Raw genomic sequence first — 57,671 nt, 5'->3', positions numbered from 1 at the left:
AGTAAAAGCAGGCAAAGCAAAAAGATATTTAGGAAAGAACTAAGAACGCAAAGGTGTATAAAATAACAGCGACCAGCCATCTAGCTTATTTACTAAACCTACTTTTGATCCGTAACGTGAATTTGCGCTCGCAGTATGCTATCAAAAGTAGTTTTTATGTGCAGATATGATAAAGTGGTTGTACACAAATTGTTGACAGAACAGCTATGAAAAGGTCCCTGCTATTTTTAGCTTTTATCATTATTTTTTCGGTAGTTAGCATTCAATTATTGGTGATACCTCATTTTGAAAGTAACGTCAGGTACCCTACTGAAAAATGGGCTTTAGAGTTTTTAACATCAGGCTCTACGGATCTTCTTGCACAACAATTACAATCCATACCTAAACACCAGAGAATGGCCTACTTACAAAACATACAAGCTAATTTTGGCTTTGAACTTACTTTACAAGACTATCAACAAAGTGATTTTTCAAGTGAGCAACAATCTTGGCTCGCAGAGGATAAAATTTGGGGTGATCCGCAAACAGATTTAGCATATCGAAAAATAGATGACGAACAGCTATTAGTAATTGTAAAACCCAATACGGTTCCTAAGCATCTGATCAACGAAGCGCAACGTTGGATGATGGGCTCTTTTTACCTACTGAATAATATGCTGATGCAACACCCACAGCAGAGCTGGCCGTCGATAATTGATTCGCTCAGTGATGATTTTACATATCCCGTTGCACTGATGACATTGAGTGAGTTAACTTACACAGAGCAACAAATAGCCCAATTAAAAACAGGAGCTATTGTGACCATATCAACTGCGGATTCTGATTTTATTGGCTATCCCGCCGACATTGCCGTACAGCGCATCAAAAATAGCGATAAAGTAATTGTACTTGGCCCTTTTAGCCCTCAACTAAAGGGCAAAGTGGTGTACATGTTAAGTATCTTTTATTTTATATTCGGCTTTTTTCTGCTTATACCAATTATAATATGGTTAATTCCTGGCTGGCGCTCTATGTTATCGCTCAATAAAGTGGCGATATTACTTGGACAAGGTAAATTTGATGCTCGCGCTAAGCTAATTCGTTTTAGCCATCTAAACCACTTGTCCAAAACGTTTAATACCATGGCCGAAAAAATACAACGCCTTATCTCTTCTCATAAAACTCTGATCAATGCTGTATCACATGAATTGCGAACTCCCATCGCACGCATTGAATTCAATGTTGAATTACTTAGAAATAGTACAACCAATGACTATCAACTAGGGCAACTAGAGCGGATTGAATTATCTTTGAATGAACTAAATTCATTAGTGTCAGAAATGCTTACACATGCTCGATTTGAGCGCGAAATACCCACTCTTACATTTGCAACCGTTGAACTTAATCATTGGATAAAACAAGAGTTAATCTGTTGGCAAGAAGCCAACCCTGATACTGAGATTGTTTTACTTGAACAAGGCGCTTGCCATGCAATGATTGATAAGTTTTATATGAGCCGTGCATTAAGTAATTTAATGCGCAATGCCATAGCGTATGGAAGAAACCATATTCAAGTAAGCTATGAACAAACCGCAAAAGGCTGGCTGATTTGTGTTGCTGATAACGGTGATGGTATTCCTTTACCCTGTGCTGAGAAGGTATTTGAACCATTCTATCGAGAAGATCAAAGTCGTAATTTGCAAGTCGGTGGAACCGGACTAGGCCTTGCAATCGTTAAACAAATTTTAGGCTGGCATGAAGGAACCGCGAGTGTTGAGCCATCCAGCTTAGGTGGTGCATGTTTCATACTAAATTGGCCAGCCAAACGCACACATCGATAATCCACATAGAGAACAAGAAATGAAAACAAAGATTTTAGTGGTAGAAGATGATTTACCACTTGCTGAGTCAATTCAAGAGTATTTAACGATTGAAGGCTATCAGGTTGAAATAGAATCAAATGGCGAGCATGCGGTCTCCCGTATTCTTCAGTGGCAGCCAGCTCTGGTGCTGCTTGACGTTATGTTACCGAACAAGGATGGCTTAACGGTATGCCGCGAAGTAAGGCAGTCATACAGCGGCTATATTTTGATGTTTACTGCACGAGAAGAAGAAATTGATCAGGTTGTAGGGCTTGAAATTGGTGCCGACGATTATTTATTAAAGCCGGTGAAACCTCGCTTACTACTGGCAAAAATTAAAGCTTTTTTAAGACGTGGACATCCCACAGATCCACTCGCCATAAAGCCACAAACGAAAGAGTCTATAACGTTTGGGCAATTAATCATTAATACGCACAACCGAACTGTCTCTTTAGCAACGCAACATATCCAGCTCACAGACGGCGAATATGACCTACTGCTACTGCTTGCTAAAAATGCAGGAGTTATTCTGTCACGTAGTGACATTGTTGAAAAAATAAAAGGTTATCACTATGATGGAATTGAACGTGGTGTTGATAATCATATTAGCCAGTTACGCAAGAAGCTCGGTGATAATGCGCGTAACCCAATAAAAATTAAGACTATCCGTTCCAAAGGCTACTTATTTGTAGTTAGTGCGTGGTAGTTCTAGGTGGATATGGCGCTATATCTCCAACATGGGAGTAGCGCCTTTGAGAGACTTGAACTGTGGATAATACATCTATCTCAGCAACTATTTCACACTAACCAGAGGAGTTTTAATCTAAAGTTATTCTTCAGCCATTACTCGTTTACCATTACTATCGACAACTAATAAATATGAAGCGCCAAAATTACCCGCACATAAATCGATAGCCTGATTGGCAACTTTTAGGCCATTAGCACAATTACTCACCGCTAAGAACGCTGTGACACTGCCCTTTTTTGTAGTTAATACTTTTTTATCATCAATTGACACATCATACTCGCCGTTGGCAAATAAACGCACATTAAATACATCTGCAGTATTGTTTTGTTTTTTATCAATGACAGACAAAGCCCGCTTACCTGAAGATTGCCAAGCAATTACCCATAAATCGTCGTTATTACTCAAAGTTGTATTTATGCGTTCCTCTTTATTCGCATTGATACTATCTTTAACTCCCAAGTTAATCATGTTATTGATTACTTTATAACTGTAGTTATAGCGACTACCCACAGCATTGGCCTCTACATCGCCCGCAGCGATGTTATCACTATCGAATAAACCACTGTAGCCGGTGCTAATACTCCTTTTTTTGACATGAAAGTCAGCCATATAATCCAATGAATTTATGAAAGACATATTTGCTTGATGGGTTAATTTATCATCTAATTCATCCGTGCTTTCACCACATCCACTTAAAGCAGCTGCCACACCAAACAACAGTGCAATACTAAATCCTTTATTACTGGTGCTCATAACAATCTCCATAATGTTTAATTTTATCAACGCTAAAAACCGCACTAAACGCTGTTATTACTTTAATAATTTTTTATTAATCAATTACTAAGTATTTTATTTCGAATAGCGAAATTTACTGAAAAAATGTTAGCATATCCTTTACGAGACATCTCTCAGCGCTTGTCGGACATTGTCAGAAATTGTCTGTTTATAATGAACAGTTTAATGATGGCCTTGCGTTATAGTCAGCTGATACGGCTAAATACCTGCTCTAAAAGCTGTGTATATATTTTCTCAATTTTTAGTAAGTCATTAATAGGCACATGCTCGTTAACTTGGTGGATGGTATTATTTCGTACCCCGCATTCAATCACTTGGGTGTAGTCATTGGCAAAAAACCGCCCATCAGAAGTTCCGCCACTGGTACTTAATAAAGGATAACTGCCTGTCACATTAAAAATAGCTTGTTCAACTTGAGTCAATAAACAGCGACGCGTTTGATGACTCGTATAAAAAGGCTCACACGGACGCTCCCATTCCACACTCAGCAAAGCTTGTAAATCGTCTAACGCGAATTGAATCTCATTTTTTATATCACTGCTTTTATAACCATGGCTATAACGAATATTAAATGTCATTTCACATCGTGCTGGCACCATATTATCGACCACATTTGCAATATTAATCCCGGTTATTTGCAAGCTCGTATGTGAACTTGGCTCGTCACGCTGCCAAGTTATGCTAGTCAAGCGCTTGATTACTTCTGCACTAAGATGAGCTGCATTGATGGTGTTTTCTGGATAAGCAACATGCCCTGCTTTGCCGTTGATCACTAACCGCGCAGAGAGTGCACCTCGACGGCCATTTTTGATTGTATCACCAACATGCAAATGACTGGTTGGCTCGCCGACAATGCAGCCGTCAAGTTGGATGCCCTGTTGCGCTAAACGCTCGGCAATCAGTAGTGAACCATATTCCGCCTCCCCTTCTTCATCAGAGGTGATCAACCAGTAAAAAGTACCTTTTTTTGCAGCTACGTTAGCTAGTAATGCACGACTGGCACATAACATGGCGGCAACGCCCCCTTTCATATCAGCAGCGCCTCGGCCATAAATCGCGCCATCAATAATATCACCTGAAAATGGTTCTGCTCGCCACGCCCCTCCAGATGCGGGGACCACATCAATATGCCCCGAAAAAGCATAGCGTGGCCCATCACCAAAGCTTACTTTAGCTATTAAGTTAGTAACATTATTAAAGGTAAACTGTTCACAGTTAAAGCCAAAGTCTGTTAACTGCTTTGCTAACCAGTCTATTGCCCCGGCTTGCTGTGGTGTAACAGATTTAAATTGGATCAGCTTTTGAAGGTAACTGACCACAGTATCAGTGTGGATTGCATCATTCGTGGTGTGAGATTGGATAGCTAAAGTCATAATTAACACCCTTATTAAGAGAGAGTGTATTCATTACAACCTGAATTTATGACCGCTTTATGAAACACGGATTATACTAATCGTTTTAAGTTACTGACCATTTATAGCGACAGAAAAATACAGTGATAACAAGGCAGAGATTTTGACATGTAGTTGTTCTCGGCAATTGCTCCTGCATTGCTCTACCTCTTGCATCCATGCAGTCTTAAATGAAAAATTACTAACGCAGTTAGCGCTTTATTTAGCGCGCTAGAATGGTTAAATATTTAAGTCGATTGGTATTAGTGTGCACCTTCTTCGATGAATGCTTCTTGGCTAACTTTAGCGATATCTTTATCATCTTTGGTCAATTTTGTTTGTTGCCAACGACCACGACAAAACCACAAATACGATAGCGATGCGACGATCACATTGGTGACAGCAAACGAGTACCAAATGCCGTGATCGCCCAGATGTGTGTGTTTTGACAAAATATACGCCACCGGAAACTGTACTACGCATTGAGAAAACAGCGCCAACAACATCGCATTAAGCATGTTCCCTGATGCTCTAAATGCAGCCACCACACATAATTGCACGCCTATTCCGCCCCAAGTTAAGCACATAACACGAATAAACTGTGCGCCTTTGGCTATCACACCTTGATCATCGGGGATAAAAAATGCCACTAAGTAAGGTGCAAATATAAATGCAATCGCCCCAATAAAAGACAAACCACATAATCCCCAAAGTACCGCCAACTTAGTAATTTGCTCTGCTCGTTGCGGGTTACCTGCGCCCATGTTTTGTCCGACCAAGGTCGACACAGCCATCGAGAGTCCCATAGCCGGGATCATCACCATCTGTAATATATTTGAACCAACACCATAAGAAGCAATGGTTTGAGTGCCAAAACTAGCCACTAAAAAAGACATGATAATCAAACCAAATGCACGCGCTGACAACTCCACAGAGCCTGGTGCACCTAAATAAAACGCTTGTTTGATATAACTGTAATCAGGAATGAAACTTGATAATTTTAGCTTAATACCATGGCGACCACGCATAAAAATAACAATGCCAGCAATGGCTGCCAAACTTTGTGTCACCAATGTAGCCAGCGCTGCCCCCATCACCCCAAGACCTGTAAAGCTGCCATAACCAAAAATAAATAATGGATCGAGTACAAAGTTTAGCAACACGGTTACGGAAACAATGATCAATGGCACCTTGGTTTGGCCAATACCCCGCATTAAGGCTTGAAACATGGCATAAATAAATACAAATACCACCCCCACAAATGACACATGCATAAATTTTAAAGCATCGTTATAAACGGCATCTTCAACACCCAGTAAATGTAAAAAGTAAGGCGATAGCAAATAACCGATAACTCCTAAAAAAATGGCTGTCACAGTCACCATTAACACTGTTTGCGCGGCCACATGGTTTACTTTATCTTGTTGGCCAGCCCCCATATATTGCGCTGACAAAATTGCCCCCGCCATCGCAAGTCCAGAGCCAATCGCAATCACTAAAAAAGTCACCGGCATACTTACTGACACCGCTGCAACTTGTGCCGCCCCTAAGCGACCAACCCAAAACGCATCGGTTAATTGATAGGCAGATTGTAAAATGTTGATAAGAATAATAGGAACTGCAAGTTTTAACAGTGCTTTGCTAATAGAGCCAGACAGAAAAAGATGGTTGGTTTCGTTCATTGTATACCCTTGCTTTAAGCAGCAATTATAACTTATTTTCCTGACCTATTGATGAATAGCAATAAAAAAGAGTGCACTGTCAATCGATTTTAAACGTCAATTAAGTAAACCTTAATCTAAATCAAACAAACGCTGCGCCGTTTTATACCCTGTTATAAAGCTTGATCTAGAACAGTTTTATATTTTTTTTTTGGCTGATAATAGCGTCAATTCAAAAAAGTAGTTCTCGGAGAACAGCATGAAAAAACAACTTAGCGCAGCGTTACTCACCTCACTTTTAATCGCGTCTCCTTTCGCCAGTGCAAACTTAAGCGTTAATGTCGGTGCTATTAATGTTAACCCTGACAATAGCAGCTCAGCGATCAATGAAGATCCAAGTTTAGGCTTAAAAGGTAGCTCGGATACACAACTAGGTATTACAGTTGACTATGCATTTAACGATCAGTGGGTTCTAGAATTGGTTGCTGCAACACCCTTTTCTCATGAAGTTAATGGCGCAGGTGGTTTAGCTGGCAATAAAATAGCAGATATTAAGCAATTACCGCCGTCACTAATCGCTCAGTATCACTTTTTAGAAAGCACTTCAGCATTTCGTCCGTTCGTTGGTGTGGGTATTAACTACACAGTGTTTTTTGATGAGCAACCTTCAGCCGCACTAAAAACAGTACTGGGTACCGATAACGTTGAAGTCAAGCTTGATAATTCATTTGGTTTTGTAGCCCAAGCAGGCTTCAATTACATGCTAGATCAAAACTGGGGCGTACACGCAATGGTATCAATCATGGATATTGAAACCGATGCAACTGTGTATGCCGGTGGCAAGCAAGCCCTCACTTCAACAGTAAAAATTGACCCTGTAGTTGCCATGTTAGGGGTTAAATACGCTTTTTAAGCATGCTCTAAAAAGGCCTGATGGCCTTTTTATCTGTGTGTGTAAAATCAGCTGGGAAGATTTGTTATTTTTTTCTGCTCTAACATTTCTTTCCAGTGTATAATTTCCGCTGGTAATATAGGCACAACACCGTCGAAGTTTACCGCCTCTAGCATTTCTTCTACGCTGACGACACCTCGCTTGCGCTTAAACACACCTCTTACATAGGCGATCGCATGCAAGCCACGCTCGGAATGAAATTTTTGCTCAATATAAAAATACTTATGATCCCAACCCACTAAGCGCGTGCTAATGGTATAGCGTTGCATTGGCTTAATATCACGAATATAAGTAATGGCCGTGGCGTTAACGATAGGAAACCAACGTTTTTTCATAATCGTTTCAAGCAAGCCAACTCGCTCAGTCATCCAAGTGCGAGCTAAATCCATCATTGCTAAATAACGAGAGTTAGTAAGATGTAAATTAATATCACAATCACTTGGCAGCGCTTTGTAATCTATATCCACAGTGTCTAACAATGATTGATAATCACGGTTACGTTTGATTTTAAAAAATAATAATAAAAGACGAAAATATAAGTTCACAATAAAGGTCTTACCAGTTAACAATTTTGTGAGTGTAGCATAGCGTATTGCATTGGAGAATATTCTGCTCTACTCTGAAATTCTCTGAAATTCTCTGATTATAAATAATAGTAGAAAAATGATGAAAAAATCAGTTTCTTATTTAAGTGTGGTATTAGCATTGATGAGTACCAGCGCGATGGCCGACTTTAACTATCCAGGCGAAGGAAACGTACGTTATCCAACTGGGGTTGAAAAGCCGTTTCAATTTGGGTTTGCTTGGCAGCAACAAAATAGCAAGTTTACTATAGGTAAAAAAAGCTATGATATGCAATTACCTGAATCCTATTCCATTGCTATTACTTTAGCAAAAGACGAGCAACAAGTGTGGGTGCAAGAATTTAATAATGGCTTTATTGAAGGATTCAGCTGGGAAATTGGCGAACACACAATCAAACTTGAAAAACGTCAATATAAAGGCGCGGTAAAAGGGGATTATGTTATCAGTTTAGATAACAAAGATTACTTTTTTGCCCGTAATAACATCAGTATCTTAATTAAGTTCACCGCTGAGGGTATCGATACTGTCGCTATTGACGGTGTAACCAAAGATATGGGTACTAAGCAATAGTACCCAACACTGTTGATTTGAGTCAGTTTACACTTTTACCGTTTTACGATTAATGCCGTAATCACGTAGCTTATTTGCAACTGCGGTATGACTTAACCCTAAACGCTTAGCCAACTGTCTCGAACTTGGGTAAGCAGGGTACAACTTACGTAATAATGTAGCCTCAAAACGCTTTACAGCTTGATCGAGCGAGCCCTCAAAATCAGACTCCAAGTACCCTAAATCATGGGTAAATGTAGGTAATTGTAAATGCTCAACACGCAGCTCGTTATCATCTAATAACGAGACCGCACGGTATATCGCATTTTCTAATTGGCGGACATTGCCCGGCCAAGGATAATCTTGTAAAAACGACAAACATTCTGCAGATAGTTCCGGAATTGCATGACCATTTTGCTGCGCATATTTTTGAATAAAATGTTCTGCAAGTGGCCCTACATCAGCTTTACGATCACGTAATGGAGCAATTTCTAAAGTCAGTACATTGATCCGATAATATAAATCTTCTCTAAACGTACCCTCTTGTACCATCGCGGGTAAATCTTTTTGCGTGGCGGCGATAATGCGTACATTTACTTTTACTTCGTTCTCATCGCCAACTTTGCGAAATGTCCCATCTTGTAAAAAGCGCAGTAACTTAGTTTGAAGTTGGGTAGACATTTCACCCACTTCATCTAAAAATACCGTGCCACCATCCGCTTGCTCTAATACGCCGCGTTTTGGCGCTGCATTTTCTTCATAACCGGCATAACCAAATAATTCAGACTCAGCAACATCATCAGGCAGTGAAGCGCACGATAAAGCGATAAAAGGTTTCACAGAACGATTAGATGCATAGTGACAAGCGCGTGCCAGTAACTCTTTGCCGGTACCGGTTTCACCAGTGATAAGTATCGGAGCTTCAAGTTGCGCCATTTTACGCGCTTCACGAACCACACGACGCATCGCAGTGCTAAAGTTGTGAATAGTTGCAAAGCTTTCTTGACCATAACGACGAAACGCACTTACCTGCTGACCTAAACGGCTTTGTGATTTGATGTTGATCACCGCACCGGCTAATACATCACCTTCGTTGCCTTGTGGTACTGCGATTGGCAAGATATCCGCGATAAAATCTTCACCAGCCACCTCAACCCGGGTTGTTTGTCCCAGTACTTCTTTGCCTTCTAACCAACGGGTAAAGTTAAAGCCTTTCAATAGATTATTAATATTTGAACCAATAACTTCTTTTTCAGTTAACTGTAAGTCTTTACATGCAGCATCGTTGCAAAGCCTTACCCAACCTTTGGCATCAATTGAGATCACACCATCTGGTAGCGCACGCAACAATGTGTTGAGCTCATTATGCTCACGCTCAGAAGGTAAAAAAGCGGTGGTACGTACATCCTGCACACCATCAATTAATCGAATTGAGGGCATGATTTTTTGAAACTGCTCAAATTCAATCGGTGGAAAACTCACATACATACGACAGTTAATTGAATCAACTTCAATACCTTTTAAATCAACGCGATAGTTGACTAAAATATTGAGTATTTCTTGAGCAATACCGATGCGGTCTGCACAATGGATATCTAAACGCATTTCACCCTCAAAAAGAGAAAACCTACTATGTCGCAAATAATACGCTAACTACCCATCGCTGGGTAGTCTATTGTAAAGATTTTTGGACAAATGATACTAACCATTATTGCAAAGACTTTTTATGGCAACTGACTATAATTTAGTATGAATGATATTAGAAAAATTCAAATACTTGGCTAATATCATTTCCACAAAAAATCCGTATAATGAAAACATATTAAAAAATGTAACTAAAGTGATAACGAGGCTTGTTTGAAAATTAAAAAATATAAACTCTTTTCTATTCTCTGCTTAGCCCTAATTATCGCTGGCTGTAAGGTTGAAGACCCCTATGATACAGGCGAAACACAAGCCCAAAAGAGCGATGCACAACTGCGCGATGATTATTTAAAAAAAACGTTTAATGGTGTAATCACAATAACCGATCAGCAAGCTAATAGTGTGGCTGGCATCATGGTTGAGTTTGCAGGACAGCAGTATCAAACAAATGCCAGTGGGCAAATTAATTACTCAGGTATTACAACAGGTAACCATCGGTTAATGATCGCTGATGAAAGTTACTTCCCTGCTGTCGCTACAGTCAAAATTACTGCTGATAACGCTCAGCAACAGCTGACCCTAACAGCTAAGAGTAGTAACTCGGTTAGCCTGCTATTTGCTGGCGATACTATGTTTGCACGACGCTTTTTAGATCCCTCTTTGGCAACTATGACGGCTGCGATCCCTGATGTCGCAGGGGCACTTATTCGTCCAGCAACAGCCAGTGAAAATGCTCAAGCATTAACACATTTTGTCGCACCATTTTTTCAAGCTGCTGATTTTTCATCAGTAAACTTAGAGACACCGATAACAAGTAGTCCTGAAGCAGCACATCCAACAAAAGAGTTTAGCTTTTTTTCATTACCTGAGACGCTAGATGGGATCAAAGCCATTGGTATTGATTACGTCGCACTAGGAAATAATCATGTGTATGACTTTTTAGAAGATGGCCTCAATGATACTTTGCTTGAAGTAGATAGCGCTGGCCTTGCTCACAGTGGCGCAGGGAAAAACATAGCCAGTGCTTACCAAGCAAAGTTCATGGATGTGGGAACACTCACGTTAGGACTTTTTTCAGCGACCTCCATTACAGGTAAAGAACATGCAATTACCTATGTTACCGATGCCACAAAAGGCGGTGCCGCAGATTTAACAGAAACAGAATTAGTCTCCAACTATCTTAATGATGCAGTGCAAAATAGTGATTATGTAATTGCCCAAATGCATGGTGGTGATGAATACACTTATCAACCCAGCGGTTACATTAAAGGCAGGTTTAATTCTTTATCCAAACAACAAACCAATTTATTAGTTGCTCATCATCCGCATATTGCCCAAGGCTTTGCAGTTTTTAATGGCGTACCTGCCATTTTAGGCTTAGGCAATTTTGTGTTTGACCAAGACCGCTTAGAAACGCTGCTTGGTGTTGCGGTGTTAGTAAATGTAGACAAAGATGCATCTCCTATGACGAAGCGCGCTTTTGCTTACCCTATTTATGTTGAAGGGTATCAGCCTAAATTTACCAATGGTTTTTTGAGTGATTATTTATTACGACGTCTGGCTGAGTTTTCTGATAATAACATTACCTTGATCCCACGAGATGGTTATGCCGATGTATTTTTCACCGCAGATCAAGCGACTGTTTCTCAGCACACGGAAACAGTTACAGTTACCCCAAATCAAAGCATTCTAGACTTACGCAACTTTGCTCCATCAACAAAAGCATTTTTATCTAAACTTGAAATCATTGACGGATCGCCAAGTGATGTCACTTTAGGGCGCGATTTAATGATTTTCGGTGACTTTGAAGATTGGGATAACGATGATGAACAACTAGAAGTTGCTCGTTGGGATCACACCGGCGACAGCGTAACGCCTTGCTTAAGTGGTGCTCGTTCAGGCGCGCAAGGCTTATGCTCTGCTCGCACCCAGTTTGATAACACGCCATCGCTGCTCCCATTTAGACAAACCATTCGTGCAATGGAATTACCTAATGATGATGGCTCAATTGATGTCTTCAAGGAGTTTAGTTTGTTTGGTTACAGTAAAGCTGAAAACGCCGGAAAACTAGACGCAAAAATAGTTTATACCACCGCTGAGGATGGCCTTGAATTTTCTACTCAATTGGTCGATATTGAACCGGCTGGTAACCATGACTGGCAAGCCTTAAACTATGACTTTTCACTGCCTTCTGACGACTTAACACTTGGCCCAGAACAGTTACCACCGCGCGGTATTAAAGTTACCTTGCGTCACTTTGCGCCAAATAGTGGCGAAGCAAGCTTGGCGTTGGATGATATGGCAATGATTTCATGGCAACAAAAAGTAAACTTCACTGATACGATGTGGCGCACGGATAAAATCCATGGATTTGACTTTTTACGTTTAAATGCAACGTCTTCTGTTACGTTTAAACTAACGTATAGCACCTTTAATTAATCTCTATTCTATTTTGGATCTAATCGTGGCTTTTAAACAACAGTTTTTTTTACTTAAACGCCAGCGTTCTTTTTGGCTTACTATTTGCCTGTTTATCATTGTGGTGATCTCAAATTCATTATCACTGTTTAATTCATCAAATGCCTTTTTCTATAGCCGTTTAGCAAATCTTACACAAAGCCAGCAAAGCAATGTTGTGATCATTGAAAGTGAGCATTTAAGTCGCGAACATAATGAACTAGTACAACAACTATTAAGCTATCAACCAAAAGCAGTATTGGTTTTTGCTAATGAACAACTAACAGTAAATAAAACCTTGACGGACATGGCACAAAACACTGTTTTTTACCCACACCCTAAAAATGACTACTGCCTACCACATATAAACGATTGGTCTGGCTACAATGTTGAATTAGCCGCTATGGCTGACAGCTCATGTCTGGCAATTTGGCCGACACTGTTTAACGACCTTGATAGTAGCAAAAGTGTATTGCTTAACTTCGCTTTAGCCCCTTCTGCACTGCCAAAGTTTTCAGCTGAACGGCTGATGACAATGGACATTATGGCCAGCCAGTTACAAAACAAAATCATTATTCTCGGTCAACATAATGCTGGTTTAGGGGTAAAACTTAATGCGCCTAAATTAACCCAGACATCAAACTATTTATTACTTACTGCTTATATTGCCGATACACTTGATAAGCAAAGCAGCATATCGCTACTGACACTATGGCAAAGCACCCTACTGCTGCTTAGTATTTCTTTACTACTGCTGTTCGCTTTTCAAAAATTATCAATTAGTTACAGTATCGTAATTGCAGTGCTAACAAGTATATGTTGGTTTGGCTTAGGGTATTTTATTTTAGTGTTTCAGCATTTATTTTTACCCGTTGGCCAGATGACCATTTTTACCTTTATTACACTAGTGTGGGTAATATTGGTTAGAAAACTCAACGAAGACAGGGAGCTCACTAGCCTAATTGGGAATATTCAACAGAAAATGGCTGGGCGCTATTTACCAAAGTCATTTATTTCTCAAAGCTCGCCTTGGGATGCGATTATTCGCTTGGTAACTCAACAACTTGCTTTGAATAAATCGATATTTTTAGCGCGAAAAGAAGGCGATCACCGACTAACCGAAATAAGAGCCGTCAATTGCCACCTTAGTGATATTAAAGAAATGCGCCGCGATTATAAGCGCGCGCCATATTCAGATGCTTTAAAAGAATTTGGTGTTGTGCCAATTTTGCGCCCATTTTTTAATGAGCTAAGTGACGGTGAGCTGCAATATATCGTGCCATTTATCTATGCCGGTGATGTGCGTGGTTTTTGGGCAATGACAGTAATGCCTGATGCACAATTTAACAAACAAGCATTTGAGCGCAATGTAAATGCCTTTGCCGGACAAGTGGGTGAATTACTGTTCCATTATCGAATTATTGAATCACAAAATAATGCTAATGATAGCGCCCTATCTCAACTACTCACTTTGAAATTACAAGAACCGCTCAGCCAGCAAGTGAAAACGTCGATAGCGGAAATGGAACAAAAGCTAACGACCTTAGAGCATGTGTTTAATAATGTTCGCTCTGCGACTGTATTATTTAATTTATTTGGTCAAGTGGTGCAAATAAACAAATCGTTAGAAAAACTAGCTGCGCAGCATCAATTCTCTATTTTTGATATGACAGCATTGGATTTGCTCTGCTTAGTTACTGATTTAGATACTGAAACCGCGAAAGGTAAATTACGCTTTATCACCTTACAAAAAGGCGATATTTATCTTCAAGCTAAGCTTGATGAAAATACCTATATACTCAATGTTCGAGCAATGGATGCAAGTCATCTACAAAATGCATCTGGCGAGCCATTTCAGGTTTCAGGTATTTTATTTGAGTTTATTGATATTGCGTTTTTTATTGAGCAAATGCCCAACAGCAAACAACTGTGTGATTCATTATGCAAACAACAGCAATTTTACGCTCAAAACTTGATGGAGCCATCAACTAGTGGGTGATTTTATTTTACAATTGTTTCCAGCAGGTGGTGGCTTAGGTCAATCGGTGATCACCACTGTATGGATAGGCATTACTGTTGTTTGTTTGTTAAATTTACGATTTGGTTTTCCGCTTACTGGGCTTGTTGTGCCTGGTTATTTAGTGCCACTACTTATTGTTAGCCCAACCTCAGCCGCCGTTATCTTAATTGAAGCGGTAGTAGTGTATGGCTTAATGCTCTTTAGCGCTAAGTACGTAATGCAAAGATTTGGCTACGCCGAGATGTTTGGTCGTGACCGCTTTTTTGCCATTATCTTGATCAGTATTTTAGTGCGTGTAGTCATGGATACTTTGTTTTGGCCATTGATTGCTAACGTGCTCAGCGGTTGGGATATAACCTTTGATTATTCATCACAGCTTTATTCCCTGGGGTTAGTTATTATCGCCCTCACTGCCAACGTGATGTGGAATGGTGGCTTTAAGTACGGCATGAAAGTTACCATTGTTCAGCTACTAATTACTTTCTTATTAGTTCGTTTTGCACTCATGCCAATGACTAACTTTAGCATCGCCAATTTAGCAATTATGTATGAAGCGGTTGCCGCATCAATTATAGCGGCACCAAAAGCCTATATTATTTTGGTGATCACTGCGTTTATTGCGTCGCGTGCCAATATTAAATATGGCTGGGAATTTAATGGCATTATGCTACCCGCATTATTGGCGCTGCAGCTTATGCAGCCAACTAAATTGCTCACATCCTTTGCAGAAACAGCCATTATACTGATCATTGGTGCTTCGCTATTAAACTTTACGCGGTTACGTAATGCCAATATTGAAGGTGCAAGATTATTGCTATTTTTCTTCAATATCGGTTTTATCTATAAGTTATTTTTAAATTATTTTGTGGTGCACTACTACCCTGAAATAAAAGTTACCGATACCTTTGCTTTTGGTTATATGCTGTCTACGCTTTTAGCATTAAAAATATATCAAAAAAGCGCACTAGGCTTAGTGATCCGAGCCACCTTTCAAACTTCAATCCTAGGCGGTGCGTTAGCCATTGTGATCGGCTTTATTATCATGTTTATCCCTTCTTTATTTGTTACAACTGACATTAAAGAATTGCAAAGCACAAACAAAGTCAGCGCTCTTGGTCAACAGATCAGTGAATATAAAAGCTACCTTTATACGAGCAATAAAGGACAACTAGACATCAGCAGTTATCAAGCTAGTCAGGACAAAAATAACTTTAAACAAGCGATTTATGAAATTAATAAAGCCCCTAATTCAATAGAAAACTTACTGCTGAATAAACAGCGCTTAGCTAAACTTGATTTTCAATTGCAATTTGATGATAGTTATATTTACATTCGCGATGCTAGAAAAACCTCGCAACGCGGGTTATTTGTTATTTCTCGAAAACCAAGCGCAGATTTCATAGTCACGGTACCATTTCCCACTTCAGAAAGTTTAGCGAGCGACTCTGCGGGGCTTATATTTTCACACTTTGACAGTCGTGCCTTAGTATTTGGTACCAGTGCTACACCAACGACGGAATTAACTCATAATAATAAACAAAGTCCTTATTATTTAGCATTTATTGAAGCGCTGGGGCTTGAGCAACTATTTCAAGTACGGGAAGTTAACAATCGCACAAATCGTTTGTTAATCAAAACCCCTGTCGGCGCAACAAGTCAGTATTGGATTTACAATCAGTTACCAAGCTCACTCAGCCAACGTTTGATCCAACAGCTATTAGGACATCAAGAGACTTTTTTTGGTCAAGCAACCAATAGCTCTTTACCTGCAGCAAATTTTAATGGCCAGCTGTTTGAAGTGTTTTTAAATAGTGATAACTACACTACGTTATTAGCTAACATATCTCGTGATGAAAGTAATAACGAGGACAACGCAATTAGCTATGCAACGCAGAGCCTGAATGAAGTGATTGAGCTATTTGCTGACAACATTACCGCTAAAGGCAGTGGCGCTTATAAACCATTAACGGCAAATCAAGCCGCCTTGTGGGAATTTGAAATATTACACCCTCTATACCGTTTAAAAACTAAGCTGACGGATCAAGATGTAGATGAGAATATAATCAATCAACTAAATCAAATTAATGCCACAGCCAGACTAATGGGCTATCAGCTAACATTACTCAATAACGCGCAAGGTCGCTTTTTACTTATCGCCCCTTTCGTTGATGGGGCTGCAATAGCCTATGGTCAAGGTTTCTATGTCATCAATCTGACATCAAGTACCCAACTTAATATTGAAGTACCGCGACCATTATTTGAAAGTAATACCTTAAAGTTTGCCACTGAACTATTTGTAAATAGCCGGGCAGAGCATTTACTGATCGCCGGTGCCCATCCTTATGCGCATCCACAAGCGAATGTATTATTACCCAATAACGTTGATTCATTATTTAATGTGGTTCATCAAAGCTATTTACGGTTTGCACAAAATAATGCCATTTTAAACTTACAAATTCGTAGTCACAGTGCACCATCATGGATCAGACCCACCGCCCTGGCTTTTGAATATACGCAATCAAATAACGCCCACCAGCATCTTTTACAAACACTTAATCACAGTTTGCAAGATTTGGCTGTTGATTACCAAGTTGTGCAAGGCCAAACCGCGACAAGAGGTTTAGAGCTTGGTACGTCGCCGCAATCTGGCTATCAAATATTTGCTCCCCACAGCGAACTAGCAACCCTGTGGCTTGCATCTGATTTTAAACAGCAATTTTCTGTTAACCAGCAAAGTCTTTTACAACGCTTGCTCGCGATTTCAGCGCAACCAACAATTAAAGTAATGAATATAACCACATTATCGCCTGCCAATTGGCAAGCTGTAAGTTCACAGCAGCAAAGTCATTTTTTAAAAACGATTGAGCATTATGCCAGCACGCAACGCTTGACGGCACTGGCACAACTATGTAAACCATTCGCTAACTGTGAATTACAAACAATTGAATTTGAAGGCCGCCAAGAGTATGCCCTCGCGATCAGACAAAAAGGTAAGCTGTTGGCAATTTTTAATCCGATAACAAACCGTCTCACTGACCAAAACCGTTTTAACACTATGATGATTGAGGGATCGTATGCAATTTATTAAACGACTCTTAAAAATACTCATATTGCTCCTAATACTTACTGGGCTTAGTTTTGCGCTGTTTAGTTTTTATCTGTGGATACAGTCAGCTGAACCTATAACTAGCCGTTCGGATGAAGAGACACGCTCTAACGTTCAATGGCTAAGCACTGAAAAACCATTGATTTTTTCGTTTTCTAGCACTAGAACACACTCGATCCGAGTATTATCAAATGCGATATTTTCTGAACCACAGGATTTAGATAAACCGATAAACTATGCCATTGAATACGCATTCTTAAATGAAAAAAAACAAGTAATTAGTAGTCATGTCTATCACCATGCGTCAAAACTAACACCTCCCGACAATGAGCAACAAATAAAGCAAATTATTGAAAATCGGCAAGCTTTACAGGTCTCATCTGGGCAATCTTTTTATATCAGCCCAGAACAATTAAAGAACGTTACCAGCGTATCATTAAAGTTAATTAGCGAAGATAGCCAAGTTATGGGAGTTGTAGTGCGAGTCCATGCTAAAACACATAACGATAATGATGATAAATACAGCGCGTGGCTCAAGTTACCATTAGAGCGAAGAGAGCGAAGCAGCGCATATCACAGTATTGGGGTTAATGCGTTATCAACCACAGAAATAAACAATGCAGTTACCTATTCATGGCTAAAACTTGCTCCACAAGGTATTCCTGGGATCGACTTTAAAGCCGACATTTTATATGAAACGCTGCCCTACAATGTTGTTACTTATGACTTTGCGCAGCAACAACTTAATTTAAATGACTATTACACCGATGCGACACTGTGTGCGAGCATTGAACTAAAACAGCCAGATTCGCTTATTTTCAGTCTGGACAAATCAGCTGAAATCAATTTAACTTGGTATGATTTAAGTCAGTTTATTGCACCACATACTGTGCTTTATCGCGCAAATACAGCGCAGCCACTGAGCTTTATTACCGAGCCATTAGATATTGGTTTAGTAACTATATGCAGCACCGAGCCACTGTTAAGTAATTGGTCTTTTAGCTCACTACAACCGTTAACGACCGCACAAGATGGTTACTATCAAATAAGTAACTTATTAAATGCTCGCTTCACACTTGAAGGAAGTAGCGATATTAACATCGATCTCAGATCATCTAGTCGAGGTCATGCTACTGTGATTGTTTATGATCAAAATAATCAGCCAATTGATACCTTTACTATTTCTTATGACGATGAATTATCTGAATTTGATCGAGTTATTCTAGATTCCACACAACGAGAAAAAATCCCTAAAGCAAATAGCTTTTATTTACGTCTTAACGAACGTGCAGCGGCATTGGTAATTACAACTGAGCAACCGACTCTTGTACGTGTCAAATCACGTAATAGCCAGTTTAACTATCAACGTACGGTATGCCATACGAAATGTATTGAAGATCCAAACTTTCATGATATTGCCGCTTGGTATGAGCAACAAGCTGATAACCATTACGACTTTACTGAACAAGATAGTTACGTCAATATCCGAGTTTTCCAAGAGCCACCAGAGATCCTAATTAAAGACAGTTTCTATCAATCAAGAGAGCTGTTTAAACAATTACCGATCTCTAATGTCGCATTGGTCAATAGCCCAACAAAATATTTTACCCCAGTTACTGAGCCCAGCCCTTATAACTTTGCACCATTGCAAAATAAGCATCTGCTGCAAGCGGCGACTAATGCGCCAAGTACAGATCCAGGCAGTGTGGTTTATCAACTAAACAACAAAACAGCCAGAGAAGTAAATTTAGTAGACACTGGCTTTGAACAACTGGCAAGTATTGAAAAAAATGCCCAACAAATTTATCAAAACTGGCAAGGGCAACGCCCGTGGCTTAAACAACGGTTGTATAAACTTACGGCAAATACGCCACTAAAATTAGCATATCCAACGCAACGCCCGTACAGTGTGGTATTAAAAGCGTACAGCCATTATGCTGAGCAGAGCATTATCATCGATATTGCTCAACGTGCTAAATACCAAAGTGGCTTAACCCATGATTATAGTATTGCAAACAAGCGCTATGGACTTCAGCCGAGCCGCTTAAGTGATGCCTTTTTGATCCATCCAAAAGACAGTCAACTATTTGCTTACCCGGCAATTACTCAACAGCTCAATGCTGATGTTCGTGCGCTCAACAGTTTAACCATTACAAGCAATAAAACCGTCTGGATCGCAGTATTAGAAGAGTACGCTAACGAAGAAGTAAAAATAAGGTGGTGGAATGATGATGCAAGCTAAACGCTTACTTGCGATAATATTACTGTTATTAACTAGCGCAAGTTACGCTAGTTCGTCATCACAAAATGGTGCCTATGCGGTTACAAAAGCCCAACTAGCGCAATGGCTGAGCACGCAAACAAACTTGGCGCAAGGCAACGAACTAACATCAGCGTTAACTTTAGTAACGAAAGATGAACACGTTATAGCAGGAGAAATAAAATACCAGTCGAGTGGCAGTCAGTGTATTGCCTATGCTCCGCACCGCTATTTTGACAAACACAGCTACCCTATTGCGATGGCCCTATTTACTGAATGCCAGGTTTTCTTAGCCAATACCATACATCGCAATACACTTGCAGCTGATGGACAAAAAAGTGATCTAGGTAAATACCACTACAGTGTTACCAATGCGTTTATTCAAAGCTACGCCAACACAGTCGATCAGTTCGTTATTTATCAGATACACGGCTTTGATCCAAAAAAACGACACACTAAAAAAGCACGCAATAGTGATGTAATAATCAGTCATGGTGCCAAGCCAGCTACAGCTAAATTACAGCAAATAAGCCAGTGTTTAACTGACAAATTACAACTTGCCAGTTATGTATATCCGTTAGAAGTTACAGAGCTTGGCGGCACAAAAAATATTTTAAATAAAATTCTGCCAAGCAATGGCGAATTTTTCCATATTGAATTAAGTGATATATTACGCGCGAAACTTGTTCAACAGCCTACTTTGATGAGTCAATTTAAAATATGCATTACGCTATAACTGCTATTATTTTCAGCCTATTGCTTACTTTGAGCCCACACGGCTTAGCCAGTAATGACAATATTTTGAGTTCGCCTATGTGGCTAAATGTGACACCTAACGTGCATTTAGATAAATCTCAGCAAGCGATGTATTTTGAAGCTAAACAAAGTCGTTATCTTTGGCTGGCAAAAGGTCAATGGCTGGAGCTGGATAGTACAACATTTAATTCGTTTATTTACAGCTCGGGTACCAGTCACCTTGCCCAGCAGAGACTCAATGTGAGTCGCGATTTTATCTGTGAACAAGCCAAGTGTCAGTTACCGATTGCATCATATAACCGCATTTTAAAAATCACCAATCACCTTGATGAAGGTGTAACCTTAACGGCAATGGTCGGTGAAACAAACCGTCACCGTGATAGCTTCCGTCGCGCCGTAAAGCTACCACGAGCGGTAACTCGTTTACAATATGGTCAAAATATTGAGCATTATTATCACTTTAAAGCGGGCGAAAAAGTAAAACTGTACTTTCAACACGCTAAAAAATTAAAACTAACTGTGCGCAAAGATTTACTAAATAAAGATATTAACGGCAAAGTCTATACCTATGTAAATGAGCAACCGATCAGTGTGCTCGGTGTTATTGCCAGTCGCGCCAGCGAGTATAGTGACCAACACATTGGTTTGGCCAATACCGATTACTTAGCAATAGATAAAGGTGAATACCTAACTATACGTAGTGAAACAGACGCTTATATTAAACTTGAGCAAAATCACAGAGCAATTTTTGATGATCAAGCAATGGATAAGCAACAAGAACGTTTGTTTCAACCATATTGGGTTAATAATTTAGACAACACGCTGCGTACTATCTACTCTCAACACGACTTATCACAGCTAAACAATTCACCTTATCAAAGTGGTGAATTACTTTCGCAACGTCGTTATCAAGATTTACTTAGCACAATTTCATCTCGCGATTTTCTTGTTCCGAAGTCGCAGGATAAAGCGTACTTTAATAGTCAATTTAAGCAGTTTGATAGCTTTAGCGGACTGCGGATGGTTGATGATACTGGCTACCCTGTACTATCAGAGCACTATGCGCAAATACATCAATTAGGCCAGCAACAGCATCAATTTTCTCTAAACAATAAACAGCGCGTGAGAACGACGATAACACTGCATGCGCGCAGCAGTGTCGATAGCCAATTGTTAGTTCGCAGTGGTAACTTAAAATGGCATTTAACCTTGCTAAAAAGCGAAAATTTTGCCGCTTTTGAGTTAAACGTGCCTTTAACAACAACTCAATTAAGCATTCAGAATCTTCAGCAACAGCGCCAACCAATTGAATACGTAATGCAAAGTGATCAATTACTAGATTTACCAAATAATGAATTGCTCTATGCACAAGCAGGTACGCTAAAAGAAAAAAGTAATCTTATTCATAACTTATTGGCCCAGCAAATTAGCCAAATCGGTGATGAGTTTACTGCCGCACTGCTCCCTTATAAACCACTGAAAACAAAAACTTCCACTGATACTATGCATTGGCAACATCAACTCGGTGAAGCTGAGTATTTAATGGCAGAGCATCCACTTCAGGCACTGCAATTAATTAAAAAATTAGTCAACGTGCCCAATACAGATATTGCAATTAAAGCGTGGCAATTGCGTCTCACTATTTTGATGGCGCAAGGGCGCGACGCTTTAGCCAAAAGCTACCTTGAAGGGCTCTACAAAAGCAGCCAAGAAGTGGCTATCAAATCCTATGCTGGCAATCAGTTGATACAACAATATCAAGCATTAGAGCAAGACTATAAACTGCAAGGTTTATGTGCCAATGCTTTGGATTTATTAGCGCCATGTAGGAACATTTTGATTGCGCTTGCAATCAAACAACAAAAAAACTTACTCGCATTGTGGTTAAGTCATGACTTACCTAATCAAGCGGCATTGCAAACAAGCTTTGCAAAATTAAATTGGCGCGATTACAGCGAAGCAGATATTCAACAGCCCAGCTACGAACTTGATTACCCAGGCACGCAAACGCTTGCCAGCCCAACGGGGTTAATACAAGCACTGGTGGTTAATAAAAGCCAAGCGGTAACATTCAAAGCGCAAAGCCAACCACTCACAATTGCCCTAAGAGCGCGCAGTACCAGTGTTCAAAATGGTCAATATAAAATGAGCTGGTTGTTTGCACAACAGACATCGCAATCATCAAAATCAGCGCAACACACTGTACTGCCAATTTTTTCTGATATTAACTCGCAAACCCTATTACGCAATGATGCTCAACCGCTGTCGATCTCCAGTGACGCGTTGATCACATTACAAGCTGGTGAGTCAGTTCGCTTATATAGTGATCAACAAACATTTATTTCCTATAAAATACTCTCGCAGCCATTGACGACAACGTATAATTATCAAAATATGGCAACCCGCTATTTTTGGCAAACACCATTTATGGCGTTGCTATATGACACCGATATCAACATGCAGACGTTATTGAATAATACCTTATTTAAGTTAGCGGATAAAACGCTAACCACCAATGAGTACACGCAAGTTTTAGCGAAAGTAAATGCCCTGAGCTTACCTCCACAACTCGCGCAGTTATTTTCACGTATACAAAGTTATGGCCAGTGGGTTCCTCTACAAGACTATACTGACTTTGCTGGCACGCAACTCATTGCTGTGGATTCTCAAGATGAGAGTAGCTATAGCGACCAATTACTGCGTACCAGTAGCCAAGGCGGTTTTACGCAAGGATTAGTCTTACGCCCACATCATGATTTACATATTGACTTGAGCCAAACCCGCTCAGAACAAATTCGTTTAAACTTTCATTTTTCGGTCGCAGAGTTATCTGCAGCGGCTGACTTATCCCAAGGGAATGTCGCGAACGTTGCAATAAAATTAGCCACATCGGAAAAAGTTTGGTCAATACAACCTGATAAACCAACTGCATTTGGTTTTAATAAAACTGAGCTAACCGATAATGTGCTCTCGTTGCAATGGCTTAATCCTTATTTATCACAAATGATGACAATCAGCGCACAAGAGTACCGTAATGGTCGCTGGTATGACTTACCGCTTAGCAATAACTTGTTATTTTACACTGTTCTGCCAGAGCGGCATTTAATCGCACAATTACCAGCCGATCGCTTAGTTAAGCTCGAGCAAATGCTCCCAAGCAGTATTGTTGGTGAATTTGAACAACGCCTTGAACGCAGCTTTTTCCACCCAGCAGGTAAAATAGAAGTCAGCACCGACAGCATCAAGCACGTTCGCTTATATACTTGGCAATTGAGTGAAAGCAATCATAAAATATCTAATTTTGAAGCCGAGCAAAACAGCTTCGCAAACACCGTAATTTACCAACTGCCCGTTGCTCAGCGTGCCCTGCAAACTGAGGTCGCACAGTTTCATCCAGACGACTTAAGCTGGCAAGCATTTATTAATTATGACCGCCGAGGTATTTTTGAATCTAGCGAAAACGTCCCTATTCGTCATAGTATGGATGTTGGCGCTAGGTTTCGATTAAGTGACGATGAGAATTGGTATCGTCTTGATCTTACTTACTCTTTGAGCGAACAAGATAGCGAACTATTTTCGATTGATGGCTATCATTCTTGGCAAGATCATGACAGTCCTTGGTACGTCGACAGCGCCTTGCAAACCACATGGCAACCAAGTCAAGCAGACACTGACAGCCAATATGCATTTAATACCTATGTGCAGATTGGTCAGATCTGGCGCATTGATGAAAGTCATCGTCATCAATGGCAAATAAGTCCATTCTACAGCTACAGCAGTGCTAATATTGAAGACTTTTTATTTGATCCTAAACTCAATTCAGACATTTATAATTTTTATCGCGAAGATCACCCGCATGGTTGGCGAGGCGAATATCAATATCGCTATCAACCGTGGGTTGATAGTTACTTTAATTTTCTCGCCGGCAGCACGTCCAATGCCGATTGGACAAGCCTAGATATTTTGCGTTTTGGCGCATCTTGGCATCAATATTATCAAGGGCAAATCTTCCAAGCCGGATTAACCAGTTACTATAAGTTTGCTGATAAACATCGCCCTAATAGCACATGGCAATACATCACCAGTGTAGGTTGGCGAAAACAGCTGCCATTAGGTAACTTTTCACAAGGGTGGATCAAAGTACGTTGGGACCAAGATTGGTTTAGAAATGACCATAACATCAGTCTCGAGTTTTCGACTGGCAATATAGCTGACACCGGTTTTGGTGTTTTCTCTCACGACGAAATTATTTTTGAGTCACTGCAACTCAATCACTTTTTAGAGCAGAATTAATATGGCAAACACCAAGAAAGTTACTCCCTCTAGCGAATTAAAAGATCGCTTAGAACATCTATTGTTTGCTGATATTGCTAATTTTTGGCTGGACCTTTATCGCCAAAAATACCGTCAACTTGTTGATGAACTAGCGCAGTGGGAATTGCTGCAAAATATGCCCGATGGCGAAGATCAGGATATTTGGCTATTGCGCCAAGCAATTGCTTTTCTACGTCATCGCGTAGAACATAAACAGCAAAGTTTACAAAAGTTGGATGCCGGTTATCTGCTTTTTATTGAAAGACTCAGTCATGCAGAAATCAGCGCCGAACGTGAATTCCATATTTTAGATTACGCTCAGCAACTAGGCGCCACGTCTGAACAATTACGCCAAGATAAACTTGCCTTTAATCGTTGGTTTGACGAAGGTGCTGTGATCAACCGTTACCAAGATATAGTCGCTGATATTGAACAAACTCTTAAATTTTTAATTGGAAAGCTTGGCGACTTAAGTAATCGCTATTTAAAAAAATCTTCAAACGATATAGCAAAAGCGTGGCAAACTCTGGACTTAGAGAGCTTCTTTTTACAATTATTAACCAAGACCGATAATGAACATGTAAGAAATGCGCTATACCGTGCCTTAGCGAATCAAGTACAACTGATGCATAACTATGATGGCGATCCAGAGCTAAGTGCAAATTTAATTGAAACCTTAGTATTAGCATTAGAAGAGGTGAATACACCGCATTTAGCCCGTTTGGATATATTAGAAATTTTGATCCATCAACGGCCAACCTACATTCGTGCATTTATGCAGCAGCTGATCCAACAAACTGATCAGTGCCAACTTAATGCTGAAGAACGGTTATTTATTTTAGCTGCGTTACCAAAAATTTTAACCAGCCAGAACACATTGAGCCACTTATGTGAAAACCTGTTAATGCAGTTAGCCGAACACAGTTATCCACGAGTAAGGCAAAGTGTTATAGAGCAAGCTGGTAATTTTTCTGTCAGTTTTTTACAAAATTTATTAACCGAACGATTAAAAATAGAAACCGTTGATGCCGTGCGCTTTACGTTAGTTAAACAACTAAGTAGCCCTCGTATAGATACCGACAACTTTGCATTCAAACTCTGGTGGCAACTATTAAGTGGTAATGAAAGCTTTGCCATTAAACGTTTAACGTTAGAGCTCACTGCTCGTATGATGCTCAATCAACAATTAGAGACAAACCAACCAAATAGCGTTTTCACAACTTATATCAATTGTTTAAATGAACGATTGCAGAGCGAGCCGGTGCTGGCTATTCGCCGTTTTATCAGCCGTACCAGAGAGCAATTAGTTGCATTTGAGCATCAAAATTTAATGGCTGAGTTAGAGCAAGTATTACCAAACTCTGCAACCCTATCTCAGCTCGATAAAGAATTAGATGAAGAGTTACTTGGTCGCTTACTCAGTCGTAAAGCTCAGCAAAGCGAAGGCTACAATGTTAGTAAAAATAAATTAACATGGCAGATCCGCAGTGGTTATCGTTATGCGTTTAGGTTGTGGCGTTTTATACATGAATGGCGCAACCCAAGCACAGACAAACGCCAAAGCTTTAATCATAGCAAAGCCCGAAAACCATCTGCCTTTATGCATGTGCCTAGTTGCTCTGTAGCGGAGATAAGCACTACCAATGTTCCTGGCGAACCGTTATTTGATACTGATGAATACTCAGCGCGGCCACATTTACCGTTACCTGATTTCTTACTCTCGGTACTGAGCCAAGACAATTTAAAACAGCCAGCAAAGACCTATACGCCAGATGGTATTTTATTAGTTACCCCGCCAAAGTCATTATTTCAGCGAATTAGCAGTTATATTTGGCTAAGTATTAATATTGATAGTTTAGATACGCAACGTAAAGGTAACGAAATAGAGCAAAACAATTACCTGACAGCACTCAATAAGCATGGTTTTAGTTTTGAATTTAAAGCCTATGGTGAACAACTCGGTTGTACGTTTGATGTAGAGCCAAATATTAGTAAGCTTTATAATAAGCTAAGTTTTTCTCCACTACTGGTAAATATTTGGCTGAATTTTAAAGAGTATCTTTACTCAATCTATCAAAACAGTATTGGTCAGCTTATCTTTTTTGTAGTTGGTTTTATGGTTTATTTTTGGGGACGTCATATTCGCATAAGCCGACGTATAAAAACCGACCGTCAAGCAATTCCAGTCAGTATTGGTGGTTGGGGCACCCGAGGTAAATCTGGCACTGAACGCTTAAAAGCCGCGCTGTTCAGCAGTCTTGCGTTAAAAGTAATAACGAAAACAACGGGCTGCGAAGCAACCCTTATTTATGCTCGCTCCAATGGTGAACAATTTGAAGTGCCTTTATTCCGCCCATTTGATAAAGCCAGTATTTGGGAACAAAGTGATGTTTTACATTTTGCTAAAAATGTCAAAGCAGATGTCTTTTTATGGGAGTGCATGGGCTTAACACCTCGCTACGTCAAAATACTCAGGCAGTGGATGCAAGATAACTTTTCAACTATTACCAATGCCTATCCTGATCATGAAGATATATTAGGACCAACAGGTATTGATGTGGCTAAAGAAATGGCAAACTTTATCGCCCCCAAAAGTCAGGTTTTTACTAGCGAACAAACCATGTTCCCTATTTTAGATAAAGACGCTACACAAAAAAGCAGTACCTTAATTCAGGCACATTGGGGCGATGGTTATCAAATCACACCCGACATTAGAGCACTTTACCCATATGAAGAGCACCCGGATAATATTGCTTTAGTATGTAAGATGGCAGCCTACATTGGCCTGGAAAAAGACTTTGTATTTAAAGAAACAGCACAGCGTATAGTACCTGACATTGGTGTTTTACAACACTTTAGCCCTGTACCTTTTACACATTTTAGCATGTCATTCGTTAATAGTATGTCAGCCAATGAACGCTTAGCGACCATAGAGAACTGGCGACGCTTAGATTTATTTGGCCTAAGCAAGGATCCAAGCAAACAAACCATCGCCTTGATTAACAACCGAAATGACCGTGTAGCACGTTCAAAAGTGTTTGCCCAGATGCTCGTCGAAGATTTACCGTTTGATAAAATGGTTGTCATTGGTACCAATGTTGATGGCTTTTATAGCTATTACTTGCACGCTTTTGCTGAGCGCTTTGAACGAATAATTAGTAATAATGATTTACAGGAATTAGAATTGTTGTGCTCTCAGCTACACTGCATTAAAGAAGCAGATACAGTTGCCGAAATAATGAATAAAGCACTTGAAGGTAGCTACCAGGCAAAAGAATTTACCGCCTTGAATAATGCAGAGCAATTTACTGATTGGCTCAATGGACAGGCACAAACATTAAGTGAACAGCAGCGGATAAGTTTGCAAGATGTTTTTAATCACTATTTAAGCTATCAACAGATGCGGCCTTTGTTGAGTGATTTAAAAAAGAATCAACATAATTTACAAACAATATTATTGGAATTAGTCAAAAGTAAATGCATATTAATTACTAACTCCAAGGTCACCCCCGATCAATTAACGATCATGCTAACGGCACTTGCGAGGCCTCACTGTCACCAAGTCATCATTGGTATGCAAAACATTAAAGGAGCTGGCTTAGGCTATGTTTATGGCTGGCAACAATGGCAAAAGATTTACGATAGCATAAGTATGCTTTTAGATAACAATTGCTCAGCTGAACAGTTTAAAAAAACCTTAACGCGCTTATCACTGATCAGTACATTTAGTCAGCTTGAGCATGCTTATTTAAGCAGTGCGTTATTAGAGATAAAAAAAATGCATCATGCGCAAAATGAATACAGCCAAGCAGAGCTTGTGCATATTAATGAACGTTTGAATAAACATCAGCAACAGCTAGACAATAAAACCGACAGCCAGCAACAAGGCCCATTAAAAAGATTTGCCATACAAGTGGCTGAATCATTTTTAGATGCTGGGGCTGCTGTTAAACGCAAAAAAATTGCCAACCAAGTTTATAAAGATATCGCAACCCAGCGTATTACTCTTGAAAAAGCTATTACGGTCTTAGGAAAGCTAAATCGCAATCAAAAGCCCGGCTGGTTAACATTTTCAAATAAAGATAATAGCTAAGTTAATCATACCGTAAAAACCTACAAAGCCTTAATTACTAATTAAGGCATACCGACCTAAACAAATGTATTAACTTAATTTTCAGCTAAAATTTTAGTTATAAAATAAGTAAAATATTTTCAAAGTAATTACATTCAGCAAGTCACTGTTTGCAAATGAATTATTTAAAAAAGACAAATAAAGCAGTGAATTATTGCGAAAACGCTCATGTTCAACATTTGACCGAACCCAATATTTATAGCAAAATAGTACCATGAATTGTTAATAAAAATGTTAACAAAAACAAAATGAATTACTTGGTAGGAAAAGTACTATGAAAAACTCATTGTTTAAGCTTGCAACATTACCTTTATTGATCGCTTCAGGCTTTGCAGCAGCATCAACGAACCTAGTAGCAAATGGTTCTTTTGAAAACACTGCAACAATTTCTGGAACATGGGGATTATTAAATCAAGTCTCAGGTTGGCAACGTTCAAACAATGCTAAGTTTGAAATCCAAACCAATAAGCTTGGCCTTATCAAACCTCAAGATGGCAGCCAGTATTTAGAGTTAGATTCGACAGCTAATTATAGCGTTTCGCAAACATTGAATACTGATGTTGATCATAACTATGAAGTAAGCTTTTATTATTCAGCACGTGTAAGTGGTGATGCAAATACTAATAAAGCAGAAGTATATTGGGATGGTGAGTTACTCGATACGTTAAATTCAACCACCAAAGACTGGCAAAAGTTTACGTACACTGTAAAAGCAAGTTCAGCAGCAACCGAACTTAAATTTATCGGCGCAGGTAAATCTGATTCATTAGGTGCGTTTATTGATGATGTTAAAGTAACTAGCCAATGTGCATCTGGCTTATACGGTATTAATAACTTCGGTACGAATGAAGAAGGATTTGTTTACTTTTTCAATACTGACACAAACACATACTCTAAAGTAACGGGTTTAAGTAACACGGCATCAAATATTGCATCACATAATGGTGTTTTATATTTCATGGAGCAATTAGATAGCTCGACTAAAATCTCGCAAATTTTATCACTTGACCTTGCTACGAATGAGCAGGCATTGGTTACATCTGCAACTTCGTACCCGATTTACCGCTCTGCAATGAACGCTGATGGCACAACATTACGTACCACAAGCAAAACATACATGTACGATTTTGACCTAGCTACAGGTGATAAAACAGTACTTGGTAAATTAACTTTCCCTGGTGATTCGTTCGCTGATGGTGATATTGCTTATTCAGCTGATAATAATGTTCTTTACGTTCTTACCGGTAAAGCACTTTATACTATTGACCAAGGTTCAATGGAGTTGTCTTTAATTGGTGAGCATGGTGTTGATCAAGCATCTGGTATCGCAATTGCTGCAGATGGCACAATTTATGTTTCAGGACGTGTAAAAGGCGAGAACGCTAAAATTTACCGATTAGATCAAAATACTGCGGCGGCAACATTCATTATGGATGGCCCTTCACATGTTAATGATTTAACGTTTGTTGATAGTAACTACTGTAACTAATTTACACTGTTAATAAGTCTTTATTTAAAGGCCGAGTAATTTATTACTCGGCTTTTAGTATTTGTTACACAATGCCACCTTATTTACCCGCTATACAAAAAATGAGCAAGTGTCATTTCATTACGCTTATTACCGCAAAGCCCCTTAGTGCCTTACGCTGACGCTTTAAAGCCATCAGTAATCTAACTATCGCAAGCACTTCCCCTGCACTGCCCGTGTATGTATACTTAGGCGCAATTGTAGCTAGGATAAGGGTGTGACTCTTACCCACTAAGCAATCTTAGTGAGCAAACCATTACCTTAGCTGCATTAAAAATAATATTCATGGCCACCCGTTCTATTTGTGTTGAAAGCACATGAACGACCAAAGCAAAAAATATAAGGCCGCAATAATTAACGTTGAGTTAGGAAGTAAATATGAGTTCATTACCTAAAGCAGGTGATTTTTTAGGGCATCCTAAAGGATTATTTCTGTTGTTCGGCACAGAAATGTGGGAGCGATTTGGTTATTACGGCATGCGTGCCATTTTAGTACTTTATCTTGTTGCTATTGTCCAAGACGGTGGTTTTGGTTGGAGTAATGCAGACGCACTAAGCCTTTATGGTACGTTCACAATGGCGGTTTATATCACTCCATTATTTGGTGGTTGGTTAGCTGATAACGTACTTGGTCAACGAAAAGCTATTATCATCGGCGGTCTACTAATGGCTGCTGGCCATTTTACTATGGGTATCCCCCACGATATGTTAGCCGGCCAACAAGAAAACGTATTTTATATCGGTCTTGCTTTATTATGTATGGGTAACGGTTTATTTAAACCTAACATCTCAACTATGGTTGGCGACTTGTATAAAGAGGGTGATCAACGTCGTGATGGCGCCTTCACAATCTTCTATATGGGTATCAACTTAGGTGGTGCGCTTGGTCCACTTGTTGCGGGTTTCGCAGCTGCATCTATGGGTTGGCAATATGGCTTCATTGTAGCAGGTGTTGGTATGCTTGTATCTGTGGCGATGCAAGTGGTTTTAAGTAATAAATACTTAGGTGATATTGGTGTTGTTCCTGCAGCTAAATTAGCGCAATCACAATCAACTTCAGATACCAAAGAGCCGCTAACTAAAGTAGAAACTGACCGTATCAAAGTTATTTTCACTATGAGTGTATTTAGTATCATATTTTGGATGGGTTTTGAGCAAGCCGGTGGCTTGATGAATTTATTCGCAAATGATTACACAGACCGTATGTTGTTCAACTTTGAAATTCCAGCCTCTTGGTTTCAATCATTAAACTCTATTTTCATTATCATTTGTGCTCCTATCGTTGCCATCGTTTGGCTAAAACTTGATAAACGTGAACCTAATTCACCCGTTAAGTTTGCCATTGCGTTGATATTTTTAGCGCTTGGTTTCATCACTATGATTTTAGCACTTATGACTCAAGGTCACGGTGAGCCATTACAGATCAGCATGATGTGGTTAGTGTTATTTTACTTATTCCATACTCTGGGTGAATTATGTTTATCACCTATCGGCTTATCAATGGTGAGTAAACTAGCACCACTGCGTTTAGCATCAATGCTAATGGGTATTTGGTTCCTATGTACTGCGGTTGCAAATAAGATTGCAGGTTTCGTTGGTTCATTCTTAGGTGAAGGCGAAGAAGCGCTTGATAACGCATTAGGCATTTTTATTGGTTTAGGTGCCACTGCTGTTCTCTCTGCTGTGATCATGTACTTACTAAGCGATAAGCTTGTTAAGTGGATGCACGGTGCTGAAGGTCAACACGAGCCACAAACACAAGAACACATTTTAGCTGAAGAGCTTGAAGTAGTTGCTGAAAAACCGTAACTCTGTGTTTATTATCTCCCCACAAGCTATGACGCTTGTGGGGATTTTTGTTGCTCTATTTATATCACCATGATTAATTCCTGCCAACCAAACGTCGATTTAAGTTACGATATTAATAAGGCTGACTTCGAAGCGCGTAACAAAAGATTATAAATTACTTTTCAACAGCTTCATTAAACACATCTGATAGGCCACCACGCACGTTCAACGAAACGCTGTAGCACTGCTAGCAAAATGCCCCAGCCATTACTAGTGACCTTAGCTTAGCGCAGAAGAGTTAGTTTTTTAACAAATACGGCTCTAGCGTAAACAATTTATTACACCACGTATATTTAATAAGGGGTGAATAGTTCCTTTATTTGATTATTTACCCCCTTAAATAAGAATAAATTAATTCTATTTATCAATAAGTTAACAAAAGTTTAAGTTACTTAATACAAGACCTTTCAATACAAATCTCAAAACCAAGCATTAATGCTTATGCATTTTAAAATGATCGTCCCATTTAATTTACAAAGAGCCGTTTGCCTAAATAGCTATCGGCTCTTCCCCTGCTGCCAATTATGGTTAATTATCTGCGCATCAGACACAACAAGACGCAGTGTTTATTGCGGGAGAATTATAATGAGTGAAGTAACTAACCCTTTAGGTTTGGTAGGTATCGAGTTTACTGAATACGCTACACCTGATGCAGATTATATGGATAAAGTATTTACCGATTTTGGTTTTTCAAAGCTCAAAACATTTAAAGGTAAAGACATTGTTTATTACAACCAAAACGATATTCACTTTTTACTAAATAATGAACGTGATGGTTTCTCTGCAGAATTTGCAAAAAGTCATGGCCCTGCAATTTGTTCTATGGGTTGGCGTGTAGAGAATGCTCAACAGGCATTTGACACCGCAGTAGCACGTGGTGCAAAACCAGCGACTGATTCAACTCATAAAGACCTACCATACCCGGCAATTTACGGTATTGGTGACAGCTTAATTTATTTTATTGAGCAATTTGGTGATAAAGGTTCAATCTATGAGCAAGACTTTGAAGACTTAAGCGAACAAAACATTGTTGATGATAAAGGCTTTATCCGCATTGACCATTTAACTAATAACGTTTATAAAGGCACTATGGAAACATGGGCTAACTTTTATAAAAACGTATTTGGTTTTACTGAAGTTCGTTACTTTGATATCAAAGGCCAAAAAACAGCCTTGATCTCTTATGCACTTAAATCACCGTGCGGCACCTTCTCGATTCCAATCAATGAAGGTAAAGGCAACGATAACAACCAAATCGATGAATACCTTGGTGAATACAATGGCCCAGGCGTGCAGCATTTAGCATTCTTAACAGATGACCTAGTAAGCTCACTAGATAAGCTTGATAAATCAACCATTGCCACGCTTGATATTATTCCTGAGTACTACGATACAATTTTCGATCGTGTACCTTGGGTTGCAGAAGATAAAGAAAAGATCCGTGAACATCAGATCTTAGTCGATAGCCAAAGTGAAAATTGCTACTTGTTGCAAATTTTCTCGAAAAACTTATTTGGCCCAATCTTTATCGAGATGATCCAACGTGTTGATGACGGCGGTTTTGGTGAAGGTAACTTCCAAGCACTGTTTGAATCAATCGAGCGCGACCAAGAGCGCCGCGGCGTTTTATAAGCACCGTATTGTAAATTTAAAAAGCAGCGTACTTCGCTGCTTTTTGTCGTTTCATCAATATTATAAATGACAATCTGAATTTCACTGTTTAAATCGCGCTATTCATCACCATATCCACTGTAAAGCGCGACTGACTAAACCAAAGGAAATGTAATGAGTTTAATTAACGAAACCCATGATATAAATTTAACTAGCTGGGTTGCCTCAGCGAACGTTGCAAATTGTGACTTCCCAATTCAAAACCTACCATTTGCAGAAGTACGTCGTAAGAACTCTGACGAAGCTTTTCGTGGTGCCGTTGCCATTGGCGACCAAGTTATCGACCTTGCCAAAGTAAACGAGTTAGCTATTTTCTCAGGCGATGCACAAACAGCCATAGCAGCAGCAAGCCAAGCAACATTAAATGAATTTATGGGTCTTGGTCAGCAATATTGGTCAGCGCTACGTTTAGCATTATCTAAAGCATTACGCGAAGGCGCCGCTGAACAAGCTAAGTTAAGCGACGCATTAATTGCCCAAGCAGACATTGAGTTTGCATTGCCATGTCGTATTGGCGATTACACTGACTTTTACACATCTATCTATCATGCAACAGCAGTCGGTAGCTTATTCCGTCCTGACAACCCGTTACTGCCTAACTATAAATGGGTCCCCATTGGTTACCATGGCCGTTCTTCATCAATTGATGTGTCAGGTCAAACCTTTCATCGCCCAAATGGTCAAACTAAGGCGCCAGACGCTGAAGTACCATCGCTTGGTCCGTGTAAACGTTTAGATTATGAGTTAGAGCTAGGCATTTATTTAGGTAAAGGTAATGAATTAGGTGATGCCATTGCTATCGAAAACGCTGAAAACCATGTATTTGGTTTTTGTGTATTCAATGACTGGTCAGCACGTGACTTACAGGCATGGGAATACCAACCATTAGGTCCATTCCTTGCGAAAAACTTTGCTTCAACTGTATCACCGTGGATTGTAACCACCGAAGCATTAGCACCTTATAGAACATCATGGACTCGTGATGAAAATGACCCACAACCATTAGATTATTTAGAATCAAGCCAAAACCGTGAGCTTGGCGCCTTTGATATAAAAATGGACGTACAAATTGAGACCGCTAAAATGCGTGAACAAGGTGCTGCACCTTCATTAGTATCTAAATCAAGTTTCAAACATTCATACTGGACAGTGGCACAAATGGTGACTCATCACACAGTAAATGGTTGTAACTTTATGCCAGGTGATATGCTGGGCTCAGGTACGCAATCAGGTCCGACTCATGAAGAAGCCGGTTCATTACTTGAACTGTCTCGTGGTGGTAAAGAAAAAATCACCCTTAATAACGGTGAACAACGCAGCTTTTTAGAAGATGGCGACAACGTTATTATGCGTGGTTGGTGTGAAAAAGCCGGTTTTGCTCGTATCGGTTTTGGCTGCGTAGAAGGAACGGTTCTTCCTGCTAAGTAACTAAGTTGTAAACATTTATTAAATGTATTTATTATAAGGAGGCGACCAACGCCTCCTTTTTTAAGATTAATTACAATTTTTTACTGGCTTTTTCAGCTCAGATTGCTATCTTAATTCGGTTAATAGCCAGTGTTTATAAGCCATGTCAGCATTTATTAAGTCTTTTTATCACAAATTATTCCCAGCTAGACAGCTGTTGATCCGCCAAAATGGTGAGGTTAAACATGTGATATTAGCACCTTGGTTACAAATATCAGCCGTAGCTATTATTTTAATTGCTTTAATTTGGTTGGCTGTTTCGACCCTGCGAATATACTCTCAAACCAACAAGATTTCCGATATCGAACAAAGCCAATTATCAAAACAACAACAGTGGCAGCAACAAAGTAAAGAACAACAAGCACAATACGATAAACAGTTAGCCCAGCTTGCGGTGCTAGAGCAAAAGCATGCTTTATTGCAGAGCATGATCGATTCTTTACCTGAGTCGATGAGTAATCCCACACTGCCAGCAGCGCCGCCAGAAGGTGAACTCGGCGAACAACAAGAAGAGTTCCACGAACCATTAGTTGATGAAAACCCTAACAGCGCACACACTCTTTCACTCTCTGAATCTGTTAATATCGAGCAACGTTTTGCACTACTCGATAGCCAATACCAACACAGCTTTTTACAAATAGAGCAACAAATAGAACGCCGCCAGCACGATATTTTAGCGATGCTCAAAGGTGCAGGACTTGATACCGCCTTGGCGCGTCGTCTAGATGGTGATATGACAGAAACCGCGCAAGGTGGTCCGCTGGATTTATTTGATGAATCAAAGATCCCAGCTGAATTTTTAGTCATCGCAGATAAACTATTGGCGTTGAATAAGCTTGAAAATTTACTCAGTGAGTTACCGCAAACTCTGCCTGCAGCAAATTACTACATTTCGAGTAGTTTTGGCCTGCGTAAAGATCCAGTGAATAACCGTCATGCTTATCATAAAGGTGTTGATTTAGCAGGTTGGCATAAAACCGAAATATTCGCCCCCGCTGATGGCACTGTATTACGCGCAGGACGCAACGGTGGTTATGGTAATTTTATCGAACTGCAACATAAAAACGGCTTTGTAACTCGGTTTGGTCACTTAAATAAAATCAACGTTAAAAAAGGCCAAACGGTAACCAAAAATGATGTTATCGGATTAATGGGCAGCACTGGCAGAAGTACTGGCACTCACCTACACTATGAAGTATTACTTAACGACAAACATGTCAATCCAGTCAAAATAACAAAGGCGCTTTCTCGTGTTCGGTAAAAAAAAATCAACAGTAAGTAGTTCTGCAAATTCTCAACTAAAAAGAACTAGCCACACTCCTTCGATCATTTCTGAAGATGTTCGCTTAACGGGCAGCTTAGTGAGTCAAGGTGAAGTACAGCTTGATGGTCGCATAGATGGTGATGTTCGTGTTAACCATTTAGTTATTGGTAATACCGGTTGTGTTGAAGGCTCAGTGGTCGCTGAAAGCGTGATTGTAAAAGGTAAAGTAATCGGCTCACTCAACGCCAGCAAAGTAGTTATTGAACGTTCAGCGCAAGTGCACGGGGATGTTTATCAAGATACTTTAAGTATTGATGCTGGTGCAATTATTGAAGGTAACTTAAAACAACGCCATGAAGCTGAAACGGTTGAATTAATTACCAATAACGCAGAGTCAAAGCCAGAGCTTACATCTGCGCTCAGTGAAGGTGATAATGACTTGTCGTTTTTCAACAAACAAGCCGCTGAGAAAAAGTAATCGCTTTATTATTCTTTTACTTTTTCTTAGTAACGTACATCGTAATATCAGCAGTGAAGACCAATTCACTGCGAGTATTGTAAAGCTTCACTGGCACCACTAAATCCTCTTTATCTAGCCATTGTCTTGGCATTGCAATTTCTGCCACAGCTGTGACATCAGTATCAACCTTCGCTAAGTACTGCACCGTCATTCCCTTAGGGATCCAGCGATGAGTTTTATATGGCACGGTAGCATCAACCATCACACCGGCACATAACTCAGCTAAATTACACTGCGCAATAGCATGGATAGTCCCAATATGATTGTGCACACTCCGTCGGTTTTTAACCATTGCGCTGCAATGTCCGTCACGTAAATCTAAAACAGTGGGTTTCATGGAGCCAAAATAAGGGGCTTTAAAACACACTACTTTAGTAAATAACCAATTGCCAAATGGTAGACGCTTAAAACTATGCCATGCTGTTAAAACTGCAGATTTATTACTCATTATTATTTTCCATTGAATGTCGCTATTGCAAAATTAGCACATCAGACCAGTTAGCAAAAGTGCATTTATACTTATAATCTTACTAGCTATATTCTTATAGATGGGTCATATGCCCTTTCTTTTTTATCTTTGCAGACCTAAAATACGCGGCAAAAGGAGCACTCATGCCAACAACCGATCGCCGCAATCATCTTAGTGTTATTTTAATTCTCGCTCTTCTGGTTATATTCTGCCCATTAGCGATTGATATTTACTTACCCGCATTTCCTGATATAGCGCAAGCATTGGCTATTGATGAGCAGCAAGTGCAACTTACCGTCGCTATTTTTATGCTGACGGTTGGCTTAGGTCAGCTTATAGCAGGTCCTTTAGCCGACAAGTTTGGCCGCCGTCCAGTCGCACTATTTGGCATCACACTGTATGGATTTGCTGGGATGTTGGCTTTTTTAGCACCTAGCTTTAGCATTCTGATGCTTGCGCGTGCACTACAAGGTTTTGGGGCTTGTGCCACTTTTGTGGTTGCATTTGCGATTGTTCGTGATACCTACGGCAGCGCTAAAAGCGGCCAAATGATCACTTACCTTAATGGTATTGTGTGTTTTATTCCCGCGTTAGCACCTATCTTAGGCGCTTGGCTGACTGTGCAATTTGGCTGGCGGATAAACTTTTTATTTTTGGCGGGGTTTGCTTGTGTTGGACTAATGATCACTGCCATATATTTTAAAGAAACACGCCCTGCGGATAGCCACTATGAGGGCCACATACTCGATTTACGTCGTTTTATACCAATCATTAGCACGCCTATTTTTCTTTTTAATAGCCTAATTTGTATGGTGGCAATGTCGGCTATTTTAGCTTTTGTAACATTAGCACCGGGATGGATCATGACCGAGTTAGGTGGATCGGTCAGCGATTTTACTTTTTGGTTTACTCTCAATGCCATTGTTAGCATTGTAGCCAGCTTTATTGCACCATTGTATATCAAACGCCATAGTCAAAAAGCGTTACGCATAGGTATGAGTTTATTAATTTTCTCTGGTGTACTGATTTTAATTCTCGGCCAGTTTAAAAGTGCCTTTGCTTTTATGCTGCCAGTGTTGATTGCTGCGCTAGGCTTTGCACTTAGCTTAGGCTCAGCGGCTGGAATGGCATTGTCACATTTTGCTAAACAAGCAGGTACTGCATCTGCGTTAATCGGTTTAATGCAAATGAGCGGCGCTGGAGCATTGGTTATGCTCACCCAAGTGCTCCCTTTCAATGCGCCCGAGTTTATTGCTTTTCACTTATTATTATTGCTGCCACTGTGGGTTATACTGCTCAGTAATAAAGCACACGCTTATCACCCTAAAAACACATAAAAACAATGATCAATTTTGAATTTTTACTGTCATTTTTAGCCGCGAGTTTTTTAATCGCTGTTGCACCAGGTCCTTCCAATGCTTTTTTAATGGCGCAAACTTTTGCCAATGGCCGCGCAGCAGGCTTACAAAGCGCATTTGGTTTTGCTTTAGGCGGAGTGGCGCATACTTTATTTGCCGTTGTCGGTCTTACGGCTATCCTAAAAGCCTCAGAAGTGGCTTATACCAGCGTACAATACGCTGGTGCTGCCTACTTATGTTATTTAGGTGTTATGATGTTTAAAAGCACATTTATCCAGTCAGAGTGCAGTAGCGAAGATAAACCCCATGTAAGCACCAAGAAAAAAACTAATGTTATGTTTCAGGCTATGATGACTGAAGTGCTCAACCCTAAAGTAGCGTTATTTTTTATTGCGTTTATTCCGCAGTTTGTTGATCCAACCCTGTCATCATCAACTACATTTCAATTAGCTTTCTTTGGCTTACTGTATCCACTTTTTGCGTTTCCGATTGACTGCACGTATATTTACTTTGGCGATAAAATTGCAGGCTACTTTCGAGAGCACCCGCAAAGCCAAATTTGGATTGATCGTATAACAGGTGTAGTATTTGTAGTTCTTGCGGTTAATCTACTCATCTAAAAAAAAAAGAGTCAACATGGAACAAAAACAGCAAACCCTTCCAGCGCAAAAAAATATTGCTTTAGTTGCACACGATGGTAAAAAAGCAGCCTTGCTAGCCTGGTGTAATAAACATCGCGATAACCTCAGTAAGCACACTTTATATGGCACAGGCACCACAGGTCATTTAATTGAGCGAAATACTGGACTTGAAGTTATCAAACTACTTAGTGGCCCTATGGGGGGCGATCAGCAGTTAGGCGCTAAAATTGCGGAGCATGAAATTCATGTGTTGATTTTCTTTTGGGACCCCCTTGCATCTCAACCTCATGATCCGGATGTTAAAGCGTTATTACGCTTAGCTGCGGTATGGAATATTCCAGTGGCGTGTAATGAAGTCAGCGCAGATATGATTTTAAGCTCGCCTTTGATGCATAACGAGCTTGAACGGTCATTGCCAGATTACGAGAAATACCTCGCAACCCGACAAGTCATTCTATAAGCCCCCTTTAACGATAAAGCATACTTGCCCATTTAGTGAGTCCGGCGGTTACACTACCAAAGTGATCGCCGTTTACCATTTTAATATCACCTAAGTGCTCAACTAATGCAGCTTTTATTAGTGGCGATTGCGCGCTGCCACCGGTAAGGTAAATCACATCAGGAACGGTCCCTGCATCTTTAATCGCTTGTTTTGCTAAACTTACTATTTGCATAATTGAATCATCAACCGCCACAGCTAAATCAGCTCGTGATAGCACTTTATGTAATTGCGGTGCTAAAAACCCTAATTCACAGTCATACTCAGTCACTGAAGAAAGCGCAATTTTTGCCGCCTCCCCTTGCTGTACCAGCTGATGACCTTGCTTATTTTGCTGCAAATCGATCAGTCGTTGAAATAACTCAGGTGCTTGTACTTCACGTAACTGCGTAAGTAATTCTCGGTGATGGCTTTGACTATAAAACTGGCTTTGTAAGTTCACATCGTTAATTTTACATGCTTGCCAAAATGCTTGATTAGGCAATGGTAAACCTGATTTAAACTGACTGCCTAAACCAAGCAATGGCATTAATGCGTGATAGCTTAAAGCAATGTCTAAATCATTACCGCCAACACGTTTACCTGTATGTGCTAAAAAGTCATGATCACGGTCACTACTATCACGAAAGCTAGGTCCCATTTGCACAAATGAGCAGTCACTGGTACCACCACCAATATCAATAACCAATACTTTTTGATCGTTATTTAAGTCACTTTCATAATCAATTCCCGCTGCGAGTGGTTCATATAAAAAAGCCACATCTTTAAAGCCAGCTCGTTTTGCTGCACGCTCTAAAATACCAATTGCTTGTTGGTTTGATTGCTCTCCACCCACGGCTTGGAAATTTACCGGGCGGCCAATAACCGTTTGTGTTAACTCTTTTTGTAGTGATGTTTCAGCACGTTGTTTGATTTTTAAAATCATCGCGGTGGCAATATCTTCAAAGAAGTTGATTTGTCCTTGCTTTAAGCCTATTGCCCCAAAAAACGATTTAGGGGATTTAACAAAATAGCCTTCTTCAGGAAATTGCACATATTCGTTAATTGCTTCACGGCCAATAAAAAGACTTTCATCACCGGGGGCTAGATCTAAGTCAGACTTGATCCGCACCATACTATTGAGCAGGGCTTGGCGCTGGGTTTTAAAATCAGTTTCATAATTTGTACCTGTTAGATGCTGAGCAACAAAATCGACAACTAAAGCACTATGATGTGTGTATAAGGTTGAAGGGAGGTAAAACTTACCTTGCTCTAGGGGCACCAGCTCAACAGTATTTTGAGCATTCATTACACCCATTGCGCAATTAGAACTACCATAATCAAAACCAACTACCATTACTTCACCACAACTAACATCAAAAGGCCGCGCAATTTAGCATACTTACGGCTTTTTTTAAATGTTAATCAGGATCGCGTTGACGTAAAAAACTGGCAAACCGTGGTAAACCGTTTTTAGTAAAACCATGGTATCGGTATGTCACCGTCGCTCCTATTGCGGGTGGATTTTGGCGCTGTGCGTTACTAAAGCCAGTACCAATTGAAAACTCTTTTCCTTGTGGTGTAACTACTTTTAACGCCCCTAGCATGCCAGTAAATTTGCCTTTTCCTGGAAGATGAGCAATGACGACCGCTTCACTATCAAAATAAGGTTTTAACTTTAACAGCGCATCAGAACGGCCACTTTTATGCATTGCCGAGGCTAAATGCAGCATTACACCTTCACCACCTTGCTGAGTTACTTTATCAAAGTACGCAGATAATGCCTGCTCTGTAGTAAATTGATACTGCTGTACTGCTTGGATGTGAGGCTTATTTAATGTTTTTACTAAACGTAGATAATTTTCATAGCGTACTGCAAAGGGATTATGTTGATCTGGCATGTCAAATATCTGATAGGTGACTTTTTGCCAGTCACTATCCAACGGCTGTAAAGTGCGCACAATACCACTGAGGTCTGCAAAATCACCGCGCTTGGTCCACAACTCACCGTCTAACCTCAAATTAGGTAAATCAGCAATAAACCAGCCTGGCGCATGAATGGCATTGCCATTACGGGTTATCAACTGTGTTCCCGTCCAAATCGCACGGACCCCATCAAACTTCTCACTAACGAGATAGTTTTCAATGTCAAGCACTTGATCTTGTTGGTAAACCTTGGCAAGTTGGGCATCTGCGGTGATCTGTGTATCAGTTGCTAAGCAAGTAAAAGTACTGATCAGCAACCATAATACTGTTAGTCCTTTAAGCATATCGGTCTCCTTGTTTATCACCAAGCAGACTAAACTATAGCTTAGTTTGTACCCATTGCCATAGCTGCTGTAAATTATCCATTTGAGAAACAGCTAAACTTAAATCGTGGCCTAGGGTGTGTTTATTCGGTATTGCAACCACAGGTACGTTTGCATTAGTTGCTGCTGTAACGCCGGTGTGTGTATCTTCAACAGCAATTGCTTGCTCTGCAGAAATCCCTAATGTTGTCAGTGCAAGTAAATAAGGGTCTCCCGCCGGTTTTGGATTTTGCACGTCGTCTTTAGTCACTACGCAGTCAAACCATTCATAAAAGCCATAGCCTTTTAAGATAGGTAACGCCTCATGGCGTGAACTACCCGTCACTAATGCCATCTTAAGATCGCTTTGCTTCACTGCCTCTAATACCTCTTCGGCAAAAGGCATTAAAGGAGGTAAATTAGTAGTAACAAATTGCTCGAATGCATCATATTTAGCCTGCGCTAACCACTGCGGTGAAACCGATAAGTTATATTGCTCAACCACTTCAATTGCCGCATCTAAGGTCGGTCGACCTGAAAAACGTTGGCAAAAATCATCTTCTTCATAGCGCACGCCAAACGGTGCTAAAACATCATTCCAACAGTTAAAGTGGACACTTTCTGAATCAACTAAAGTGCCATCCATATCAAATAATACTGCTTTTAATGTCATCCTCATTCCTTTATTTTTCAGCAACAAAAAAGGCGCTCATAGCACCTTTTTGGTTTAATACTTATGCTGTTAAACCTGCTGGCGGCTCTGCAAATGCTTCTTCACCCGTTTCAACATCTACCAACTCGTAGCCACGTTCTTTTCTAACAACTTTTAGTACAGGTTTTTCAAATGCTGTTTTTAAACGCTCTGCGTCATCTCGTAACGCATCTAAGGTGTTGCCAAAAGGCGCTGCGCCCGTTTCTGACCAATTCGTTACTTTACCATTTAGGTTATATTCAACCTCATGTATTTGATATTGCGCCGCTTCATCTTTAGTTGCTTCACAAAAAATCACTCGGTAGTTCCAAAATCCAGCCATTGTTCTTCTCTTGTTAAATTTAATTGTCGCTACTTTAGCAGTTATAAATCAGGTTTTACAATACAAAAGCCCGCAACATGTGCGGGCTTTTAATATTAGCAATTATAAAGTCTACTTAGAAAAAGTTAACTTTAAATTCAGCGCCAATAAAGCGAGGCTCATTAACAATTGCAGAGTTATTGCTAAAATCTACACCACCGATGAATACTTGCTCATTGGTTATATTACGTGCAAATGCCGCAACTTCGTATTCGTAGTTATTATCAAACCACTTATAACCCGCGCGTAAGCCACCTTCTAATAATGCTTCACCAGTAAACTCCACTGATTCATATAAAAAGAAATCAATTTCACTACGGTATGACCAATCTGTAAACGCATAAAACTCACCATCGCCAAGCTCTTTAGTATAGCGTAGAGTAAAGTTAGCAATCCACTCCGGCGCATGTGGCAGGCTATTACCGTCTAAACTATAACCTTGGTTTGTTAGCGGATCAGTAATCGTACAAGCAAAACAGCCTTGCGAATATAAATCATCATCTTGCAGCTCAGTATTGTTATAACTGAAGTTAAAAGTTGCATCAAATTCATCAGTCAATACCCATTGAGTATCAACTTCAAAACCGTAGCCAACAGTTTTATCAGCATTCAACAAACGAGCTGAATTTCCCGAGTCACCACCAACAGCTGTTAACTGTTGATCATCCATTTGATAATAGAAAACAGTAGCATTGACACGTCCACGACCGTCAAGCACGTCTGATTTAATACCCGTTTCAATTGAGTTAATTGTTTCAGAATCAGCAACCGTTACATCATCACTAAATAAGATACGACCTTGAACGCTCGGTGCACGAAAACCATTTGCAGCACGAACGAATAAGTTTATATCATCAGAATATTTATACGCAGCAGCTAAATCCCATGATACATGGCTATCTTCTGGTGCAACTGACTTAGTTAAATTAGCAACTGCCGACTCTGGAGATGCGTAACGTGACGCTGTAAAGTCACGTTTATCATCTGAGTAACGTAAACCAGCAGTGATTTCTAACTTCTCAGTTAATTGATATTCACTCGATGCAAATACAGCCCATGCTGTTGTGTCTTGATCTTGGCGAACATAGCCAGTTAAGAAGTTTGCACCTAACCCATCGTAACCGTAAGTCTCAATCACTTGCTCTTCATTATAATAAAAAGCACCAACTTGGTAATTAAAGTCACCAGCAAAATCACTTGCTAAACGTAGCTCTTGTGTATATTGATTGTGATCTGGAAGGGCATCAGCGGTTTCAGACGCTAAGAAAATAAAACCAGGTCCCATTTCTGGTGTTGGGCAACCAGGAACAAAAGTATTCCCACAACCAAAACCACCATCTACATCAGCACGAGAGAAAATTTCTGCACTTTCCCAGCCACTGATCGATGTCAACGTGTAATCAGCAAAACTGTACTCTAGCTTTAAGCTAGCACCTTGGCTATTTACATTCTGTGTAGCAAATTGCACAGTATCTTGATATATCACTTCAGGATCAAAGCCCGGGCGCGGGTTATTTGTGCCTGTTTCAATTGCATTTGCATGAAATACAATTGGCTTACCATTTAAGTCACGAGTGTGGTAATTCAATAATGCACTGAAATCATCTTTCTCATATAAGAATTGGATACGCGCGGCAGTTTCTTGATAACCTCCTGTTACGTCATCAATCTCATTGCCTGCTAAGCGATTATCAATATAATCATCGCGCTCTTGACGTAATAGAGAAACACGTGCTGATAAGTTATCAGTTAAGCCACCACTTACAGCCCCTTCGAAGTCAATTGAATTGAACGAACCATATGATAAGGCTGCATAACCTTCAAAATCTTGACTTGGGCGAGCTGAATCAATTTTAACTAAACCAGCTGGGGTATTACGACCGAATAAGGTGCCTTGTGGTCCACGGAGAACTTCTACGCGGCCCGTGTCAAATATAGGAAAACCTTTTAAAATAGGGCTTTCTTGAACAATTTCATCAACCACTAGGGATACTGGTTGTGATGAATTCAAATCGAAATCTGAATTACCAAGACCACGAACATAAAAACGTGGGAATGAGCGACCAAATGAAGATTCTACAGTTAAGCTTGGAATTTTTGCATTTAAAAAACGAATATCCATGCCGGCAGAACTGGCAGCATCAAGGCTATCACCTTGTAAAGCAGAAGCAGCGACAGGTACTTCCTGTGCGTTTTCTACACGCTTGCGCGCAGTGATTTGAATAACTTCTAATTGCTTGCTTTGCGCAGTTGGAGCTTGTTCATCAGCAGCAAGAGTTGTAAATGAAGTACCTGCTACGGCAGAGAACAACGTTGCATTGATTAGGGTTGCTAACGTAGATCTTTTCATTGCTTTCATGTCGGGGTTTAACCTTTTTAGTGCACTCTTATTCAACGGTTGATGTGTTGCGCCAAATTCACTCGGCGGGCTCGGCCAATTTTTCGCGCCTTAAGTTAAGCTGCGCGGACCTCTTTGTCGAGAGTGCAAAACGAAGTAAAGAGGCTGAACGAACGCTGAAGATTATAGCATTGTGTGACACTTTTGCTGCATTAATATGTACAATAATATAAACTTTTTACAACAAATAACGGCACAATAAGCGAACTTGAGAGATTTTATGCAATTATATTTATTTTATACGGACATTTGTCCTGTCAATAAAATGATTGTAAATGTAGCAGGTATCACAAGTGGGAGCCGCTAAGTGACTATAATGATCATTGAGTAAACCTAGCATAGCCAAATTTAATTCTGCTATACAATGCTTCTGCAAAGTTAATCGATATATTTTATTGATAAATCATACCTTATGCTAATGTATATAAACACGACAGAGCTAATCATTAAGGATTAAGATGGATCTAACCACCACACTTTCAAAAAACTGGTCAGTACTGTTAGTACGCGGCCTCATTGCAATTATTTTTGGCGTTATTACTTGGTTTGCACCCAATGCATCTCTGAGTATTATGTTGTTATTTTTTGCGGGCTATTTTTTATTTGATGGCATGCTAAGAACATGGGTTGCTTGGAACTCTAAGCAACACAATCCCTATTGGCGCTGGTTATTGGCCGGTGGGGTGTTATCAATCATCGCAGGACTAGTTACCCTATTTGCACCAAACGTTACCGCGATACTATTACTTTATTATGTCGCTGCGTGGGCCATAGCGATTGGCGCTGTTGAAATTTTAATTGCGCTTAAATTAAGAGCGGAGATATCTAATGAGTGGATATTAATTATTACTGGGGCAATATCAGTATTATTTGGTTTATATTTAATCTTTAATCCTAGCGCAGGGATCCATACTTTACTTTGGTTAGTCGCCACTTACGCCGTACTATTTGGTGCTTTAATTGTATTATTTTCATTAAAGCTAAGAAAGATGGCACAACAGCAATAACTCATCAATAAAAACGAAGTAATTTGCTACTCGTTGCAGCAAATTACTTCTGCAAGACGATACCGGTACCGCTGGATTTATTTCGTTGCTCGTCCCCGCCTTAATGCAATTTCACCATCAATATGTATATCGCGTTGTGGGAAAGAAATAACGACATTATGCTCAGCAAATATTTTATATACGCTAAAACGAATATCACTGCGGACTTGGCGCAACATGGTTTCTGATTCAGCACAAACCCAAAAAATAGCATTGAACACTAAAGAGCTTTCAGCAAAATCATCAAATAACACTGAAGATGCCGGCGTCGGAAGTATTGCAGGATGTTCGCTCAACACTTGTTTGATCAGTTTTTCAACTAACAATACATCTGATCCATATGCCACACCAACACTGACAGACGAACGAGCATTGCGGTCAATCAAGGTCCAATTCGTCACTGTGTTTTCGAGTAGTTGACTGTTTGGTATAAGCATGTGCACACCATCGTTGCGACGAATGCGCGTGGAGCGAGTATTAATCGTTTCAACCACCCCTTTGGCGTTGCCCACTTCTAAGAAATCTCCAATACGAATTGGCCGCTCCCACATTAAAATCCAGCCACTAATAAAGTTATTAATGATATTTTGTGCCCCGAATCCTACACCAATAGCTATAGCGCCAGAAACAAAGGCAAATGCTGTTAACGGAATATTTAACACTTCAAGGGAGGTAAATATTAAAATTGCGATACTTAACACTAAATAAATACGGGTAAATAAATGCACCGCATCAGGGTTCATTTTACGTGCGAGCAGAGTTTTTCGTATTAATCGACCAATCCATGTAACCACAAACCACATGGCAAAGAGTATCAAAGGCACTTGAATAACTTTAGCTACAGTAATTTCGATATTGTTATAACTAAAAATTACATACGATAAATAATGAGAGATTGACTCTAACGTCATACTTTTTCCAAAATTAATAAAACAAATAGCTATTCAGGGTTAAGTAAGTTTAGCACGCCATAATGGCATTTACGGAGAAGTTAAAGTTCAATATGTTTTTTATGAACAAATCATTAACATTTTCTTACAGGTAATGCTATATAAGTACTGTAAGCTTAAATAAAGCACGAGGAACGAATGATGTCACAACTGACCTTAAATCAAAAATTAGCCACGCTACAACCTTTAGTTGATTTGCAACTGTTTGAATCAAGTATTGAATACCGCAATAAAATTTTGTCTGTGCTTGCAGAGCAAGAACATACTCTTAATTGCATTAACAAAGAGTTTGGTCACCAGCAACCGGCAAGTTTTGGTAGCGAAAAAAAGTTTGTTTTAGGTTACAACTAATTTTGCTACTTCGCGCATGCAATATAAACCAAAATTCTCAATTAAGTACCAACCTGTAGTAGCTTTAATACGTCCTACTGTTTAAGGCTACTATTTCTCGATTTGCACTATTTTTACCTAAAAACACGTTTTTTGCGCTCAATCCCCACCTTAAACCGATAAACTTAGTTGTATATACATGAAAATTTGCTAAGTTATGGGTGTTTTATGTCTCGCCTGTTTTTCAAGGCTCACCTATTTTATGGAGTTCTCATGCGTAAGACCCTTATAGCAACTACAATTGCTAGTGCATTATTATTATCTGCTTGTAGTTCGCAAAACGATGCAGATACAAAAGAGCAAACGACTCAAGTACAAACAGCCAATGTAGACAACGTATTAATGAAACCAAGTCCATTACAATATATGGCACCAGAATTTGATAAATTTGGTACCAGTGATTATGAACCGGCATTTGATGCAGGTATTGCGCAGCAAAAAGCGCAAATCACGGCTATCGCTAACAACCCAGCTCCAGCTACATTTAAAAACACCTTAGTTGAATTAGAACTATCTGGCGAATTGCTTGATCGCGTTTCAACCGCTTTCTATAACTTATCTGGTTTGATCTCTAATGATGAGTATCAACGTATTGCAGCAAAAATGGCCCCAGTGTTATCTGCGCATTCTGATGATATTTATCTTAACAAAGCATTATTTTCACGTGTTGAAACCATTAATGGCAATAAAGCGAAGTTAAATGCCGAAGATCAGCGTTTAGTTGAGTTTTACTACACTAAGTTTGTTAACGCTGGTGCAAAATTAGATGAAGCACAAAAAGCCAAAATGCGTGAAATCAACGCAGAGCTTGCCAAGTTATCAACAGCCTTCTCGCAAAACGTATTAAAATCGTTTAAAGAGGACGTGGTATTAGTAACCGATAAAAGCGAACTTGCTGGCCTTTCTGACGCTGAAATAGCAAGCCTTGCCGCTGCCGCTAAAAAAGCAGGTAAAGAAGGCTACATGATCACGTTAGTGAACACCACGCAACAGCCGATTCTCAGCAGCCTAGAAAACCGTAAGTTACGTGAACGTATTTTTAAAGCATCAACGACTCGTGCGCAAAATACCAATGGCCCTATCATTATCAAAGAAACCAATTTGCGCGCTCAAAAAGCAGCACTACTTGGCTACAAAAATTGGGCTTCATATGTAATGACCACACGTATGGCTAAAACCACTGAAAACGTTTATGGCATATTAGATGACTTAGCACCTAAAGCCGTAAATAAAGCAAAAGCTGAAGCTGCTGAAATTCAAAAAGTAATTGATGCATCAGGCGAAAAGTTTACTGTACAACCATGGGACTGGGCATTCTATTCTGAAAAAGTGCGCCAAGCTAAGTACGACCTAGATCCTGCTTTAGTTAAGCCATACTTTGAAATGCAATCAGTGATCCATAACGGTTTATTCTTTGCGATGGAAAAACTATACGGCATTACTTTCAAAGAGCGTAAAGATTTACCACTTTATCACGAAGATGTAATGGCGTTTGAAGTGTTCAACGCCGATGGTAGTTCTATTGGTTTATTCTACATGGACCCTTATGCTCGTGAGGGTAAACGTGGCGGTGCTTGGATGAGTGCATATGTTAGCCAAAGTGGCTTAAAAGGCACAAAACCTGTAATTTATAACGCGCAAAACATTCCTAAACCTGCAGATGGTCAGCCAACACTGATGACTTTTGACGAAGTTACGACTATGTTCCATGAATTTGGTCATGCGGCACACGGTTTGTTCTCAGACGTAAAATACCCAAGCCTTGCAGGCACTGCAACAGCTCGTGACTTTGTTGAATTCCCGTCACAAGCGAACGAAGATTGGAACATCGAACCAACTGTACTTGCTAACTACGCGAAGCATTACAAGACGGGTGAACCAATTCCTAAAGAATTACTCGACAAAGTACTTGAGTCACAAAACTTCAACCAAGGTTTTGGTACCACTGAGTATTTAGCTGCAGCATTACTTGATATGGAATGGCATTCATTTGGTGTTGATAAGAAAATAACTGATGTACAAAAATTTGAGCATGACGCGTTAGAGAAACACGGCATTGCTTACTACCCAGTACCACCGCGTTATAAGTCTTGCTACTTTAGCCACACCTTTGCTGGTGGCTATTCAGCAGGTTACTATGCATACCTTTGGACTGAAGTATTTGCAGCTGATGCCTTTGCGCATATGACAAAGCAAGGCGGCTTAACTCGTGACAACGGTGATAGCTTCCGCAAAGAGATTTTATCAAAAGGTAACAGCCGCGACTTAATGCAAAGCTATATTGAGTTCCGTGGTCAAAAGCCAACTACCGACGCCCTACTTAAGCGCCGTGGTTTAGTTAAGTAAGCCAAACTAATTATAATGGGAGTCCGTAATGGGCTCTCATTTTTTATCGCCATTATTCATCCTAACCTTGTTACCTCCTAACTCAAATCAACACCTTACAGAAGATATATATGCTAATCTAAATAAAAAATTTAGGTTACACAATGCAAAATATACTTTTATTTTCAACTTGCTTACTACTAAGTGCATGTGCTACAGAGCCAACTGAGCACGCCGATATAGTGATCGCTAATGCGACGATCATCGACGTAACAACCGGACAACTCAGCGTTGAACAATCCCTTGCTATTCGCGATGGTGTGATCATAAAGCGCGCTAACAACTCACTAAAAAATAACTACATTACTGAGAATTACATTGATGCTAATGATCAATTTTTAATGCCAGGCCTTTGGGATATGCATGTCCATTTTGGCGGCGGTGAAGCGCTTATAGCCGAAAACAAAGCCCTGTTACCACTTTACCTTGCGTATGGCATTACTACAGTACGTGATGCTGCTGCTGATTTAAGTGAGTCAGTTTTAAGCTGGCGAGAGCAAATTAATAATAACCAATTAGTTGGCCCGACCATTTATACATCAGGGCCCAAACTCGAAGGTAAAGACTCTATTTGGCCTGGCGACTTAGAAGTTGAAACTGTCGAGGAAATGAATGCTGCTATTGATACGCTTGATGCTATGAATGTGGATTTTGTGAAAATCACCGATAGTGCATTAACACCTGAACTTTATTTAAAAGCAGTTAAAGAAGTGAAAAAACGTGGCTACCAAATATCTGGTCATATTCCGTTTTCGCTATCAGTTACAGATGTATCAAATGCAGGGTTAGATGCCATTGAGCATATGACCTACTTGTTAAAAGCCGCAGCAATTAATGAACCTGAAATATCAGCAAAAGTGGCTTCAGGTGAACTGAGTTACCGCAGTGCTTTGCCAATTATTACAGCAAATATTGATAACCAAACAGCTTTAAATAAATACGCCGTGTTAGCTCAAAATAACACGGCCGTAGTACCTACTTTAATTGGTGGTCAAATCACCGCTTATATTGATGAAGATAACCATCAAGATGATGAGTTTTTAAATTATTTAGGTAAAGGTCTTAAAGCCACTTACCAATGGCGTGTAGACAGAGCCAATAAAGATACCCAAGATCAAATCAAACAACGTAAAGAACGCTTTGTTAAAACAGCTCAATTACTACCTTTAGCACAACAGGCTGGCGTATCAATTATTGCTGGGACCGACGCTGGATTTTTAAATTCGTATATTTACCCAGGTTTATCTCTTCATCAAGAGCTGGCTATTTTTAGTGATTATGGCTTAACGCCATTACAAACATTGCAATCAGCAACACTTGCTGGACCACAGTTTTTAGGTAAAACGGCGCAGTTTGGAGAACTTACAGAAGGCAAAACCGCCGATATCATTTTCTTAACTGATAACCCATTAATTGATGTACGTAACACGCAAAAGCTCACTGGGGTTATTTCTCATAGTCGTTATTACAATCAAGCAGCACTTGAACAGCTAAAAGTAGATGCCAAGCAATTCGTTAGTTCACAACAGTAAATTAATCACCGGGCTCAGGTTACTTCACTGAGCCACTCCCTTTAATACTCTTTGTAGTATACACTCGCGCTTTTAGTTTGGAGTAAGCACTATGGGCTACTTATTTGCCGTCACTCTATTATGGGCGTTTTCATTTAGTTTAATTGGCGTATATTTAGCAGGTCAAGTTGATGCTTGGTTTAGTGTATTAATTCGCGTAGCCCTAGCCACACTGCTATTTTTACCGTTTTTAAAACGAACACCTCCCCAACTTGCTTGCAAACTCATGCTGATAGGCGCAGTACAACTCGGTATTATGTATAGCTTTTATTACCACTCATTTTTGTTCTTAAGTGTGCCTGAAGTACTGCTATTTACCGTAATGACCCCGCTTTACATCACGTTATTAAACGATGCGTGCAACAAGTATTTTAACCCACAGTTTTTTATAGTCGCTTTTATTGCCGTGCTGGGTGCAATTACTATTCGCTATGAAAACTTAGACAGTAACTTCTTAGTCGGATTATTACTGGTACAAGGCGCTAATATTAGTTTCGCTGTAGGACAAGTAACCTACAAACGCTTAATGCTGGGTAAGCAGCTTGATGATAAAACTGTATTTGGCTGGTTTTTTATTGGCGCACTGATTGTTGCAAGTAGCTGTTATGTCTTATTTGGTAACTCAAACAAATTACCAAGCACCTCAACACAATGGGGCATATTGATTTATTTAGGAGTTGTGGCATCTGGTGTTGGCTATTTTATGTGGAATAAAGGCGCCACACTTGTCAATGTGGGCGCACTGGCGGTGATGAACAACTTGCTTATTCCTGCAGGCATTGTTGTTAATGTACTTATTTGGAATAGAGACGCGGACATACTCAGATTAAGTATTGGCGCGGGGGTTATGCTATTTGCCTTAGTGATAAACCAAATAATGGCTAAAAGAGTAAATTAGTTACCCTGTAGTTAAACTGTCACTAATAATTAGTAAGGTAGCGTCCACTTTGATTTTTAAGGAAAAATAATGAAGCACACACCTTTACTGACTAGTTGTTTATTATTAATTACACTCGCTGGCTGCGATGACGATGTAGAAATAGTCGAAAAAGAAGTGGTTGTTACCAACACTGAGGTTGAAATTGTTAAAGTTCCTACCCCGGTTATTGTTGAAGTCGCGCAAGGTACGAATATTCAACTCGGTGCTCGCCCCGACTACTTAATTGACGATATGGCCACCAGCGCACTAAAAACAAAATTAGAATCGTGCAAAGACGGCCCTTTTTATCGTACTGATTTTTCAATTGGTCACCGCGGTGCACCTATGCAATACCCAGAGCACACTAAAGAATCTTACATTGCAGCAGCTCGTATGGGCGCTGGCATTGTCGAGTGCGATGTGACGTTTACAAATGATAAAGAGCTTGTATGCCGCCATTCACAATGCGATTTACATACCACCACTAATATTTTAGCGATCCCAGAACTTGCCGCTAAATGCAGTGTGCCATTTACGCCAGCGGATCCTAACAGTGGCACACCCGCTGCAGCTAAATGTTGCACCAGCGATATTAGCCTGGCGGAATTTTTAACCCTTGAGGGTAAAATGGATGGCGCGAACACCAATGCCACCAATGTTAACGATTATATGAATGGAACACCGAGTTGGCGCACTGATTTATACGCCACCTCAGGTACACTCATGACCCATAAACAAAGTATTGCGCTATTTAAAGAGCTGGGTGTAAAAATGACCCCGGAGCTGAAATCGCCTCAAGTGAGCATGCCTTTTAATGGTATGACCCAAGCGCAATATGCACAAAAAATGCTGGATGAATACACGCAAATGGACGTACCCGCAAACCATGTTTATCCGCAATCATTTAACCTAGCCGACGTAGAATATTGGATTAACACTAATCCTGAATTTGCAGCGCAAAGTGTGTATTTGGATGGTCGCGACAGCAATGCAGGGTTTGATCCTAATAACGCAGCAACATGGCAGCCAAGCATGGCAGAGCTAGCTACTGATGGCGTTAAAATTATAGCGCCCCCTATTTGGATGCTGCTAACCATAGATAACGACAGTAATATTGTACCCTCACAGTACGCTATAGATGCTAAGGCCGCAGGGCTTAATATTATTGCATGGAGCCTTGAACGCTCTGGCCCTCTAAATGAAGGCGGCGGTTATTATTATCAATCTATTAGTGATGTTATAGATAACGATGGCGACATGTTAACTGTGGTTGATGTTTTAGCACAAGAAGTGGGGGTCATGGGGATATTTTCCGATTGGCCAGCAACCGTAAGTTACTATGCTAGCTGTAATAAAATGCCTGCAAGTATTTAAACTTTAAGGCGTGTTTATTTTATCGCGCTCAGTTACCATATATTTTATATTATTTAACTGAGCGCTTTTATGATCATCCAACACCACCATGCAGACTTGCCTACCCCAACAGGTTTAATGCGCACCACGGTTTACCGCCCCGAAATGTCAGGGCAATTTCCCGCGATTATTTTTTATTCTGAAATATTTCAGCAAACCGCGCCTATTGCTCGCAGCGCTGCACTTTTAGCAAGCCATGGTTTTGTAGTACTTGTGCCAGAAGTGTTTCATGAGCTAAACCCTATCGGGACAGTGCTTGCCTATGATGATGCGGGTAAAGATAAAGGCAATAACGATAAATGGGCAAAACCGCTTGAATCCCACGACAGCGATACCCAAGCGTTAATCGACTTTGTACAAACACAAGACTATTGCACCGGCTCTGTAGGTACTATGGGTGTCTGTATTGGCGGTCACTTAGCTTATAGAGCCGCATTAAACCCACACATAAAAGCCGCATTTTGCTTATATGCCACCGACATTCATAGCGATACACTCCCCGCACAAGCCGGTAATAACTCGTTTGAACGCATGGCTGATATACAAGGTGAGATTCACTTTATTTGGGGAAAGCAAGACCCCCATGTGCCACAACAAGGTCGCGACAAAATTTATCAACAAGCTGTTAGTACGGGTATTAATTACCAATGGCAAGAAGTTAACGCCCAACATGCCTTTATGCGTGATGAGGGTGAGCGATACGACGGCGCACTAGCAATCACCATGTACCAGCAAGCCGTTGCATTATTTAACCGTACTTTGTAAGCCATAAATTAGACATTTTTAAGCATACCCAATGCGGTATGCCTTTTTATAAAATAATCCTTTAAATAATCGATAAATAAGCGCAACTTCTTAGAATCGGCGCCGCCGGGTGGAAATACGCCGTAAAGTTCTATATCTTTACTTTTATAGTCATCGAGTATAATTTCCAATAGCCCAGCTTGAACTTTTGGCCATGCATCGTAAAGTGGAATACGCCCGATACCATGGCCTGCTTCAACAAAAGCAGTTCGCGCAGCAGCGTTATTAGTCCTTAAACCACCTTGCATAGTTAAGTTATGCTTTTTACCATCTTTTTGTAGCGTTAATGTTTTACTGCCGAGCTGATACACCACCCATTGATGTTCGCTTAATTGCGCTGGAGTTTTAGGTTTACCGTAATGGGCAAAATAATCTGGCGAACCACAAATACAGGTACTCATAGTAGTGAGTTTAGTCGCTTGTAAATTGGAGTCACTAAGCGCAACACCGCGAATCGCAAAATCAAAGCCATTTTTAATAATATCAATCACTTCATCACTTAACTGTAAATCAATATCGATTTTGGGATACTGACGTTTAAAATCATTGATTGCAGGCACAACCAACTGCATACCGACATTCACCGGGCAGCTAATTTTAAGTAAGCCTTGTGGTTCGCTTTTTATATTTTCTATTTGCTGTTTAGCCGCATTAGCTTGCTCAGTAATAATTCTGCAGCGCTCATAATACGCAATCCCCGCTTCGGTCAGTGCCATAGTTCGCGTTGAACGATTAAGCAGCGTCACTTCCAGTTGGGTTTCTAATTTTTTTAAGTGATAACTTGCCACTGCACGAGTAAACCCCAATTGTTTGGCGGCCGCCGTTAAACTGCCCTGCTCTACAATTTGTGCAAATACCACCATACTTTTGAGTTGCTCAAACGATACCTTCATAAGATCTCCTATACTGACTTACTTTATTGTATCAACTATTAAACCAATAAAGTTGAATTTATCATCGTTGTTTAAAGTAACCTTAGTGCTTATAGTAGTTAGTAAGATAAATTAAAAATTTAAATCATCAGAAGGAATATGGTTATGGCTAAAAAAATACTTATGGTTCTTACCTCTCATGCAGAGCTTGGCAATACCGGTCATAAAACGGGCTTTTGGGTTGAAGAATTTGCGGCTCCTTATTATGCATTTATTGATGCCGGTGCTGAGGTTACACTCGCATCAGTAAAAGGCGGGCAACCACCGATTGATCCAAATAGCGCCGCACCTGATGCCGCAACAGATGCTACAAAACGTTTTGATAACGACAGTGCAGCACAAACATTGATGGCCAATACAAAAGCGCTTGGTGATGTAAATGCCAGCGACTTTGACGCCGTATTTTACCCAGGCGGTCATGGCCCATTATGGGACTTAGTTGATAATACAGACTCAATTTCATTGATTGAAGACTTTATCAAAACAGAAAAGCCTGTTGCAGCTGTTTGCCACGCAAGTGCCGTGTTTTTAAATGCTAAAAATTCAGATGGCAGTGCATTGGTTGCAGGTAAGAAAGTAACTGGCTTTAGCAATAGTGAAGAAGCCGCTGTGCAACTTACTGACATTGTTCCATTGTTGGTAGAAGATGAGCTGATCAAAAAAGGCGGTGATTACCAAAAAACGGATGATTGGGGTGTGCTCGCATTAGTCGATGGCTTATTGATCACCGGTCAAAATCCTGCCAGCTCTGAGCTTGCAGCGCAAAAACTGCTAACCCAATTAGGCTAATTCTTTAATATTGTAACTAAAGCCTTGCTTAACCCAGCAAGGCTTTTCAATTAAGCATCAGGATAGGTATACTCAGTCAAACATATTTAAAATTAAGTGATGTATGGCAAACCCAAAAAGCTCTTTGAGCATTCCTCCTCTAGTCAGTAAACGCTTTACGCTTATTGGTATTATTTTATTGTGTGTTTTACTGCAAATTATTAATAGCTTACCAGGCGTTAACTTAAATGGATTAGGTATTTACCCTCGCAGTCTAAG

Annotated in this window: 43 protein-coding genes (2 of these 43 cut by a window edge); 30 read left to right on the top strand and 13 right to left on the bottom strand. The window is 40.0% G+C overall.

Annotation, left to right across the window (positions count from 1 at the left end; translation table 11 throughout):
• The 3 genes from H5232_RS01655 to H5232_RS01645 form a co-directional block, all read left to right on the top strand.
• Positions 1-43 carry the end of a lysophospholipid acyltransferase family protein gene (locus H5232_RS01655; protein ID WP_182783871.1) on the top strand. It extends 1,670 nt beyond the left edge of the window, so the window shows 43 of its 1,713 coding nt (coding positions 1,671-1,713); its start codon lies off the left edge, out of view; the stop codon is at positions 41-43.
• 163 nt (positions 44-206) lie between these two features.
• Positions 207-1,820 (top strand): ATP-binding protein, encoded by a 1,614-nt coding sequence (locus H5232_RS01650; RefSeq protein ID WP_182783869.1) that lies wholly within the window; start codon positions 207-209, stop codon positions 1,818-1,820.
• Positions 1,821-1,839: 19 nt separating this feature from the next.
• A complete protein-coding gene (locus H5232_RS01645) occupies positions 1,840-2,547 on the top strand; it encodes a response regulator transcription factor (RefSeq protein ID WP_182717074.1) in 708 nt (235 codons plus the stop codon).
• Between the two features lie 123 nt (positions 2,548-2,670).
• Here the strand turns inward: H5232_RS01645 and H5232_RS01640 are convergent, their stop codons facing one another.
• The 3 genes from H5232_RS01640 to H5232_RS01630 form a co-directional block, all read right to left on the bottom strand.
• Positions 2,671-3,342 (bottom strand): hypothetical protein, encoded by a 672-nt coding sequence (locus H5232_RS01640; RefSeq protein ID WP_182717073.1) that lies wholly within the window; start codon positions 3,340-3,342, stop codon positions 2,671-2,673.
• 227 nt (positions 3,343-3,569) lie between these two features.
• Positions 3,570-4,757 (bottom strand): succinyl-diaminopimelate desuccinylase, encoded by a 1,188-nt coding sequence (gene dapE / locus H5232_RS01635; RefSeq protein WP_182717072.1) that lies wholly within the window; start codon positions 4,755-4,757, stop codon positions 3,570-3,572.
• A gap of 281 nt (positions 4,758-5,038) precedes the next feature.
• A complete protein-coding gene (locus H5232_RS01630; RefSeq protein ID WP_182717071.1) occupies positions 5,039-6,457 on the bottom strand; it encodes an MATE family efflux transporter in 1,419 nt (472 codons plus the stop codon).
• A gap of 238 nt (positions 6,458-6,695) precedes the next feature.
• Here H5232_RS01630 and H5232_RS01625 point away from each other — a divergent pair, with 238 nt between their 5' ends.
• Positions 6,696-7,349 (top strand): OmpW family protein, encoded by a 654-nt coding sequence (locus tag H5232_RS01625; protein ID WP_149980817.1) that lies wholly within the window; start codon positions 6,696-6,698, stop codon positions 7,347-7,349.
• A 47-nt stretch (positions 7,350-7,396) separates the two neighbouring features.
• Here the strand turns inward: H5232_RS01625 and H5232_RS01620 are convergent, their stop codons facing one another.
• Positions 7,397-7,933: a thioesterase family protein gene (locus H5232_RS01620; protein WP_182717070.1), complete on the bottom strand. Its 537-nt coding sequence runs from the start codon at positions 7,931-7,933 to the stop codon at positions 7,397-7,399.
• Positions 7,934-8,051: 118 nt separating this feature from the next.
• Between H5232_RS01620 and H5232_RS01615 the strand changes: the two genes are divergently transcribed.
• Positions 8,052-8,543, top strand: coding sequence for a hypothetical protein (locus tag H5232_RS01615; protein ID WP_404674458.1), 492 nt, complete (start codon positions 8,052-8,054; stop codon positions 8,541-8,543).
• A gap of 27 nt (positions 8,544-8,570) precedes the next feature.
• Here H5232_RS01615 and tyrR read toward each other — a convergent pair whose 3' ends face one another.
• Complete coding sequence (gene tyrR / locus H5232_RS01610; RefSeq protein ID WP_149980819.1) at positions 8,571-10,127, bottom strand: transcriptional regulator TyrR; 1,557 nt, start codon at positions 10,125-10,127, stop codon at positions 8,571-8,573.
• A 252-nt stretch (positions 10,128-10,379) separates the two neighbouring features.
• On the opposite strand from tyrR, the gene H5232_RS01605 reads away from it, so the two are divergent.
• From H5232_RS01605 to H5232_RS01545, 13 genes are all read left to right on the top strand, one after another.
• Complete coding sequence (locus H5232_RS01605) at positions 10,380-12,605, top strand: CapA family protein (protein ID WP_220493209.1); 2,226 nt, start codon at positions 10,380-10,382, stop codon at positions 12,603-12,605.
• A gap of 25 nt (positions 12,606-12,630) precedes the next feature.
• On the top strand, positions 12,631-14,622 hold the full coding sequence (locus H5232_RS01600) for a hypothetical protein (RefSeq protein ID WP_182794078.1): 1,992 nt from the start codon (positions 12,631-12,633) through the stop codon (positions 14,620-14,622).
• Positions 14,615-17,731, top strand: a complete 3,117-nt coding sequence (locus tag H5232_RS01595) for a poly-gamma-glutamate biosynthesis protein PgsC/CapC (protein WP_182731089.1) — start codon at positions 14,615-14,617, stop codon at positions 17,729-17,731. The genes H5232_RS01600 and H5232_RS01595 overlap by 8 nt, the downstream gene beginning before the upstream one ends.
• Entirely contained in the window at positions 17,718-19,991 is a 2,274-nt protein-coding gene (locus tag H5232_RS01590; protein WP_182830497.1) for a hypothetical protein, read from the top strand. Before H5232_RS01595 ends, H5232_RS01590 begins: the two co-directional genes overlap by 14 nt.
• Complete coding sequence (locus H5232_RS01585) at positions 19,975-20,745, top strand: hypothetical protein (protein ID WP_182717066.1); 771 nt, start codon at positions 19,975-19,977, stop codon at positions 20,743-20,745. The genes H5232_RS01590 and H5232_RS01585 overlap by 17 nt, the downstream gene beginning before the upstream one ends.
• Positions 20,730-25,058: a hypothetical protein gene (locus H5232_RS01580; RefSeq protein ID WP_182830496.1), complete on the top strand. Its 4,329-nt coding sequence runs from the start codon at positions 20,730-20,732 to the stop codon at positions 25,056-25,058. The genes H5232_RS01585 and H5232_RS01580 overlap by 16 nt, the downstream gene beginning before the upstream one ends.
• Before the next feature lies 1 nt (position 25,059).
• A complete protein-coding gene (locus tag H5232_RS01575; protein WP_182794075.1) occupies positions 25,060-29,172 on the top strand; it encodes a poly-gamma-glutamate synthase PgsB in 4,113 nt (1,370 codons plus the stop codon).
• A 313-nt stretch (positions 29,173-29,485) separates the two neighbouring features.
• Complete coding sequence (locus H5232_RS01570; protein WP_182717063.1) at positions 29,486-30,700, top strand: hemolysin-type calcium-binding protein; 1,215 nt, start codon at positions 29,486-29,488, stop codon at positions 30,698-30,700.
• A gap of 417 nt (positions 30,701-31,117) precedes the next feature.
• Positions 31,118-32,548: a peptide MFS transporter gene (locus H5232_RS01565; protein ID WP_149980828.1), complete on the top strand. Its 1,431-nt coding sequence runs from the start codon at positions 31,118-31,120 to the stop codon at positions 32,546-32,548.
• 624 nt (positions 32,549-33,172) lie between these two features.
• The gene (hppD, locus tag H5232_RS01560) at positions 33,173-34,219 is read left to right on the top strand and encodes a 4-hydroxyphenylpyruvate dioxygenase (RefSeq protein WP_182739377.1); all 1,047 of its coding nucleotides are present in this window, start codon (positions 33,173-33,175) and stop codon (positions 34,217-34,219) included.
• A gap of 153 nt (positions 34,220-34,372) precedes the next feature.
• The gene (gene fahA, locus H5232_RS01555) at positions 34,373-35,686 is read left to right on the top strand and encodes a fumarylacetoacetase (protein ID WP_182717062.1); all 1,314 of its coding nucleotides are present in this window, start codon (positions 34,373-34,375) and stop codon (positions 35,684-35,686) included.
• Positions 35,687-35,828: 142 nt separating this feature from the next.
• Positions 35,829-36,986: a M23 family metallopeptidase gene (locus H5232_RS01550; RefSeq protein ID WP_145237350.1), complete on the top strand. Its 1,158-nt coding sequence runs from the start codon at positions 35,829-35,831 to the stop codon at positions 36,984-36,986.
• Positions 36,976-37,467: a polymer-forming cytoskeletal protein gene (locus H5232_RS01545; protein WP_145237352.1), complete on the top strand. Its 492-nt coding sequence runs from the start codon at positions 36,976-36,978 to the stop codon at positions 37,465-37,467. Before H5232_RS01550 ends, H5232_RS01545 begins: the two co-directional genes overlap by 11 nt.
• 16 nt (positions 37,468-37,483) lie before the next feature.
• Here the strand turns inward: H5232_RS01545 and H5232_RS01540 are convergent, their stop codons facing one another.
• Positions 37,484-37,957, bottom strand: coding sequence for a hotdog fold domain-containing protein (locus H5232_RS01540; RefSeq protein ID WP_145237355.1), 474 nt, complete (start codon positions 37,955-37,957; stop codon positions 37,484-37,486).
• Positions 37,958-38,121: 164 nt separating this feature from the next.
• Between H5232_RS01540 and H5232_RS01535 the strand changes: the two genes are divergently transcribed.
• Genes H5232_RS01535 through H5232_RS01525 form a run of 3 tightly spaced genes read left to right on the top strand, consistent with a single transcriptional unit; the run spans position 38,122 to position 40,437 of the window.
• Positions 38,122-39,315, top strand: coding sequence for a multidrug effflux MFS transporter (locus tag H5232_RS01535; protein WP_182717059.1), 1,194 nt, complete (start codon positions 38,122-38,124; stop codon positions 39,313-39,315).
• 5 nt (positions 39,316-39,320) lie between these two features.
• Positions 39,321-39,956 carry a LysE family translocator gene (locus H5232_RS01530; RefSeq protein WP_182717058.1) on the top strand — a complete coding sequence of 212 codons (636 nt, stop codon included), beginning with the start codon at positions 39,321-39,323 and terminating at the stop codon, positions 39,954-39,956.
• 16 nt (positions 39,957-39,972) lie between these two features.
• The gene (locus H5232_RS01525) at positions 39,973-40,437 is read left to right on the top strand and encodes a methylglyoxal synthase (protein ID WP_145237363.1); all 465 of its coding nucleotides are present in this window, start codon (positions 39,973-39,975) and stop codon (positions 40,435-40,437) included.
• Positions 40,438-40,444: 7 nt separating this feature from the next.
• Here H5232_RS01525 and yegD read toward each other — a convergent pair whose 3' ends face one another.
• From yegD to H5232_RS01500, 5 genes are all read right to left on the bottom strand, one after another.
• Positions 40,445-41,812, bottom strand: a complete 1,368-nt coding sequence (gene yegD, locus H5232_RS01520) for a molecular chaperone (RefSeq protein WP_182739379.1) — start codon at positions 41,810-41,812, stop codon at positions 40,445-40,447.
• A 64-nt stretch (positions 41,813-41,876) separates the two neighbouring features.
• Entirely contained in the window at positions 41,877-42,725 is an 849-nt protein-coding gene (locus tag H5232_RS01515) for a DNA ligase (protein ID WP_182767464.1), read from the bottom strand.
• Positions 42,726-42,759: 34 nt separating this feature from the next.
• Complete coding sequence (locus tag H5232_RS01510; protein WP_182767465.1) at positions 42,760-43,416, bottom strand: HAD family phosphatase; 657 nt, start codon at positions 43,414-43,416, stop codon at positions 42,760-42,762.
• Positions 43,417-43,477: 61 nt separating this feature from the next.
• The gene (locus tag H5232_RS01505; RefSeq protein WP_145237374.1) at positions 43,478-43,777 is read right to left on the bottom strand and encodes a hypothetical protein; all 300 of its coding nucleotides are present in this window, start codon (positions 43,775-43,777) and stop codon (positions 43,478-43,480) included.
• Between the two features lie 115 nt (positions 43,778-43,892).
• On the bottom strand, positions 43,893-46,175 hold the full coding sequence (locus H5232_RS01500; RefSeq protein ID WP_145237377.1) for a TonB-dependent receptor: 2,283 nt from the start codon (positions 46,173-46,175) through the stop codon (positions 43,893-43,895).
• A gap of 497 nt (positions 46,176-46,672) precedes the next feature.
• Here H5232_RS01500 and H5232_RS01495 point away from each other — a divergent pair, with 497 nt between their 5' ends.
• Complete coding sequence (locus tag H5232_RS01495) at positions 46,673-47,221, top strand: HdeD family acid-resistance protein (protein WP_182717055.1); 549 nt, start codon at positions 46,673-46,675, stop codon at positions 47,219-47,221.
• Positions 47,222-47,298: 77 nt separating this feature from the next.
• On the opposite strand, the gene H5232_RS01490 is transcribed toward H5232_RS01495, so the two are convergent.
• Complete coding sequence (locus H5232_RS01490; protein ID WP_145237382.1) at positions 47,299-48,171, bottom strand: mechanosensitive ion channel family protein; 873 nt, start codon at positions 48,169-48,171, stop codon at positions 47,299-47,301.
• Between the two features lie 180 nt (positions 48,172-48,351).
• On the opposite strand from H5232_RS01490, the gene H5232_RS01485 reads away from it, so the two are divergent.
• From H5232_RS01485 to H5232_RS01460, 6 genes are all read left to right on the top strand, one after another.
• A complete protein-coding gene (locus tag H5232_RS01485; protein WP_145237750.1) occupies positions 48,352-48,561 on the top strand; it encodes a hypothetical protein in 210 nt (69 codons plus the stop codon).
• 252 nt (positions 48,562-48,813) lie between these two features.
• Entirely contained in the window at positions 48,814-50,946 is a 2,133-nt protein-coding gene (locus tag H5232_RS01480) for a M3 family metallopeptidase (RefSeq protein ID WP_182739382.1), read from the top strand.
• 143 nt (positions 50,947-51,089) lie between these two features.
• Entirely contained in the window at positions 51,090-52,517 is a 1,428-nt protein-coding gene (locus H5232_RS01475; protein WP_182739383.1) for an amidohydrolase family protein, read from the top strand.
• A gap of 91 nt (positions 52,518-52,608) precedes the next feature.
• Positions 52,609-53,454, top strand: a complete 846-nt coding sequence (locus H5232_RS01470; RefSeq protein WP_182717051.1) for a carboxylate/amino acid/amine transporter — start codon at positions 52,609-52,611, stop codon at positions 53,452-53,454.
• 69 nt (positions 53,455-53,523) lie between these two features.
• On the top strand, positions 53,524-54,849 hold the full coding sequence (locus tag H5232_RS01465; RefSeq protein ID WP_182717050.1) for a glycerophosphodiester phosphodiesterase family protein: 1,326 nt from the start codon (positions 53,524-53,526) through the stop codon (positions 54,847-54,849).
• 69 nt (positions 54,850-54,918) lie between these two features.
• Complete coding sequence (locus tag H5232_RS01460; protein WP_149980843.1) at positions 54,919-55,653, top strand: dienelactone hydrolase family protein; 735 nt, start codon at positions 54,919-54,921, stop codon at positions 55,651-55,653.
• An 8-nt stretch (positions 55,654-55,661) separates the two neighbouring features.
• On the opposite strand, the gene H5232_RS01455 is transcribed toward H5232_RS01460, so the two are convergent.
• The gene (locus H5232_RS01455) at positions 55,662-56,585 is read right to left on the bottom strand and encodes a LysR family transcriptional regulator (RefSeq protein ID WP_182758533.1); all 924 of its coding nucleotides are present in this window, start codon (positions 56,583-56,585) and stop codon (positions 55,662-55,664) included.
• A 144-nt stretch (positions 56,586-56,729) separates the two neighbouring features.
• On the opposite strand from H5232_RS01455, the gene H5232_RS01450 reads away from it, so the two are divergent.
• The gene (locus H5232_RS01450) at positions 56,730-57,413 is read left to right on the top strand and encodes a type 1 glutamine amidotransferase domain-containing protein (protein ID WP_149980845.1); all 684 of its coding nucleotides are present in this window, start codon (positions 56,730-56,732) and stop codon (positions 57,411-57,413) included.
• A 103-nt stretch (positions 57,414-57,516) separates the two neighbouring features.
• A protein-coding gene (locus tag H5232_RS01445) for a rhomboid family intramembrane serine protease (protein WP_145237407.1) crosses the window boundary here: on the top strand, positions 57,517-57,671 show its 5' portion. It continues 442 nt past the right edge of the window; the window shows 155 of its 597 coding nt (coding positions 1-155); it begins with the start codon at positions 57,517-57,519; its stop codon lies beyond the right edge, outside the window.

The organism is Pseudoalteromonas sp. SG41-5, from assembly GCF_014164495.1.
In the GTDB taxonomy this organism is placed as follows: Bacteria; Pseudomonadota; Gammaproteobacteria; order Enterobacterales; family Alteromonadaceae; genus Pseudoalteromonas; species Pseudoalteromonas rhizosphaerae.
The sequence above is the reverse complement of the archived record's forward strand: the minus strand, read 5'-3'. Positions and strand labels throughout refer to the sequence as shown.

Excerpts from the sequence above, each read along its gene's own strand:
- H5232_RS01490 (WP_145237382.1), bottom strand. The coding sequence starts at position 48,171 with ATGACGTTAGAGTCAATCTCTCATTATTTATCGTATGTAATTTTTAGT.
- H5232_RS01630 (WP_182717071.1), bottom strand. The coding sequence starts at position 6,457 with ATGAACGAAACCAACCATCTTTTTCTGTCTGGCTCTATTAGCAAAGCA.
- H5232_RS01535 (WP_182717059.1), top strand. The coding sequence starts at position 38,122 with ATGCCAACAACCGATCGCCGCAATCATCTTAGTGTTATTTTAATTCTC.
- yegD (WP_182739379.1), bottom strand. The coding sequence starts at position 41,812 with ATGGTAGTTGGTTTTGATTATGGTAGTTCTAATTGCGCAATGGGTGTA.
- H5232_RS01645 (WP_182717074.1), top strand. The coding sequence starts at position 1,840 with ATGAAAACAAAGATTTTAGTGGTAGAAGATGATTTACCACTTGCTGAG.
- H5232_RS01575 (WP_182794075.1), top strand. The coding sequence starts at position 25,060 with ATGGCAAACACCAAGAAAGTTACTCCCTCTAGCGAATTAAAAGATCGC.
- H5232_RS01470 (WP_182717051.1), top strand. The coding sequence starts at position 52,609 with ATGGGCTACTTATTTGCCGTCACTCTATTATGGGCGTTTTCATTTAGT.
- H5232_RS01485 (WP_145237750.1), top strand. The coding sequence starts at position 48,352 with ATGTCACAACTGACCTTAAATCAAAAATTAGCCACGCTACAACCTTTA.
- H5232_RS01480 (WP_182739382.1), top strand. The coding sequence starts at position 48,814 with ATGCGTAAGACCCTTATAGCAACTACAATTGCTAGTGCATTATTATTA.
- H5232_RS01495 (WP_182717055.1), top strand. The coding sequence starts at position 46,673 with ATGGATCTAACCACCACACTTTCAAAAAACTGGTCAGTACTGTTAGTA.
- H5232_RS01530 (WP_182717058.1), top strand. The coding sequence starts at position 39,321 with ATGATCAATTTTGAATTTTTACTGTCATTTTTAGCCGCGAGTTTTTTA.
- H5232_RS01460 (WP_149980843.1), top strand. The coding sequence starts at position 54,919 with ATGATCATCCAACACCACCATGCAGACTTGCCTACCCCAACAGGTTTA.
- H5232_RS01515 (WP_182767464.1), bottom strand. The coding sequence starts at position 42,725 with ATGCTTAAAGGACTAACAGTATTATGGTTGCTGATCAGTACTTTTACT.
- H5232_RS01525 (WP_145237363.1), top strand. The coding sequence starts at position 39,973 with ATGGAACAAAAACAGCAAACCCTTCCAGCGCAAAAAAATATTGCTTTA.
- H5232_RS01585 (WP_182717066.1), top strand. The coding sequence starts at position 19,975 with ATGATGATGCAAGCTAAACGCTTACTTGCGATAATATTACTGTTATTA.
- H5232_RS01540 (WP_145237355.1), bottom strand. The coding sequence starts at position 37,957 with ATGAGTAATAAATCTGCAGTTTTAACAGCATGGCATAGTTTTAAGCGT.
- H5232_RS01565 (WP_149980828.1), top strand. The coding sequence starts at position 31,118 with ATGAGTTCATTACCTAAAGCAGGTGATTTTTTAGGGCATCCTAAAGGA.
- hppD (WP_182739377.1), top strand. The coding sequence starts at position 33,173 with ATGAGTGAAGTAACTAACCCTTTAGGTTTGGTAGGTATCGAGTTTACT.
- H5232_RS01650 (WP_182783869.1), top strand. The coding sequence starts at position 207 with ATGAAAAGGTCCCTGCTATTTTTAGCTTTTATCATTATTTTTTCGGTA.
- H5232_RS01465 (WP_182717050.1), top strand. The coding sequence starts at position 53,524 with ATGAAGCACACACCTTTACTGACTAGTTGTTTATTATTAATTACACTC.
- H5232_RS01625 (WP_149980817.1), top strand. The coding sequence starts at position 6,696 with ATGAAAAAACAACTTAGCGCAGCGTTACTCACCTCACTTTTAATCGCG.
- H5232_RS01580 (WP_182830496.1), top strand. The coding sequence starts at position 20,730 with ATGCATTACGCTATAACTGCTATTATTTTCAGCCTATTGCTTACTTTG.
- H5232_RS01640 (WP_182717073.1), bottom strand. The coding sequence starts at position 3,342 with ATGAGCACCAGTAATAAAGGATTTAGTATTGCACTGTTGTTTGGTGTG.
- tyrR (WP_149980819.1), bottom strand. The coding sequence starts at position 10,127 with ATGCGTTTAGATATCCATTGTGCAGACCGCATCGGTATTGCTCAAGAA.
- H5232_RS01455 (WP_182758533.1), bottom strand. The coding sequence starts at position 56,585 with ATGAAGGTATCGTTTGAGCAACTCAAAAGTATGGTGGTATTTGCACAA.
- H5232_RS01475 (WP_182739383.1), top strand. The coding sequence starts at position 51,090 with ATGCAAAATATACTTTTATTTTCAACTTGCTTACTACTAAGTGCATGT.
- H5232_RS01505 (WP_145237374.1), bottom strand. The coding sequence starts at position 43,777 with ATGGCTGGATTTTGGAACTACCGAGTGATTTTTTGTGAAGCAACTAAA.
- H5232_RS01510 (WP_182767465.1), bottom strand. The coding sequence starts at position 43,416 with ATGACATTAAAAGCAGTATTATTTGATATGGATGGCACTTTAGTTGAT.
- H5232_RS01590 (WP_182830497.1), top strand. The coding sequence starts at position 17,718 with ATGCAATTTATTAAACGACTCTTAAAAATACTCATATTGCTCCTAATA.
- fahA (WP_182717062.1), top strand. The coding sequence starts at position 34,373 with ATGAGTTTAATTAACGAAACCCATGATATAAATTTAACTAGCTGGGTT.
- H5232_RS01500 (WP_145237377.1), bottom strand. The coding sequence starts at position 46,175 with ATGAAAGCAATGAAAAGATCTACGTTAGCAACCCTAATCAATGCAACG.
- dapE (WP_182717072.1), bottom strand. The coding sequence starts at position 4,757 with ATGACTTTAGCTATCCAATCTCACACCACGAATGATGCAATCCACACT.
- H5232_RS01615 (WP_404674458.1), top strand. The coding sequence starts at position 8,052 with ATGATGAAAAAATCAGTTTCTTATTTAAGTGTGGTATTAGCATTGATG.
- H5232_RS01550 (WP_145237350.1), top strand. The coding sequence starts at position 35,829 with ATGTCAGCATTTATTAAGTCTTTTTATCACAAATTATTCCCAGCTAGA.
- H5232_RS01450 (WP_149980845.1), top strand. The coding sequence starts at position 56,730 with ATGGCTAAAAAAATACTTATGGTTCTTACCTCTCATGCAGAGCTTGGC.
- H5232_RS01570 (WP_182717063.1), top strand. The coding sequence starts at position 29,486 with ATGAAAAACTCATTGTTTAAGCTTGCAACATTACCTTTATTGATCGCT.